The sequence below is a fragment of the Microbacterium sp. USTB-Y genome, assembly GCF_023703415.1.
In the GTDB taxonomy this organism is placed as follows: domain Bacteria; phylum Actinomycetota; class Actinomycetes; order Actinomycetales; family Microbacteriaceae; genus Microbacterium.
Genome location: NZ_JAGMTU010000005.1, coordinates 338851 through 396521 on the forward strand (window position 1 = coordinate 338851; position 57671 = coordinate 396521).

At 68.6% G+C, this 57671-nt stretch carries 48 protein-coding genes, 1 tRNA gene and 1 pseudogene (2 of these 50 only partly in view); 23 read left to right on the plus strand and 27 right to left on the minus strand.

The window, feature by feature from the left end:
* Both J8G10_RS14435 and J8G10_RS14440 read left to right on the plus strand, forming a co-directional pair.
* Positions 1 to 2318, plus strand: partial view of an AAA family ATPase gene (locus tag J8G10_RS14435; protein ID WP_251446286.1) — the 3' portion only. Its footprint begins 1342 nt before the window's first position; 2318 of the gene's 3660 nt are visible here — the last part of the coding sequence; its start codon lies off the left edge, out of view; its stop codon occupies positions 2316 to 2318.
* Positions 2311 to 2532: a hypothetical protein gene (locus J8G10_RS14440; RefSeq protein WP_251446289.1), complete on the plus strand. Its 222-nt coding sequence runs from the start codon at positions 2311 to 2313 to the stop codon at positions 2530 to 2532. Before J8G10_RS14435 ends, J8G10_RS14440 begins: the two co-directional genes overlap by 8 nt.
* Positions 2533 to 2596: 64 nt before the next feature.
* On the opposite strand, the gene mscL is transcribed toward J8G10_RS14440, so the two are convergent.
* Genes mscL through J8G10_RS14455 form a run of 3 tightly spaced genes read right to left on the minus strand, consistent with a single transcriptional unit; the run spans position 2597 to position 3934 of the window.
* The gene (gene mscL / locus J8G10_RS14445) at positions 2597 to 3010 is read right to left on the minus strand and encodes a large conductance mechanosensitive channel protein MscL (protein WP_251446291.1); all 414 of its coding nucleotides are present in this window, start codon (positions 3008 to 3010) and stop codon (positions 2597 to 2599) included.
* A gap of 27 nt (positions 3011 to 3037) precedes the next feature.
* Positions 3038 to 3313, minus strand: a complete 276-nt coding sequence (locus J8G10_RS14450; RefSeq protein WP_251446294.1) for an FmdB family zinc ribbon protein — start codon at positions 3311 to 3313, stop codon at positions 3038 to 3040.
* Positions 3314 to 3343: 30 nt separating this feature from the next.
* Positions 3344 to 3934: a 5-formyltetrahydrofolate cyclo-ligase gene (locus J8G10_RS14455; protein ID WP_251446297.1), complete on the minus strand. Its 591-nt coding sequence runs from the start codon at positions 3932 to 3934 to the stop codon at positions 3344 to 3346.
* A 73-nt stretch (positions 3935 to 4007) separates the two neighbouring features.
* Between J8G10_RS14455 and galU the strand changes: the two genes are divergently transcribed.
* Both galU and J8G10_RS14465 read left to right on the plus strand, forming a co-directional pair.
* Positions 4008 to 4904, plus strand: coding sequence for a UTP--glucose-1-phosphate uridylyltransferase GalU (gene galU, locus J8G10_RS14460; RefSeq protein WP_251446300.1), 897 nt, complete (start codon positions 4008 to 4010; stop codon positions 4902 to 4904).
* Positions 4905 to 4911: 7 nt separating this feature from the next.
* Positions 4912 to 5538, plus strand: coding sequence for a GNAT family N-acetyltransferase (locus tag J8G10_RS14465; RefSeq protein ID WP_251446303.1), 627 nt, complete (start codon positions 4912 to 4914; stop codon positions 5536 to 5538).
* Positions 5539 to 5701: 163 nt separating this feature from the next.
* On the opposite strand, the gene J8G10_RS14470 is transcribed toward J8G10_RS14465, so the two are convergent.
* Positions 5702 to 7087, minus strand: coding sequence for an MFS transporter (locus tag J8G10_RS14470; protein ID WP_251446306.1), 1386 nt, complete (start codon positions 7085 to 7087; stop codon positions 5702 to 5704).
* 238 nt (positions 7088 to 7325) lie between these two features.
* Between J8G10_RS14470 and J8G10_RS14475 the strand changes: the two genes are divergently transcribed.
* Positions 7326 to 8219, plus strand: a complete 894-nt coding sequence (locus J8G10_RS14475; RefSeq protein ID WP_251446309.1) for a hypothetical protein — start codon at positions 7326 to 7328, stop codon at positions 8217 to 8219.
* An 84-nt stretch (positions 8220 to 8303) separates the two neighbouring features.
* Positions 8304 to 8379, plus strand: a tRNA-Ala gene (locus J8G10_RS14480).
* A 688-nt stretch (positions 8380 to 9067) separates the two neighbouring features.
* Here J8G10_RS14480 and J8G10_RS19640 read toward each other — a convergent pair.
* From J8G10_RS19640 to J8G10_RS14525, 9 genes and pseudogenes are all read right to left on the minus strand, one after another.
* A pseudogene (locus J8G10_RS19640) lies at positions 9068 to 10240 on the minus strand (recombinase family protein); the annotation flags it as partial.
* Positions 10224 to 10655 carry a hypothetical protein gene (locus J8G10_RS14490; RefSeq protein WP_251446315.1) on the minus strand — a complete coding sequence of 144 codons (432 nt, stop codon included), beginning with the start codon at positions 10653 to 10655 and terminating at the stop codon, positions 10224 to 10226. The gene J8G10_RS14490 and the pseudogene J8G10_RS19640, both read right to left, overlap by 17 nt.
* Entirely contained in the window at positions 10645 to 11457 is an 813-nt protein-coding gene (locus tag J8G10_RS14495) for a replication-relaxation family protein (protein WP_251446318.1), read from the minus strand. Before J8G10_RS14495 ends, J8G10_RS14490 begins: the two co-directional genes overlap by 11 nt.
* Before the next feature lie 157 nt (positions 11458 to 11614).
* Positions 11615 to 13744: a type IV secretory system conjugative DNA transfer family protein gene (locus tag J8G10_RS14500; protein ID WP_251446321.1), complete on the minus strand. Its 2130-nt coding sequence runs from the start codon at positions 13742 to 13744 to the stop codon at positions 11615 to 11617.
* Complete coding sequence (locus J8G10_RS14505; RefSeq protein WP_188588084.1) at positions 13734 to 13931, minus strand: hypothetical protein; 198 nt, start codon at positions 13929 to 13931, stop codon at positions 13734 to 13736. Before J8G10_RS14505 ends, J8G10_RS14500 begins: the two co-directional genes overlap by 11 nt.
* Before the next feature lie 22 nt (positions 13932 to 13953).
* Positions 13954 to 14154, minus strand: a complete 201-nt coding sequence (locus J8G10_RS14510; RefSeq protein WP_251446324.1) for a DUF4381 domain-containing protein — start codon at positions 14152 to 14154, stop codon at positions 13954 to 13956.
* A 12-nt stretch (positions 14155 to 14166) separates the two neighbouring features.
* On the minus strand, positions 14167 to 14814 hold the full coding sequence (locus J8G10_RS14515) for an MT-A70 family methyltransferase (RefSeq protein WP_251446327.1): 648 nt from the start codon (positions 14812 to 14814) through the stop codon (positions 14167 to 14169).
* 229 nt (positions 14815 to 15043) lie between these two features.
* Positions 15044 to 15331, minus strand: coding sequence for a hypothetical protein (locus J8G10_RS14520; protein ID WP_251446330.1), 288 nt, complete (start codon positions 15329 to 15331; stop codon positions 15044 to 15046).
* The gene (locus J8G10_RS14525) at positions 15331 to 15636 is read right to left on the minus strand and encodes a hypothetical protein (protein WP_251446333.1); all 306 of its coding nucleotides are present in this window, start codon (positions 15634 to 15636) and stop codon (positions 15331 to 15333) included. Before J8G10_RS14525 ends, J8G10_RS14520 begins: the two co-directional genes overlap by 1 nt.
* A 134-nt stretch (positions 15637 to 15770) precedes the next feature.
* On the opposite strand from J8G10_RS14525, the gene J8G10_RS14530 reads away from it, so the two are divergent.
* From J8G10_RS14530 to J8G10_RS14560, 7 genes are all read left to right on the plus strand, one after another.
* Positions 15771 to 16742, plus strand: a complete 972-nt coding sequence (locus J8G10_RS14530; protein WP_251446335.1) for a hypothetical protein — start codon at positions 15771 to 15773, stop codon at positions 16740 to 16742.
* Positions 16743 to 16954: 212 nt separating this feature from the next.
* Positions 16955 to 18523: a type I restriction-modification system subunit M gene (locus J8G10_RS14535; protein ID WP_251446338.1), complete on the plus strand. Its 1569-nt coding sequence runs from the start codon at positions 16955 to 16957 to the stop codon at positions 18521 to 18523.
* Entirely contained in the window at positions 18520 to 19692 is a 1173-nt protein-coding gene (locus J8G10_RS14540; RefSeq protein WP_251446341.1) for a restriction endonuclease subunit S, read from the plus strand. The genes J8G10_RS14535 and J8G10_RS14540 overlap by 4 nt, the downstream gene beginning before the upstream one ends.
* The gene (locus J8G10_RS14545; protein WP_251446344.1) at positions 19689 to 22730 is read left to right on the plus strand and encodes a type I restriction endonuclease subunit R; all 3042 of its coding nucleotides are present in this window, start codon (positions 19689 to 19691) and stop codon (positions 22728 to 22730) included. The genes J8G10_RS14540 and J8G10_RS14545 overlap by 4 nt, the downstream gene beginning before the upstream one ends.
* Positions 22730 to 23503 carry a DUF6414 family protein gene (locus J8G10_RS14550; protein WP_251446347.1) on the plus strand — a complete coding sequence of 258 codons (774 nt, stop codon included), beginning with the start codon at positions 22730 to 22732 and terminating at the stop codon, positions 23501 to 23503. The genes J8G10_RS14545 and J8G10_RS14550 overlap by 1 nt, the downstream gene beginning before the upstream one ends.
* An 85-nt stretch (positions 23504 to 23588) precedes the next feature.
* Complete coding sequence (locus J8G10_RS19585; RefSeq protein ID WP_251446350.1) at positions 23589 to 24656, plus strand: AAA family ATPase; 1068 nt, start codon at positions 23589 to 23591, stop codon at positions 24654 to 24656.
* Positions 24653 to 27265 (plus strand): AAA family ATPase, encoded by a 2613-nt coding sequence (locus J8G10_RS14560; RefSeq protein WP_251446353.1) that lies wholly within the window; start codon positions 24653 to 24655, stop codon positions 27263 to 27265. The genes J8G10_RS19585 and J8G10_RS14560 overlap by 4 nt, the downstream gene beginning before the upstream one ends.
* A gap of 519 nt (positions 27266 to 27784) precedes the next feature.
* Here the strand turns inward: J8G10_RS14560 and J8G10_RS14565 are convergent.
* The 4 genes from J8G10_RS14565 to J8G10_RS14580 are packed head-to-tail and all read right to left on the minus strand — an operon-like array spanning position 27785 to position 33137.
* Entirely contained in the window at positions 27785 to 29275 is a 1491-nt protein-coding gene (locus tag J8G10_RS14565) for an aldehyde dehydrogenase (NADP(+)) (RefSeq protein WP_251446356.1), read from the minus strand.
* Between the two features lies 1 nt (position 29276).
* Entirely contained in the window at positions 29277 to 30482 is a 1206-nt protein-coding gene (locus J8G10_RS14570) for an acyl-CoA dehydrogenase family protein (RefSeq protein WP_251446358.1), read from the minus strand.
* Positions 30479 to 31633 carry a CaiB/BaiF CoA-transferase family protein gene (locus J8G10_RS14575; RefSeq protein ID WP_251446361.1) on the minus strand — a complete coding sequence of 385 codons (1155 nt, stop codon included), beginning with the start codon at positions 31631 to 31633 and terminating at the stop codon, positions 30479 to 30481. Before J8G10_RS14575 ends, J8G10_RS14570 begins: the two co-directional genes overlap by 4 nt.
* A gap of 10 nt (positions 31634 to 31643) precedes the next feature.
* Positions 31644 to 33137, minus strand: coding sequence for an NAD(P)/FAD-dependent oxidoreductase (locus J8G10_RS14580; RefSeq protein ID WP_251446364.1), 1494 nt, complete (start codon positions 33135 to 33137; stop codon positions 31644 to 31646).
* A 195-nt stretch (positions 33138 to 33332) separates the two neighbouring features.
* Between J8G10_RS14580 and J8G10_RS14585 the strand changes: the two genes are divergently transcribed.
* Positions 33333 to 34046, plus strand: a complete 714-nt coding sequence (locus J8G10_RS14585) for a TetR/AcrR family transcriptional regulator (protein WP_251446367.1) — start codon at positions 33333 to 33335, stop codon at positions 34044 to 34046.
* Between the two features lie 318 nt (positions 34047 to 34364).
* Here the strand turns inward: J8G10_RS14585 and J8G10_RS14590 are convergent, their stop codons facing one another.
* From J8G10_RS14590 to J8G10_RS14600, 3 genes are read right to left on the minus strand one after another with little or no spacing between them, the layout of a single operon-like run.
* Complete coding sequence (locus tag J8G10_RS14590) at positions 34365 to 35645, minus strand: MFS transporter (protein WP_251446371.1); 1281 nt, start codon at positions 35643 to 35645, stop codon at positions 34365 to 34367.
* A 49-nt stretch (positions 35646 to 35694) separates the two neighbouring features.
* Positions 35695 to 36825: a cation diffusion facilitator family transporter gene (locus J8G10_RS14595; protein ID WP_251446376.1), complete on the minus strand. Its 1131-nt coding sequence runs from the start codon at positions 36823 to 36825 to the stop codon at positions 35695 to 35697.
* Positions 36822 to 37193 (minus strand): metalloregulator ArsR/SmtB family transcription factor, encoded by a 372-nt coding sequence (locus J8G10_RS14600; protein WP_251446379.1) that lies wholly within the window; start codon positions 37191 to 37193, stop codon positions 36822 to 36824. Before J8G10_RS14600 ends, J8G10_RS14595 begins: the two co-directional genes overlap by 4 nt.
* 124 nt (positions 37194 to 37317) lie before the next feature.
* Between J8G10_RS14600 and J8G10_RS14605 the strand changes: the two genes are divergently transcribed.
* The 6 genes from J8G10_RS14605 (at position 37318) to J8G10_RS14630 (ending at position 41669) form a co-directional block, all read left to right on the plus strand.
* Complete coding sequence (locus tag J8G10_RS14605; protein ID WP_285814334.1) at positions 37318 to 38316, plus strand: formylglycine-generating enzyme family protein; 999 nt, start codon at positions 37318 to 37320, stop codon at positions 38314 to 38316.
* A complete protein-coding gene (locus J8G10_RS14610; RefSeq protein WP_251446382.1) occupies positions 38313 to 38675 on the plus strand; it encodes a YidH family protein in 363 nt (120 codons plus the stop codon). The genes J8G10_RS14605 and J8G10_RS14610 overlap by 4 nt, the downstream gene beginning before the upstream one ends.
* Complete coding sequence (locus J8G10_RS14615) at positions 38672 to 39013, plus strand: DUF202 domain-containing protein (RefSeq protein ID WP_251446385.1); 342 nt, start codon at positions 38672 to 38674, stop codon at positions 39011 to 39013. Before J8G10_RS14610 ends, J8G10_RS14615 begins: the two co-directional genes overlap by 4 nt.
* A gap of 39 nt (positions 39014 to 39052) precedes the next feature.
* Positions 39053 to 39709, plus strand: a complete 657-nt coding sequence (locus J8G10_RS14620) for a histidine phosphatase family protein (RefSeq protein WP_251446388.1) — start codon at positions 39053 to 39055, stop codon at positions 39707 to 39709.
* Between the two features lie 78 nt (positions 39710 to 39787).
* A complete protein-coding gene (locus J8G10_RS14625) occupies positions 39788 to 41140 on the plus strand; it encodes an HNH endonuclease signature motif containing protein (RefSeq protein ID WP_251446391.1) in 1353 nt (450 codons plus the stop codon).
* A 112-nt stretch (positions 41141 to 41252) separates the two neighbouring features.
* Complete coding sequence (locus J8G10_RS14630) at positions 41253 to 41669, plus strand: hypothetical protein (protein WP_251446394.1); 417 nt, start codon at positions 41253 to 41255, stop codon at positions 41667 to 41669.
* Here the strand turns inward: J8G10_RS14630 and J8G10_RS14635 are convergent.
* The 4 genes from J8G10_RS14635 to J8G10_RS14650 form a co-directional block, all read right to left on the minus strand.
* Positions 41593 to 44109, minus strand: a complete 2517-nt coding sequence (locus J8G10_RS14635; RefSeq protein ID WP_251446397.1) for an HAD-IC family P-type ATPase — start codon at positions 44107 to 44109, stop codon at positions 41593 to 41595. The genes J8G10_RS14630 and J8G10_RS14635 overlap by 77 nt on opposite strands.
* A 155-nt stretch (positions 44110 to 44264) precedes the next feature.
* Positions 44265 to 44786: an FHA domain-containing protein gene (locus J8G10_RS14640; protein WP_251446399.1), complete on the minus strand. Its 522-nt coding sequence runs from the start codon at positions 44784 to 44786 to the stop codon at positions 44265 to 44267.
* 333 nt (positions 44787 to 45119) lie between these two features.
* Positions 45120 to 47135, minus strand: a complete 2016-nt coding sequence (locus J8G10_RS14645) for a primary-amine oxidase (RefSeq protein WP_251446402.1) — start codon at positions 47133 to 47135, stop codon at positions 45120 to 45122.
* Between the two features lie 116 nt (positions 47136 to 47251).
* Positions 47252 to 49783 (minus strand): glycosyltransferase, encoded by a 2532-nt coding sequence (locus tag J8G10_RS14650; protein ID WP_251446405.1) that lies wholly within the window; start codon positions 49781 to 49783, stop codon positions 47252 to 47254.
* 127 nt (positions 49784 to 49910) lie between these two features.
* On the opposite strand from J8G10_RS14650, the gene J8G10_RS14655 reads away from it, so the two are divergent.
* A complete protein-coding gene (locus tag J8G10_RS14655; RefSeq protein WP_251446408.1) occupies positions 49911 to 51512 on the plus strand; it encodes a glycosyltransferase family 39 protein in 1602 nt (533 codons plus the stop codon).
* Positions 51513 to 51694: 182 nt separating this feature from the next.
* On the opposite strand, the gene J8G10_RS14660 is transcribed toward J8G10_RS14655, so the two are convergent.
* Both J8G10_RS14660 and J8G10_RS14665 read right to left on the minus strand, forming a co-directional pair.
* The gene (locus J8G10_RS14660) at positions 51695 to 53347 is read right to left on the minus strand and encodes an amidohydrolase (protein WP_251446409.1); all 1653 of its coding nucleotides are present in this window, start codon (positions 53345 to 53347) and stop codon (positions 51695 to 51697) included.
* A gap of 28 nt (positions 53348 to 53375) precedes the next feature.
* Positions 53376 to 54824: a cytosine permease gene (locus J8G10_RS14665; RefSeq protein ID WP_251446412.1), complete on the minus strand. Its 1449-nt coding sequence runs from the start codon at positions 54822 to 54824 to the stop codon at positions 53376 to 53378.
* A gap of 113 nt (positions 54825 to 54937) precedes the next feature.
* Between J8G10_RS14665 and J8G10_RS14670 the strand changes: the two genes are divergently transcribed.
* Positions 54938 to 55948: a LacI family DNA-binding transcriptional regulator gene (locus J8G10_RS14670; RefSeq protein ID WP_251446413.1), complete on the plus strand. Its 1011-nt coding sequence runs from the start codon at positions 54938 to 54940 to the stop codon at positions 55946 to 55948.
* A gap of 16 nt (positions 55949 to 55964) precedes the next feature.
* Here the strand turns inward: J8G10_RS14670 and J8G10_RS14675 are convergent, their stop codons facing one another.
* Positions 55965 to 57458, minus strand: a complete 1494-nt coding sequence (locus J8G10_RS14675) for an FAD-dependent monooxygenase (protein WP_251446415.1) — start codon at positions 57456 to 57458, stop codon at positions 55965 to 55967.
* A gap of 67 nt (positions 57459 to 57525) precedes the next feature.
* Between J8G10_RS14675 and J8G10_RS14680 the strand changes: the two genes are divergently transcribed.
* Positions 57526 to 57671: the 5' end (the start) of a TetR/AcrR family transcriptional regulator gene (locus tag J8G10_RS14680; RefSeq protein WP_251446418.1), read on the plus strand. It continues 547 nt past the right edge of the window; only the first 146 of its 693 coding nucleotides appear in the window; its start codon is at positions 57526 to 57528; its stop codon lies off the right edge, out of view.

Consider the following 57671-nt stretch of genomic DNA (forward strand, 5'->3'; position numbering starts at 1 on the left):
AGTTCCGCTTCGGCCCGGACGACTCGCCCTGGTACGGGGTGGTGTTCTCGTCCTCGGACGAGGCCCACCGCGTGCACGCGCTCGCGGAGAGCCTGCATGCCCGCACGGTGCCGGATCTGCTCGAGCAGGGGTATGAGCTCGTCGCGCAGACACGGATGCGTCCGTTCGCGACGATCGCCGAGTTCGGCGAGTACCTGCAGCTGCTGCGCGGCGTGCGCGACTCCCTGGACCGTTTCACGCCCGCGGTGTTCGAGCGGCCGCTGGGTGAGCTGATCAAGGCGCACGGCAGCAGGCGGGACGCCCCGACGATGACCGGCGCGAACCGCCGGCGCCTCCGTCAGCTCGCCAAGGAGTACGTGCGCCCCGGCGCGCACGTGGGGGATATGCACGAGGCGCTCAGCCGCATCCAGGCGCAGCGCACCGAATGGCAGCGCTACGTCGACGCGGGGGTCGCCCCGGAGGTGCCGCTCGGGCTCGCCGACGCGTCGGCCGCCTGGCGCGACGTCGATGCGCAGCTCGCCGAACTCGACACCGCGCTGGGGCGGCGGGAGCCGCTCTCGGCGCTGCCGGTGGCGCGCCTGCTGCGGACGCTCGCGGGACTCGCGGCGAGATCCGACGTGTTCGAGAACCTCATCGAGCGGGCCCGGATCCGTGACGAGCTCGCCGCGCTCGGCCTCGAGCCGCTGCTGCTGGACCTCTCGACGCGCCATCTGTCCGAGGACCGGGTCGGCGCCGAGCTCGAGTACGCCTGGTGGCAGTCGCTGCTCGAGCAGGCGCTGCGGCAGAACCGCTCGCTGCTGGGCGCGAACACCTCGGTCGTCGATCAGCTGGAGCGCGATTTCCGCCTCGTCGACGAGGCGCACGCCGGTGCGGCGGGCCCGCTGCTGGCCTGGCAGCTGAGCGGCCAGTGGAAGATCGGGATCGTGGACGAGGCCGTGGAGGCGCAGAACCTCCGCCACGCCCTCTCGCAGCACCGCACCACGGTCGCGGAGCTGGTGGCCGCAGCCCCGACGCTCATGCGCGTGCTCGCACCGGTGTGGATCGCGTCTCCCTACCAGGTGCCCGACCTGCCCGACTCCGCCGAGTTCGACACGGTGATCCTCGTCGACGCCGCGGCGATCAACCTGGCCGAGGCGACGCCGGCGATCCGCCGCGCCCGCCAGATCGTCGCGTTCGGCGACCCGGTGCTGCAGAAGCCGACGCCGTTCCAGGTGGCGACCGTGCCCGCCGAGGACCGGGATGACGAGGAGCCCTTCGACGAGGTCTCCGTGTTCGAACGGCTCTCCGAGCTGCTCCCGGTCGTCACCCTCACGCGCAGCTATCGTGCGGGCGGCGAGGATCTCGCCTCCCTCATCAACGACGCGTTCTACGGCGGCGAGATCGCGTCGCTGCCGTGGGCGGGATCCTATCTCGGACGCGGATCGCTGACGGTCGACTACGTGACGGGCGGCGTGGGCATCCCGAACCCGGTGACGGGTGCGATGGAGAGCCCCGAGGCCGAGGTCGCGCGCGTGGTGACCCTCGTCGTCGAGCACGCCGTGCACCGCCCGGCGGAGTCGCTCATGGTGGTCACGGCGAGCCGCACTCATGCGGAGCGGGTGTTCGCGGCCGTGTCCGTCGCCTTCGCCGGCCGCAGCGACGTCGCGGAGTTCGTCGGCCGGGACACGCAGGAGCCGTTCGTCGTGCTGACCCTCGAAGAGGCGGCGGCCGAGAGCCGGGACCGGGTGATCTTCTCCCTCGGGTTCGGCGTCACCAAGCACGGACGCGTGCTCAGCGACTTCGGCGACCTGTCGTCGCCCGACGGCGACCGTCTGCTCACGATCGGCATGACCCGGGCTCGCCGGTCGATGGTGATCGTCTCCTCGATCCGCCCGTCGTCCTTCGACGAGGGGCGTCTCGAGCACGGCGCCGCGACGCTCATGTCGATCCTCGGCGACCTCGCCGGCCACGCGCGCGAAGAACGGGCGGAGGACCAGGCGGATCCGCTCACCCTCGCCCTCGCGCGGGAGCTGCGGCGTCTCGGAATCGCCGTCGACGTCGACTACCGCGGACTGCTGCCGCTGGTCGCCCAGCACGCCGGCAAGGCGGTGGTCATCGAGCCCGACCCCGAGTCCCGCCCCGAGTCGCTCCGCGAGACGCTGCGGTTGCGCCCGCAGGTGCTGCGCCGCCTGGGGTGGCACTACATCCGCGTGCACGCCTTCGATCTGTACAGCGACCCGGCCGGCGTCGCGCGGCGCATCGGCGAGGTGCTCGGGGTGCCGCTGGACGCGCCGCGGGTGGACGGCGACACGCAGCCGCTCGACGTCGGCGATGCCTGAGGGCCCCGAGGCCTCCGACGGACCGGGTCCGGAAGGATCCGGATCCCGCCAGCGGATCGTCCGCGTGCGCGGATCCCGGCGGGCGAAGCTGACACCGGCGCCCGGGACGCACGCGGAACCGGATGAGCGCGACCGCCCCGCGCCGGCGGCGGGTCCGGCGTCCGGCGGCCCGAACGACGACCGGATGCGACGCGAGGTGCCGCCGCACTACTGAGGGCGCCGCCCGCAGACGACGACGCCCCGGTCACCGCGAGGGCGCCGGGGCGTCGAGGAGACGGTCAGGCCGACTTCTGCTTCTCGAGCAGGTCGCGGATCTGGATGAGCAGCTCCTGCTCGCTCGGAAGGGCCTCGGGCTCCTCCGAGACACCGGCCTTGGCGGCCCGGCGCTGGTTGAAGTGGTTCATCGGCATCACGAACGCGAAGTAGACCACGATGGCGACGGCGAGGAAGTTGATGATCGCGCCGATGATCGCACCGAAGGCGAAGGTCGCGGAGCCCCCGAAGAAGCCGGGAACCGTGAGCTTCAGCGCGTTGTCCAGGCTGTCCGCCTTGAAGAACAGGCTGATGAGCGGGTTGACGAGCGATTCGACCACGACGTTGACAATGGCGGAGAACGCGGCGCCGATGACGACCGCGACCGCCAGATCGATCACGTTCCCGCGGAGGATGAACTCCCTGAACCCCTTGATCATGCTTTTTCTCTCCCCTGAACGTCGGCCTCAGGATCCCGAGGCCGGTGCGGAGGCGGGCGCCGGTTTGGCGCTCGCCGTCGACTCCGCCTTCGATGATGCCCCCGCAGACGACGAGGAGCCGGATCCCGCCCGCGAGTCGGTGCGATAGAAGCCCGAGCCGTTGAAGGTCACGCCGATGGATCCGTACTCCTTGCGCAGCCGTCCCTGGCACTCGGGGCACTCGGTGAGGGCGGAGTCGGAGAACGACTGCACGGCGTCGAAGCGGTGCCCGCACGCGGTGCAGGCGTAGGAGTAGGTGGGCATGGGGCCCTCGCAGGTCTCGGTTCGGAAGGATCAGGTCAGGGGGAAGACGACGGTGCGCAGGGGCGTCACCGCGCCGGTGACGGGCTGATCGTGCACGTCGCTCGGCACCTCGTCGAGGATCTCGGAGTCGAACACGATCGCGTAGACGGGCGGGCATCTCTGCATCGAGCCGAGCGTGCGGTCGAAGTAGCCGCGCCCCCAGCCCATGCGCATGCCGGTGCGGTCCACGGCCGCGGCGGGGATCAGGAGCAGGTCGACCTCGTCGAGGGCCATCGGGTTGAGGATCTCGCCGGTCGGCTCCGGGAGCCCGTGCAGACCGGTCGTGATCTCGTCGTCGGAACCGGCCACCGCCCAGTCGAGCAGGCCGTCCTCACGGGTGATCGGCAGCAGCACGCGGATCCCTTCGGCGACCGCCTCGCGGATGAAGGTGCGCGTCCCCGGTTCGGTCGTGGTGGACAGGAAGCAGGAGATCGAGCGGGCCCCGGTCGCGGCCACGAGCGCGTGCAGCCGGGCGGTCAGCGCCGCCTCCGCCGCCGCGCGCTGCGCGTCGGACAGCAGGCCGCGGCGCTCGCGCAGGTCGGCGCGCAGCGCGCGTTTCGCGTGGTCGATGGCGCCCGGCATGATCCCGATTCTACCGGGGCTCGCGCGTGGCGTCCGCGGGTCCCTGCCGGGCCATGCGCCCTAAGCTGAGCAGATGACGAAGGCACGCATCAAGGCCGTGATCCCCGCGGCCGGTCTGGGTACGCGCTTCCTGCCCGCCACGAAGGCGATGCCGAAGGAGATGCTGCCCGTCGTCGACAAGCCGGCGATCCAGTACGTGGTCGAGGAGGCCGTGGCCGCGGGCATCGACGACATCCTCGTCATCATCGGACGCAACAAGAACTCCATCTCCGATCACTTCGATCAGATGCCGGAGCTCGAGGGCAAGCTGACCCAGAAGGGCGACCACCGCCGGCTCGCCCGCGTGGTCGCCTCCAGCGACATGGCCGACATCCACTACCTGCGCCAGGGCGAGCCCAAGGGCCTCGGCCACGCCGTGCTGCGGGCGCGGACGCACGTGGGGGACAGCTCGTTCGCCGTGCTGCTGGGCGACGACCTGATGGATGAGCGCGATCCGCTGCTGACCGAGATGATCGCCGAGCACGAGCGCACGGGCGCTGCCGTGATCGCGCTCATGGAGGTCGACCCCGAACAGATCCACCTCTACGGCACGGCCGCGGTCGACGGCACACCGGAGGGCTCCCCGGGAGACGTCCGGCGCGTGACGGGCCTCGTCGAGAAGCCGGCGCGCGAGGAGGCGCCGTCGAACTTCGCCGTCATCGGCCGCTACGTGCTGCCGGCGGCGATCTTCGACATCCTCGAGCGCACGCCTCCGGGCAAGGGCGGCGAGATCCAGCTCACCGACGCGCTGCAGGAGCTCGCGGCCGACCCGGACGGGCCCGGCGTGCACGGCGTCGTCTTCGGCGGGCGCCGCTACGACACGGGCGACCGCCTGGAGTACATCAAGGCGATCGTGCAGCTCGCCGCCGATCGCGACGATCTCGGGCCCGACCTGCGGGTCTGGCTCAAGGAGTTCGCCGAGGGGATCTGAGCGGCGCATGGACTTCTCGACCCCGATGCGGCATGGGCCGGTGGAGCTGCGGCTCATCCGGCCCAAGGACGCGCGCCCGCTGCAGCACGAACTCGTCACGAACCGCCGCTGGCTGGAGCCGTGGGAGGCGACGCTGCCCGGGCTGCAGACCGGCATCGACATGCGCGTGAGCATCCGGCGGCTGCTGCAGCAGTATCGCGACGGCTCGGGGTACCCGTTCGTCATGGAGTACGGCGGGGCCATCGCCGGGCAGCTCAACATCTGGGGCGTGATGCGCGGCTCCCTGTGCTCGGCGACGATCGGCTACTGGGTGAGCGAGCGCTTCGCCGGGCACGGGATCACCCCCGCCGCCGTCGCGATGGCGACCGATCTCGCCTTCGCCGAACTCGGCCTGCACCGCATCGAGATCTGCCTGCGACCGGAGAACCGCCCCAGCCTGCGCGTCGTCCAGAAGCTCGGCTTCCGCTATGAGGGGCTGCGGCGGCGGTTCATCCACATCGACGGCGACTGGCGCGACCACCTGGCGTTCTCGCTCGTGCGCGAGGACGTCCCCGAGGGCGTGCTGCGACGCTGGGCCGAGGGGCGCGTGCCGGCGGACTGGGCCGCAGTGCCGGAGTCGGATCTGCCGCGCTGAGGCAGATCCGGACGCTGAGCCGCGGACATCGACGCCCCCTCGCAGCATCCTCGCCCCCTCGTATGGCCGTCGGTGCGAGGGGGCACCGATGCCGCGAGGGGGCACCGATGCCGCGAGGGGGCACCGATGCTGCGAGGGGGCATCGGCGAGAGGCGGAGCAGGCTCAGTTCGCGGCGGGCTCCGGTTCGGGCGCCGTCGGATCCGCGGCGGGCCGGCGGATCCCGATCCAGGACACGACACCGCCGATGGCGAACAGGGCGGCGGTGACCATCGTCGCCGTGTGGAAGCCGGCCAGATTCAGGGTGCCTCCGACGATCGTCGACAGCATCGCCACGACGAGCAGCCCGGCGACGCGCGAGACGGCGTTGTTCACGGCCGAGGCGATGCCGGATCTGCTCTCGTCGATGGATCCGAGGATCGCGGAGGTGAGAGGCGCCACCGTCAGCGACAGCCCCACGCCCAGCACGATCATGGCCGGCAGCACCTGCCACCAGTAGTTGAAGCGCTCGGCCACGAGCAGGAGCAGGAGGGTCCCCGCGGCCATGATCAGCGGGCCGGCGGTCATGAACAGCCGGGGACCGAGTCGCCCGGCGAGGCGTCCCGCCCGCGAGCTGAGCAGGATCATCAGGATCGTGATGGGCAGGCTCGCGAGGCCCGCCTCCGTGGCCTTCAGGCCCGCGCCCTGCTGCAGGTAGACGCCGATGACGAAGCCGTTCAGCGAGAGCGCCGCATAGACGAACAGCGTGGACAGGTTCCCCCAGGCGAAATTGCGCACGCGGAACAGCGACAGCGGCATCAGCGGGTGCGGGTGGCGCTGGCGCAGCAGGAAGAGTGCGAGCAGCACGGCGCCGCCGATCCCGGTGAGGAGGATCACGGGGGAGCCCCAGCCCTGGTGCGGCTGCTCGATGAGCGCGTACACGACGCCGCCGAGGCCGATCGCGCAGAGCGCGCCGCTGAGCCAGTCGACCCGGGCGGTGCGTCCCGCCTCGGGCAGGTGCAGGCGCGACAGCAGCACGAGGGTGACGGCGATCGGCAGCACGTTGATGAGGAACACGAAGCGCCAGGACAGCAGGTCGACGAACAGGCCGCCGAGGAGGGGGCCGACCAGCTGCGCGGCCGTCGTGAAGGCCGTCCACACGCCGATCGCCCGCGACTGCACCTCGCCCCGCATGACCGCGGTGATGAGCGCCAGCGAGCTCGGCACCAGCAGCGCGCCCGCGGCGCCCTGCGCCGCCCGCGCGACGATGAGCACGAGCGGGGTGGGCGCTGCGGCGACCGCGATCGACGCGATGCCGAAGGCGACGAGCCCGATCCGCATCACCAGCACCCGCCCGTAGGCGTCCGAGACGGATCCGGCCAGCAGGATGAGCGCGCTGAGGGTGATGAGGTAGGCGTCGACCGCCCACTGCTGCGTGGTGATGCCGCCGCCGAGCTCGCGGCTGATCGCCGGCAGGGCGACGGTCACCACCGTGCCGTCGAGGAAGGTGACGAAGGATGCGAGGACCGCGACCGCGATGACCAGCCGGTGCAGAGGGGTGAACGAGGCCACGGAGCCGACCCTACTCGCCGGAGCGGACGCCGGGGTCGCCGCGCCGGATCCGCGCCGTGCTGACGTCGCGCTCCGCCGTGACGTCTGCAGGACTCCGCGACGCGGGCAGGACCGGATCCGGGATCCGGTCCTGCAGACGTCGCGCGATCCTGCAGACGTCGCGTGTGCCGGCGTTCGCGCACGTCCGCATGCGCGTGTCTGCGGGATCCGGGGCGGGCCCTCGCATACCGTGGAGGGCATGAACGGGCCGGTGCTGAGCGGGGGCGTGATCGTCCTGGTCGCGGCGCTGCTGTGGCTGCTCTACTTTCTGCCGTCCTGGCGGGGGCAGCACCAGTACGACGCCGCCGAGCGCAATGCGCTGCGGCTCAATCGCGCACTGCGGGTGCTGGCCGAGACCAGCGAGGCGCCGCGCGAGGTGCAGCTGGAGCTGAACGCGCGCACAGCGCTGGCGCAGCAGCGGCTCGCACGGCGACTGCAGTCCGACCGCGAGCAGGCGGATCTGCAGCGACTGCGCGAGGAGCTCGCCGCGACGCGCGCGGATCCCGCGTTCCGCCGTGCCCGCGCGCGCCGCCGCACGCGCCTGGTCGCGACCGTGCTCCTCGTCGTGGCGCTCGCCGCGGCGGGTCTCGGCGTGTGGCAGTTCCTCGCGGGCGGATCCTCGCTGTTGCTGTGGATCGCAGGAGCCGTCGTCGTGCTGGCGCTCGGCCTGCTGCAGCGGATGGCGGCGGTCGCGCGCCGTGCCGCTCGACGCGCCGCGCGCGTCGCCGGCGCTCCGGCCGTCTCGGTGCCCGTGCGCGAGGCCGAGCTGCACGATCAGGGACCGCGCACCTGGACGCCGCGCACGCTGCCCGAGCCGCTCGTCTCCGTCACGGGGTCGCGCGCTCATGCCGCCCGCGCCACGATCGACGCGCAGACGCTCGCGCGTGAGGCGGCCCGTGCCGCGGAGCTGCAGCGCAGGGCGGACGAGCTGGCGCCGCCGGCTCCCGTCGAGCTGCCGTCGCCCGCTGCCGCGTCGGCCGATGCCGGGGAGCGGACGGCGGAGGCGTCGCCGTACGCCCGGATGGGCTACGTCGACGACGCCGAGATCGAGGCGCACGTGCGTCGGCTCCTCGCCCAGCGCGCAGCCGGCTGAGTCTCTCCGACACGCCCGGCGGGCGCCGCAGACGCGCTGAGGGCACGCGCGCCGGTGAGCCCGTGTTAGGCTTGTCTGGTTCACGGGCCCATGGCGCAGTTGGTAGCGCGCCTCGTTCGCATCGAGGAGGTCAGGGGTTCAAATCCCCTTGGGTCCACCACGATGCTCTTACTCGAACCCTCGACAAGAGCAATGAACTGATCGGACAGTACGTCCAGGGAGAGCCCGCCGGTTTCGGCGGGCTTTTTCGTTTGCCCCGTGCTGTCGGGGGTGGCGTCGTGCTGTGCGTGTCGTGCCTCGTGGACGAATGCTCGGGTGTCTGGGCTGTAGATGACGTCGAATGGTGCCCGGGAGGTTGCCTCGACATGGTGCTGGCCGTTGTCGTCGGTGGTGACGAGGAGTTTGTCGAAGAGGAGCTGGTTGAACATGCGGCGGATGTGCTCGGGGGCTTGCCGGTAGGTGTTTCCGGCGTGCTGGGCGATGTCGAGTGCGATGCTGATGAGTTCGTCGGCTTCGGCGATATCGGCGGTGAGGTTGCTGAGGCTGCGGTTGGTGGCGGCCAGTTCGGTGTCGAGGCGTTTCTGCTCGGTGCGGAGCATGTCGATGGGGATCGCGTCGTTGTAGTGGGCTTCGAGGAGCTTGCGTTGGCGACGCTCGATGGTCTGCTTCGTGGCCTCGAGTTGTTCTCGTTCAAGGTCGGTGTCGGTGCGAAGCTGCTTCAGTCCGTGCCGGAGGAGTGTTTCGAGGTCGCAGCGGAACTCGGGCGCGAGACTGATGCGGTCGTAGAGATCTTGGATCAGGTCCTCGGCGTGCTCGATCTGGATGGAGCGGAGGGTGCAGTTGGTGCGCTTGGAGTGTCGTCCGAGGCAGGAGTAGTACGGGTAGGTTTCGCCGTGACGGTTCTTCACCACCTGGACGACCATCCGGAAGCCGCAGTGCCCGCAGTAGATCGTGGACTTGAGGTAGTGGTCGTGCTTGATCGACCGTTCGCCGTTGATCTTCTCTTTCAGGATCGTCTGGACCTTCTCGAAGGTTTCGCGGTCGATGAGCGGGGTGTGGCTGCCGGGGTACTCGACGCCTTTGAACGTGGTGATGCCGGTGTAGTAGATGTTGGTGAGCATCGAGTGGACGTGACGGATCTCGACCGGCTTCTCTGCCAGCCGCGCGGTGGGCACTGTTGTCAGTCCTCGCCGGACGAGTTCTTTGGTGAGGGTGCGTACGGAGTGCTCGCCGGTGGCGTAGGCGTTGAACGCCCAGGTGACCAGTGGTGCGCGGTGCTCGTCGACGGTGACGGTGCGGCTCTCGCGGCCGTTTTCGATGGTGCGGGTGTTGAGGTAGCCGATCGGTGCGCGGCTGACGGAGCCGCCGTTCTTGACCTTTTCGCTCATGCCTTTGATGACTTCGTTGGCGAGGTTGCGGGAGTAGAACTCGGCGATCGAGCTCATGATGCCGTGGAGGAGGATGCCGCCGGGGGTCTGGTCGATGTTCTCGCTGGTGGAGATGAGCCGGATGCCGAGTTCGCTGAACCGCTGGTTAAGGGTGACGTCGTCGGCGCGGTTGCGTGCGAGACGGTCCAGCTTGTGCACGATGACGTAATCGATGTTGCTCTGCTCGGCTTCGAGGTAGCGCAGCATTTCTTGGAGCGCGGGGCGGTTGGTGGAGGTGCCGGAGACGCCACGCTCGACGAACTCTTTGACGACCATCGCGCCGACGGCTTGAGCCTTCTTCTTGTTCGCGTCGCGCTGCGCCGGGATCGAGAAGCCTTCCTCCCTGCCGCCGCGTTCCGCTTGCTCGCGCGTCGAGACGCGCAGGTATGAGACGGCTCGCTTCGGGGTGAAGCTCTGAGTGAGCGCAGCGAAGGGGTCTGCGGCGGTGAGCGGGCTGGTGGTGTATGGAGTTGTGGTCATGTTTCCATTGACGCTCTCTTGCCCGTGTGAGTCCAGTGCGAAATCATCCGCCTGGTCAGGGTTTTCCACAGGACGCTGATGTGCACCGGGGTCAGGGCTATCGGATGAAGACATACACTTCACCTCCTCGCTCGTGGAACTCGAAGTCGCCGCGCAGATGCTCGAGCATCGCGGCGCGGTCGAAGACGAGGATGTTGTTCGGGATCGCCCATTCGCGGAGGGTGTGGTCGCGGGCATCAGCCCAGCCGAGGCTTTCGATGAAGTCGTCGATGAACTGGTCGATGCGTTCGTACGAGCCCCAGTGCAGGTTGGTGAAGTCCGACTCCATATCGCGGATGGTCTCGACGCCGTTCCAAACCGAATCGAGGTAGACGTCGAACGCTGTGCCGTGTTCACGGCGGAGCCGGTCGAGCTCGCGGGCTTCGTGCCGTGTCGTCGGCTCGGGCGGTGCGCGTCGTTCGGGGGTCGTTGGCGGAGTTGTTCTGTTTTCGGCGTCAGCGGGTGGGTAAAAATTGTGTTCAGGTTTCATAGGGGGTGTTCTCCTTCCTGGTGTTGTTCTGTTTCGTGAGCGGCGGGCCGTCACGGATGATCTCGGGCAGTTCATCGAGGGTGAGCACGGTGAACATGTCCTGCGGGAGCTCGGCAGCTTCGAGGTGTGCACGCAGTTGTGTTCGACGTTTCGCGGTCGGGACGATCCACAGCACTGCGGGGAACGCGCCGCTGGATCGCTGCTCTGCTCCGCTGCGGCGGTAGCGCACGTATTGTCGGCATTTCGCGATCACCCGGGCGGGGTTCTCCGTGGCGCGGTCGACCTCGATGAAGTAGCGATCCAGATACTCGGTCGTGGTCACGCTCATCAAGAGGTCGGGTCGCAGTGTGAGGCGTTCGCCGTGCGGCCCGAGGTAGTTCCTCCAGCAGGCGGGCTCGGTCTCGACCCGTAGCTCTGCGCCCGGGATCTGCTGGATGGTCTCGTTCGCGATGATCCGGGTTTCGGCGATCGCGAGGAGGTGTTCTAGGAACGTCGTGGAGATGAGGTTCGGTCGCTGTCTCGTGCGGACCTGCCCGGTGACCTGCCGGTAGCCGGTGGTGGTGAGCGCCCAGATAGATGGCGTAGAGCCGCGCTGCCATCCACCGACACGACGCTCCAAGCGCAGCACGTGGCCGTGGTGTTCAAGCTTGGACAGGTGCCGCATCGTCTGCCGTCGTGCAGACCGGGAACTTCCGTAGTGTTCCCTCGTGAGTCTGGCGAGCTGCTCCGTCGTCGCGAACCGCAGCTCGAGCAGATGCGCGAGAAGCTCCTGATAGATCGGATGGTCAAGTGAAGCGGTCATGACTGGAGTCCTCCGCCGATTGGGACGGCCGGGTGACCTGGTATGACCGGGTCAGTCACGTCCCGCTGCCAGCGCCCTGCCCCGCGACGTCCGGCAAGCCCGTGTCTGTTGGGCGCGGTGATACGTCTCCCGGTGCGTCTCGGTCGAGGACGGCCATTCATCGTCGACTCCTTCCCACTGGGCTGTCGTCGGCGTATGTGAAGTCGGGTGTGGTCGGGGCGATGAGCTCACGGATTTGTTGCTCGGTGATGGTGGCGGCGACGCCGTAGCGTTCGTGCGCGGCGGCGTAGATGGCCGCTGGGTCGCTGATACCTGCCGGTGGCGGCGCGGTTGCGATGCTGATCCAGCCGGTGGCTTGACCGTGCTGCATGACGTTCGCGTACGCGTGGTATTTCGGCAGCAGCAGAAGATCCTGGGCATCGAGACCGGTGGCGTGCTTGGCGATGGTGGCCGCGTCGGTGCCGCCGAGGCCGAAGTAGATCTTGCTGCGCGTGTTGGTCTCGACCGAGGCCTGCATCGCCGGGGTGAACTGCTTCAGGTACTGGTTCGCGACGGTGAACGCCGCGCCGAGGGAGCGGGCCTGGGCGAGGGCGTCGGAGAGGTCACCAGGGATGCCTGCGAGGAAGTCGTGGATCTCGTCGATGTAGATGCTGACGATGTGCCGGTGCTCAAGGCCGTCACGTTGCCTGGCGAGGATCTTGGTCCACAGTTGCCCAATGAGGAGCGTGCCGAGCAGTCTTGCGGCGTCAGCGCCGAGCAGGCCCTTGTTGAGATTCACGATGACGATGCGTCGCTTGCTGAACAGGTCGGTGAGGTCGAAGCGGGGATCGCTCTGCCCGAGCATCGCCCGCAACCCTGGTCGCAGGATCAGTTGGCGGAGCTTGTTCAGCACCGGCCCGATCTCTTCGGCCTGCTGCGCAGGTGACTTCGCCTCGTACTGCTCCCAGAACCCGCCGAGCCCGACCGGATCGTCGATATGCTTCAGCACCTTGCGACGGAACGCGGGGTTCGTGAGCAGCGGGGCTACCCAGAGCAGGTTCGCGCCGTCGATCTGCGCGAGCGTGTTGAACACCGCCGTGAAAACGTCCGCGGAGCGGATACCCCAGTGCTTCGCGAAGACCGCTTCGAAGGTCGCCAGCAACGTGTCGGCCGTAACCGAGGCCTGGCGTCGGTGACCGGAGAGCGGGTTGAACCCGACCGGGGTGGCGTTCGTCGGGTCGATGACAACGACGTCGTGTTCTCGGTTGTGGGGAACATGTGCGAGGACGCGATCAGCAAGGTCTCCCTTCGGATCAAGGACCAGCACACCGCGACCGGCGGTGATGTCGGCGGCGATGAGGCCCAGCATCACGGTCGACTTGGCCGAGCCGGTCGGCCCGAGCAGATGAGTATGGAACGCGGCGTCCCGGATCGGGATGCCAACCGACTCACTATGTCCCGGTGCGCTGGCAGTGCCGATGATCCGGTCTGTTTGCACAAGTGTTTCGGGCGGTGGGAGCTGGCGTGGGTGGAGTGTCCCGAGTAGTGGCAGTGGCGGTTCGCCGATCGGCCAGCCGGTCAAGCCAATGACTTCCCCGCTGGTCAACGTGAGCGGCCATCGCCACGGGCATGCGGCCCGGTTGAGGTGCGTCACTGAACCGGTCACGGCGCTGATGCGACTGGTGGCGGATTCGAGGACGCGAAACGCGCCGATCACGTCACCGACAAGCTGCCTCGCCCGCGGAGCGGCTGCTCCGGTGACGCCGACGCGCAGGCTGAGAGAGAAGCCGTGCTGACCGTCTCGCCGTTTCGACGTCGTGCCAGTTCGTGGCGGGACAGCAAGCACACGGAGCCACGTACCAAACGATTCTTTGGCGCGTACGGGCGGCGTGTGGCGGCGACCGAGCAGGACCTGCAGGACGACTTCTTCCTCGCCGTGGAGGCGCGACAGTGCCCCGTAGAGGCCACGAATACTTGCGGTGACCTTGGTCGCTTCGAGGCTGAGGTCGGTGCCGGTGACGCGCAGGTCGGCCGCGTACAGCACCTCCTGTCGGTGCCGGCGGGGAGTATGCGCACGGACCGTGAGGTGTGCGCGGAGCGCGTCAAGTACCGTGTCGATGCGGGTCGGCTTGACCGCGATCAGCCACCGCAGCCCCGTCTTCGTTGCGCGGGCCTCGAGCACGATCGGGCCGAGCGTGGACGAGGCGGCCAGGTGTTCCAGTGTCGCGTGGACCGCGTCGGGGGTGAGCGTGTCGGGCCACGTGAGTTCTTGCCACTCCCACTCCTCGTGTTTAGTGTTACTCGTCATGCCCGCCCCCTTTCTGCTCGGCCGTTGGTGCCGAATTCTGCTTCCGTGTATGAGCCGCCCGACGGGTTTCGTCAAGGTGCATCGCGAGCAGCAGCAGAACCCTGGCCAGGCCTTCCCGGTCGACCTTGTCCTTCCAGATCGGGGTGAGACGGTGGCGCCCACCGGCCCGGTTCTTCTTGCGGTTCATCGTTGACCTCCTGTCCGAGAGCTCAGAGCCAGGTGTTTCGGCGTCGCCACCACCACAGCAGCCCACCGACGATGGCGACCGTGAGAGCGATCAGGGCGAGGATCCACCAGATGCTCTTGATCAGCTCCATCGTGAGGACGAGCAGGATCACGCCGCCGAACAGCAACAGGCAGGTCCTCCAGAACTTCTCCGCGAGCGAGCGCGGCCCGGTATCGTCCGGCATGTTTCACACCCCTCACGTCCGAGTCTCCGCCGCCGCTGCCGGGGCGTGGTTGGGTTGGTGGTCGGCAGGCACGGGGTATCCCCATTTCGCGAGCGAGATTGTCGCGTCGCACTCGTTGCCCCAGATGTCCCAGTGCTTGCTCGACGGTGCGGGACGACGAGCGAACAGTTCGAGGAATGGCCCGTCCCCGCCGACGAGCCGTTCGACGATGAGGTGGATTTCCTCGGGCTTCCGGCTGTGGGCCTGCAGGGCGTGCATGCCCCAGTTCGGCTGACCTTTGAACGCGACTTTCGTGCCCTTCCCGCGTACGCCGAGGAGCAGGAGTTCCCCGGAGTTGCGGAAGGTGTTGCCGAGCATGAGACGGGGCTTGGCCCAGAAGTAGAAGCTCGTGTACCGGTATCCCCAGGCTTCGAGGACCTTGATGCCCAGGGGGACGGTCGCGGTGGTGACCCACAGGAAGCAGAACGAGTTCTCCGCCATGATCTCCTGCATGGCCTCGCCCATCCCGAGGATGCGCTCATCGGTCATGAGGTCGTAGTGATTGGCCGCGCCGAGGTCGCCTTTCTGCTGCAGCGACCACGGTGGATCGCACAGTGCCGCACGGAACGTCCCCGGCAGCGGCGTCTTGTCCGGCAGGTTGTGATTGATGTGAATGCTCATACGTAGACTCCTCCTTTCGAGAGGTAAAAGTTGATGGATCGGCCCGCCAGCAGCGGTCGAGCTGGGCGGTGTCAGCGCCCATTACGCACTCCGGCGACCGAACCGTGAAGACCACACCGCAGCGCTCCGCCCCTCGATCCGACACAGCAGTGACCGAGGTAAGCCACGGCGGGCGGTGCGGTGAAAGCCGTCGTTGTGAAATAGGCAACGATGTACGCCTACTGATGGGCTACGAGCGAGGCAGGTCGGTGCGCCCGGTCGTCAGGAACATCGCTCGCGTCAACGCCTTCGCAGCCTCATCACGGTCGGTCGCAAGGTCGTCGGCGAGGGAGAGGATCGTCTGCCGGAGCTGCTCGGACTTCGCGTCCAGTTCCGCCTCGATCCGTGTACGACGACGCTCCTGCCACGCCTCGTACTCGTCCCACAACACTTCGACCACACACAATGCGACGAAGGCGGAGACCGCGACGAGGAGAACGACACCCGCGGCAACCGCGATCGCGGCGACGGCCTCCATCACAGGCCCCGAGCGATGCGCTGACCGGCGCCGATGGCGTATCCGGCGATGATCGCCTCGTAGAACTGCGCACCAGCCGGGGCGATCTTCATCTGCGCCTCCGCCTGCGCCACCAGCGTCGCCACGTTCGTCATCGCCTGCGACGCCAGGAACGCGTGCCCCTGCTCCCGCACCGCCGCGATCTCCGTGGCCGCCGCAACCTGCTCCACCTCACGCTTGGTCTGGCGCACCAGGCTTCCCGTGATCTTCTGCCCCTGCTGGGTCGTGTGCCCACCGAACAGCGGCACCACCTGATTGCTCGACATGTTGCAAGTCCTTCCGGTTGAAGAGAACAGCCCCGGATTTCCGGGACACTTCGACCGTAGAAACCCTCCCGAGGGCACTCTGAAACTCGGAATAAAGTTGGAAACGAACACTGGCGCGGGGCGGAGGTGGTGGCGTGAGACTCGATGAAGACGATGTCGCCACCCTGCACCAGCAGCTCGCCTGGCTGAGCAAACGCGAGGGCTTCATCCAACGCCGTCTCGCCCGGGCCGGGATCGTCGACGAACTCCTCCGCGGCTCACTCGAGGACAACTTCGAACGCCTCCGGCACCGCTTCATCTCCGCGATCCACACCCTGCCCGCCGAGCAATCAGACCTCCTGCTCGACGTCTATGCTCTGAGCCCCGACACCCGGGACGTACCCGAACTGATGCAACGGCGGCAGATGCACGGCGACAAGATCGGACGGAAAGTCGACACCGTTCGCACGCGAGAGACCGCAGCGCTGAAGGCGCTGCACTCGCGTCTCGTCACGGGCCGCTACGCGCAGGCCCCGCTCGTTCTTGACGTGCCCGAGATGCACGGCGGCATCATCTACGAAGAGACCAGCACCCTCATCGTCGTCGAGAACCGACACTGGCAAGCCACCTACGAGCACTACCGATTCGCGAACATGGCAGGCGAACTCGACTACGTCACCATCGGCCGCTCCTATCCCGGCATCGTGACCCCGAGCAGCAAGGGCGACTTCAAGGTCAACACCCGCCCGGTCGACGGCGCGGGCTGGAACGACCACTTCTGGCACCTCAACACAGCCCGCACCGCGACCGAGCCGATGCAAGACCGGACACGCTACGACCTGCGCTTCCGCATCACCCCACCCGGCGACAGTGGCGAACCCGAGCCAATGACGCTCGCCAGCCGGGCGCTCCACCACCGCTCACTGCTATTCACCATCCGTGTCGGGTTCATCGGGGACCAGCCAGCCAGCATTTGGAAGTTCGAGGGAGCAAGCCCGTTCGCCCGCCCGCACGCCGCCAACGAGTACAACCGCGTCCAGCTCGACGCCCGCGGCACCGCGACCCTCACCCTGCGTGACGTCCACGGTGGCCTCTTCAACGGCTTCGCCTGGAGCTGGGACGCCTGACCGAGGTTATGAGACCTTCTCGAAAACGCCTGATTATGAGATAATCACAGGCAGATCGCAGCGCCCGGTCGAGGCGACACATACTCCCGGCTGCATCACACCTCAAGCCCATGCAGGGCATGGCATCCGAACAGTGTCAGTGCCTGTCGCTACGGTGAGATTAACCCGCAACCACAACTTAAGACGCGCCCCAGGCGCAGGAGACGAACCACATGGCACCGACCACCAAAGAAGGACAGCGCGCCGAACTGCACAAGACGATCTGGCGCATCGCGAACGACCTCCGCGGCTCCGTCGACGGCTGGGACTTCAAGTCGTACGTGCTCGGCATGCTGTTCTACCGGTTCATCTCCGAGAACCTCACCGCCTACATCAACAAGAGCGAACGCGAAGCAGGCGACCCGAGCTTCGACTACGCCCAACTCGGCGACGCCCAGGCAGAGTTCGGCCGCAAGGAGACGGTCGAGGAGAAGGGTTTCTATATCCTCCCGTCCGAGCTGTTCCAGAACGTCCGAAGGCGTGCTGCCAACGACGCCAACCTCAACGAAACCCTCGCACGGGTCTTCAAGAACATCGAAGGCTCCGCCGTCGGCACCGACGCCGAAGACGACCTCAAAGGCCTGTTCGATGATCTTGATGTCAACAGTTCGAAACTCGGTGGCACTGTCGCCAAGCGCAACGAGAAACTCGTGAAGCTACTCGACGCGATCGGTGACCTGCCGCTCGGGAACTTCGAAGACAACTCGATCGACCTGTTCGGCGACGCCTACGAGTACCTCATGCAGATGTACGCCTCGAGTGCGGGCAAGTCTGGTGGCGAGTACTACACGCCGCAGGAAGTCTCCGAGCTGCTCGCCCGTATCACCGTGGTCGGCAAGACGCAGGTCAACAAGGTCTACGACCCCGCTGTTGGTTCAGGGTCGCTGCTGCTGAAGTTCGCGAAAGTCCTCGGCAAAGACAACGTGCGACAGGGCTTCTACGGCCAGGAGATCAACCTGACCACCTACAACCTCGCCAGGATCAACATGTTCCTGCACGACGTGAACTACGAGAAGTTCAACATCGCCCACGGTGACACCCTCATCGACCCCGCCCACTGGGACGACGAACCGTTCGAGGCGATCGTCTCCAACCCGCCGTACTCGATCAAGTGGGACGGCGACGCGAACCCGCTGCTGATCAACGACCCGCGCTTCGCACCAGCTGGTGTGCTCGCACCGAAGTCGAAGGCCGACCTCGCGTTCACGATGCACATCCTGTCGTGGCTCGCCGTGAACGGCACCGCGGCGATCGTCGAGTTCCCGGGTGTGCTGTATCGCGGCGGCGCGGAACGCAAGATCCGCAAGTACCTCATCGACAACAACTATGTGGATGCCGTCATCCAGCTGCCGCCGGACCTGTTCTTCGGCACCACGATCGCCACCTGCATCATCGTGCTCAAGAAGTCCAAGACCGACAACTCTGTCCTCTTCATCGACGCATCCGCCGAGTTCAAACGCACCGGGAACAAGAACAAGCTCACCGAAGCCAACCAGCAGCGCATCCTCGACACCTTCACCACCCGCGAAAGCGTCGACCATGTCGCCGCGCTGGTGTCGAACGAGGACATCGCCGCGAACGACTACAACATCGCCGTCTCTTCCTATGTTGAGCAAGAAGACACCCGCGAAGTCATCGACATCACCGAGCTGAACGCCGAGATCGCCCGCATCGTCGCCCGCCAGCAGGAACTCCGCACCTCCATCGACGAGATCGTCGCCGACCTGGAGGGCACGAAGTGAGCAGGATCTATGACCTGATCGCAGAGCTTTGCCCGAACGGGGTTGAGTTCAAATCCGTCGGCGAAGTCACGGCAAGAAGCTCCAACATCAAATGGGCCAACGCAGGTGACGACGAGTTTCAATACATCGATCTAAGTTCCGTGGACCGCGTGACGCGCAGGATTGGTGAGACAGCATCCATCACCGCAGGTAACGCCCCAAGTCGCGCGCAACAGATTGTTCACACGGGCGATGTGATCTTCGCGACCACACGCCCCGCGCAAATGCGATGGGCAGTGATCCCTGCCGAGTATGACGGACAGATCGCCAGCACGGGCTACTGTGTGCTTCGACCAGACACCTCTGTCATTCTCACGAACTTCTTGGCCCACATTCTTGGTGCCGACACCTTCCGTCAATACATTGAGGCAAATCAGGTCGCGGGAAACTATCCCTCAATCCCCGACAACCGGGTGAGGGCTTACCGAATCCCCGTCCCGCCTCTCGAGGTGCAGCGGGAGATCGTGCGAGTATTGGACCAGTTCACTCAGCTGGAAGCGGAGCTGGAAGCGGAGCTGGAAGCGGAGCTGGAAGCCCGACGGCGGCAGTATGAGCATTATCGCGGCACTCTAATGCTTGAAAGCGAAGATTCGGAGAGGGTGCTTCTCGGTGACATTGCCATTATCGGTACCGGAAGCCATGACACCAAGGACGCTCAAGCGGACGGTGAATACACTTTTTACGCTCGAGGACGAGAGCCCCTCAAGCTCGACACTTTTGACTTTAACGAGGAAGCGATCATCACTGCGGGCGACGGTGTCGGCGTTGGAAAAGTATTCCACTTTGCTCGCGGGAAATATGCACTCCATCAGCGCGCATATCGCATAGTCCCCCAAGAGGGGGTCGATGCGAGGTTTATCTATCACTATCTTGTCGCTGATTTCTCGCGTTATCTTGAACGAACTTCGGTTCATGCTTCTGTGACATCGCTAAGACGACCGATGTTCCTTAACTATGCGCTCCAGTTGCCTTCGCTGGATGAGCAGCGCCGCATTGTCGCGATTCTGGATAACTTCGATGCTCTGGTGAACGACTTGAGCCTCGGCCTCCCCGCTGAGCTTGCTGCGCGACGTAAGCAGTACGAGTACTACCGCGACAAGCTGTTCACCTTCGAGGAGGCTGCCGCATGAGTGACGTGACTCCTCGTAAGTATGATCCGATCGCCGTGTCGTCGGAGAGCACGGTTGTTGCCGAGTACATCCCTGACACCACCGGTGCTGGTTCGTATCAGTCGGAGGCGGAGCTTGAGCGTGAGCTGATCCGACTGCTTAAGTCGCAGGCGTACAAGTATCTGCCGATCACGTCGGAGGCGCAGCTGGTCGCGAATCTGCGCACCCAGCTTGAAGCTCTGAACTCGGTGTCGTTCTCTGACACGGAGTGGGAGCAGTTCTTTTCGGAGCGGATCGCTGGCGCGAACGATGGCATTGTTGAGAAGACGGTGCGTATCCAGGAGGATCACGTTCAGCTGTTGAAGCGTGATGACGGTTCGGTGAAGAACATCCTGCTGATCGATAAGCAGAACATTCACAACAACCGCCTGCAGGTCATCAACCAGTACGAGATCGGCCAGGGCGAAGGCGGCTCTGCTCGGTCGAACCGCTACGACGTGACTGTGCTGGTGAACGGTCTGCCGATGGTGCATATCGAGCTGAAGCGTCGCGGCGTGGATATCCGTGAGGCGTTCAACCAGATCGACCGGTACCAGCGGGACAGTTTCTGGGCAGGCTCCGGGCTCTTCGAGTATGTGCAGTTGTTCGTGATCAGCAACGGCACGCTCACCAAGTACTACTCCAACACCACCCGTCGTCAGCATCTCAGTGAAGCGGCTGGGTCGAAGCGGGTGCGGAAGACGTCGAACAGTTTCGAGTTCACGTCGTGGTGGGCGGATGCGCAGAACAAGCCGATCCAGGATCTGTCGGCGTTCGCGAAGACGTTCTTCGCCAAGCACGCGTTGCTGAACATCCTGACGAAGTATTGCGTGCTCACGGCTGACCGGATGCTGCTGGTGATGCGCCCGTACCAGATCGTGGCGACCGAGCGGATTCTGCAGAAAGTCGATATCTCCACCAACTACAGGACCCTCGGCACGGTTGCCGCGGGTGGATACGTGTGGCACACCACCGGATCCGGTAAGACCCTGACATCGTTCAAGGCCGCGCAGCTCGCGTCGAAGCTCCCGAGCGTCGACAAGGTGCTGTTCGTCGTTGACCGTAAGGACCTCGACTACCAGACGATGCGCGAGTACGACCGGTTTGAGAAGGGTGCGGCGAACTCCAACACCTCGACCGCGGTGCTCAAGAAGCAGCTCGAAGACCCAGGTGCGCGGATCATTATCACGACGATTCAGAAGCTCTCGACGTTTATCGCGGCGAACAAGGGGCATGCGATCTACGACGGGCATGTCGTGATCATCTTCGACGAGTGTCACCGGTCGCAGTTCGGCGACATGCACACCGCGATCACGAAGGCGTTCAAGCGGTACAACCTCTTCGGTTTCACTGGCACCCCGATCTTCGCGGCAAACTCTGGCAGCGGCGGGAACCCGCAACTGAAGACCACAGAGCAGGCGTTCGGCGAGAAGTTGCACACCTACACGATCGTCGATGCGATCACCGACAAGAACGTGCTGCCGTTCCGGATCGACTATGTCAACACCATCAAGGTTGGCAACGTCGTCGACAAGCAGGTCTCGGCGATCGACACCGAGAAGGCGCTGCTGGCACCGGAGCGAATCAGCGAGATCGTGAAGTACACGCTCGAGCACTTCGACCAGAAGACCAAGCGTGCTGAGCATTACACGCTCGGGGAGCGCCGCGTGCGTGGCTTTAACGCGCTGTTCGCAACCGCGTCCATCGACGCCGCCCGAACGTACTACAACCACTTCCAACTACAGCAGGAAGGCCTGCCGCCAGATAAGCGACTGAAGATCGGCCTGATCTACTCCTATGGTGCGAACGACGCCGTCGAAGATGGCGCGCTCGATGAAGAGGGCTTCGACACTGGTGCGTTGAGCATGGATGCGCGGTCGTTCCTTGAGGATGCGATCCAGGACTACAACGACATGTTCGGCACGTCGTTTGACACCTCCGCCGACCGGTTCCAGAACTACTACAAGGACCTCTCGCTCAAACTCAAGACCCGCGAGATCGATCTCGTCATCGTTGTGAACATGTTCCTCACCGGCTTCGACGCGACCACGATGAACACGCTGTTCGTCGACAAGAACTTGCGCGCGCACGGGCTGATCCAGGCGTACTCGCGCACGAACCGGATCTTGAACTCGGTGAAGACCTACGGCAACATCGTCAGCTTCCGCGACCTCGAAGACGAGACCAACGACGCCATCGCCCTGTTCGGCAACAAGGACGCTCGCGGTGTGGTGCTTCTCAAGCCGTATGGCGAGTACTACAACGACTACGCCGAGAAGGTCACCGAACTGTTCAGTACCTTCCCGCTCGGGCAGCCGATCATCGGCGAAGCCGCTCAGAAGGAGTTCATTGCGCTGTTCGGAGCGATCCTGCGCCTGCAGAACATCCTGACCTCGTTCGACGAGTTCACCGGCAACGCCATCCTTACCGACCGGCAGGGTCAGGATTACCGCAGCGTCTACCTCGACCTGTACGCGGAGTTCCGCAAGGACAAGGACGCCGACAAGGAGCAGATCAACGATGATGTGGTCTTCGAGATCGAGCTGATCAAACAGGTCGAGATCAACGTCGACTACATCCTCATGCTCGTGAGCAAGTATCGCGACGAACGCGGCGACGGCGACGACAAAGAGATCCGGGCCGAGATCTCTCGCGCCGTGGACGCCAGCCCGACCCTGCGCAACAAGAAAGACCTCATCGAAGACTTCGTCGACTCCCTCTCCGTGGATGGCGAGATCGACCAGGAATGGCGCGCGTTCATCGCCGCCAAGCGCGAGGCTGAACTCGACACGATCATCAACGAGGAGAACCTCCGCCCCGACGAGACTCGCGTCTTCGTTGAGACCGCGTTCCGCGACGGCCAGATCCGCACCAGCGGCACCGCGATCACAAAGGTGCTGCCACCAGTGTCGCGGTTCTCTGCTGACGGCGGCCACGGCGAGAAGAAGCAACGGGTCATCCAGAAGCTCGGCGCTTTCTTCGAGCGGTTCTTCGGGCTGAGCGCGGGAGGAACTGACTGATGACCGATGCGGACACGGGCACTACGAGCGTTCCCTTGATCAAGATCGTCTACTTCGACGAGGAGTCGGCATCAGACTTGCTGGATATCGTGGCAGGCGGCAAAGAGACTTCTTCGAAGGAACTGACCAAGGAGCGGGCAGCTGAAGTGGAGGCCGAGGCGCGCGCGCGAGCCGCCGCAAAGTTCAACTGGCTGCCCTTCTTCGGGGGATCAGCCGAGGCTGGCGCCGCTGCGAGTGTGTCGGCGGTCGGACGCAGCATCCTCAACAAGACGCTCTCGAACACCATCCTGACCGACTACCTCAGCAAGCTCGGTGAGCTGAAGGGCATCGAGCGGCTCGAGGGCCTGACGGTCACTGCTCGCAACGACTCCGCGGCCTATATGAAGATGTACACGCCGTACTTGGCGATGCTCAAGATCGATGAACTACCCGTCAATCTTGCCGAACTGGATAGTGCGCTGACGTCGGCGAAGGGCTACTACGAGCTACTCGCGCAGAGTGCGGACGGTGGGAAGCGCATCCTGCGCTTCAATATTCAGGCGTTCCGAAACAACTATGGTCTGGTTGATCTCGGCCGCATGCGACTTGTGTTTCACGGTATCCGCGTTGGCAGGGCTGCAGAGTCCAGCCTGACGATGCAGGCCGAGATGGCGCCCGCTGCAGAGCCTGCACCGCTGACCGGTCTGGACGTAGTCGACGGTGGCTCAACGGAGCCAAGCACGCTTCTCGACGTGTACGACATCATTCTTGCGGGAGTCGAGTATGGCGAGTGACACGAAGGTCACTGTTTACTACGGGCCTCTCTCTTGGTTCGAGGAACAGTTAGGCGGCGGGCCTCGAAGGTACCTACTGGACGCGGTGGATGAACGCGACGAGACGAAACGGCGCATCCGGCACACTGTCGATGGCCAAGAGGCAGAGGAGGCGGAAGCGTCTGTACCGCGACCGACGCGCCTCGTAGCGGTGTCGACTGACTACGCGAGCGTCCAAGAGCACGCGATTACGAACTTCGTCAGGCTCATTAGAGAGATCAATCCAGAACATCTGCTGCTACACAACCCACCCGCGCTGATCCAGGCGCAGCTCGACCGCGTGTTCAAGACTGATGTCAAACGCTTTGACTATCCGGTTGTCACCCGTAAAACGCTCGTTAAGTTCAGGGACGGTTTCGCCGACCGACTTGTCGGGCAACGATCGGTGCGGGAGCGAATGCTTGCTGCCCTGTATCCGCTGACCACGACGCGGCGCACCAAACCGGTTGTTCTGATGTTCTACGGCCCATCTGGCGTTGGAAAGACGGAAACCGCTCAGTTCGTCAATGAGCTACTCGGGGGAGAACTGTTACGCAAGCAGTTCTCCATGTTCCACAGTGACAAGTTCGCCTCCTACCTCTTCGGCGGGACGCACTCCGAGGCATCGTTCGCGCGCGATTTGCTCGATCGGTCTTCCGGTGTGATCTTGATCGACGAGTTCGACAAGGCAAATACTGTCTTCCACAGTGCTTTCTACGAAGTCTTTGACGAAGGAGTCTTTGAGGACAAGAACTACCGCGTACAGCTCGGCCCGGCGTTGATCATATGCACTTCGAACTACGGCTCGGAGGATGAAATTCGCCACGTCCTCGGTGACGCACTCTACTCGCGATTCGACGCGCTCATCTCCTTCGAGCCACTCTCGAGCGACGAGGTCAAACAAGTTATCGATCGTCTCGTTGACAGTCGACTCGCCAAGCTCTCGCCCGATGAGTTGGCGAGGCTCGATGCGGACGATATCAAGGCGATGCTGCATACGCGTGCGAGCGGCACCGGCAACGTGCGCAAGCTCGGCAAACTGGTCGATGAAGTCATTTCCTTGGTACTCGTGCGGGCAGTCCTGGGTGAATTTCCAGGGAACAGCGAACAATCAGACACGAAGGACGCAGCATGAGCGACGAAGTAGCCTCGATCAGCGTCAATCCGGACGAGGATGCCGAATCGGTGGAGTCAACCGAGCTTCTCGACCCAAGGGCACTGCTCGCCGACTGGGCGAACGCCAATGATGAGTGGGTGCGCCTTCTCGTTGCTGAGGTCATTGCGAGCGCGCGCCCTGTTGGCGAGTCAACGATCGAGAAGGCGTACCAGCTGTTTCGCCAGGAGAAGGCCCTTGACAAGCGTGAGCTGCCGGTCGTCCCGCAGCTCAACGTCGAAGCCCGTCAGGACGAGTCAGCACCACCGCTGACTCTGACTCGGCTCTCTGAGGTTCACGGCATCAATGCGCTGGTGTCTGGATCGGTGATCGAGCCTCACGAGGGGTTGACGATCTTGTACGGCGAGAACGGCACAGGGAAGACCGGTTACTCTCGTATCTTTAAGGCGCTCGCGAACAGCCGCACTGCCGACACGATCCTTGGTGATATCGAAGCGGACGCCGTCGAAGAGCAGAGCGCAACGCTCGAGTTCAGCCTTGGTGACGAGGCACAGACCCTTACTTGGACTGGTGAGCGAGGTGTCTCACCATTTACGAGAATGTCGATCTTCGATAGTCCCGCTGTCACGACGCATGTCGATGAAGACCTTGACTACGTTTACGTTCCGGCCGCGCTGGCGCTGTTCAAGCACGTCACTGCGGCGATCCAGGCGGTCACAGGTCAGGTCGACTCCGCTATTGCTGAGCTTGGCTCCGGGGGCACGGGGTTGCTCTCGCGATTCCAGCGCGGCTCCACCATCTATCCGCTTATCGAAACGCTCGGTGCGTCCTCCGATCTGGTTGATCTCAAATCGAAGGCCAAGGTCGGTGAAGCTGACAACGCGGAACTTGATTCGCTGACCCAAGTGGTAGCGGCTCTACGCGCCAACACGATGGGCACACAGATCACAGCGCTCAAAAGCCAGCAGCGCGTCTTGACCCAGGCTGTAGCTGCAGCTGAAGCCCTGTCCACCTTCGACCAGACGGCCTACAACACGGCTCTGGCCAAACGGACACAACTCGCGACCGACTACGAGACCTTTCGCAGCGAACTCTTCGCCGTTGCCGATCTGCCCGCTGACCCCGACGACACATGGAACGACTTCATTGAGCGAGGCGAAATCTATCGCCAGCATCTCGTCGACCTCGAAGTACACGATGCGGATCGGTGCCTCTACTGTCGTCAGCCTTTACTTGACCCCGCTCGAGATCTTCTTACGCGCTACTCGACCTACCTCGAAGACAAGATCTCGGAGGACATCCGCACGACCGACACCGCGCTGGCCGCTTTCAAGCGTCAGATCGCCAACATCCAGGGCAACGAGATGGCGGCGTTCATCGACGAGTACAAACACTCCGACGAAGCCAACCGGCCAACATACTTCGAACAGGTCGAGACGATCGAGAACACGCGGAGCGCGGTGACCGCTGCCCTCACCGATAACCTGCCGGTCGACATCAAGATCGCAGATCGGGTTACCCCAACGAAACGCACGGTCGCCGGTGCCCTGACAACTACTGGCGTGAGCATCACCGATCTCGAGAACCAGCAACAGAATCGGGTGAAGGTGCTCGATGAGAGGCAGACAGAGTTGCTGGAGCTCAAGGACGCCGTCGAACTCGGCAAGTCATGGACACTGATTGAAACTCAGGTCAAGAGCGCCAAGGAAGCGGACCGTCTGCGAACGCTCAAGAAGCCGATGTCGCAAATGGCCAGAGCGGTCACGGAACTCTCCAAGACCGCCAGCAACCACCTGATCAACCTGAGCTTCGACGGGCTGTTCCTTGAAGAGTGCGAGGCGCTCCGGACACCGCCGATGAAGCTGCAGTTCGTCGGACGGGACGGTAAGGCCCAGCGTCGCAAGGTCATGACCGGCAAACACAAGCCGTCGAAGGTGCTCTCCGAAGGCGAGCAAAAAGTGCTGGCACTCGCCGACTTCTTGGCCGAAGCGCGGCTTGCAGGCATTACAGCGCCGGTGATCTTCGATGACCCGGTTTCCAGTCTCGATCACCGTCGGGTCAACGAGGTCGCTGAGCGTATTGTGCGGCTATCTGACAATGTCCAGGTCATTGTCTTTACGCACGACATTCTTTTCGCCACAACTCTCATGACTCTTTCGGAAAAGTCGAAACGTTGTTCGCTATTTCAAATCACGGATGAGAACGGCAAAGGGCAGGTCAGTCGTGCGACAGGGTTGCGCACGGACTCGCTGAGCGCTATCAAGGGACGAATCAACGCAGCGATCCAGAACGCGAAGGCGCAGGAGGGCGAAGTGCGAGATGCCCTCGTGCGGATGGCCTACAGTCATGTCCGAGCGTGGTGTGAGGTATTCACCGAAGAAGAGCTGCTGAAGGGCGTCACCAAGCGCTACCGCGCGAATGTTCAGATGACGACACTGCCGAGCATCGACGGGAGCAAGCTCGACGATATCGGCCCCAAGGTAGCCGAAATCTTCGAGGTTGCCTGTCGGTACATCGATGGTCACTCCCAGCCGCTTGTGACACTAGGGGTCAGCCCCACGCTCACCGGCTTGGAGCAGCACTGGGCGGAGCTACAGGAACTCAAGAAGGTTAACGACAGCAAGTCGTGACGTGGAGCCGTCCCGCTACGACGCCTGATCATGTCCGTGAGCGTCGCGCGTGGGGATCCCTCGCACCTTCAACTGATGGAGCACCGTAGTCGCGTTGAACCCGAGGCGGTCCCCGACCTTTGCAAGTGAGTAGCCAGTCTCGTAGAGGTGAACCATTCTGTCGATTTGCTCAGGTGTCGGCGAGCCGCGTCGCAGGGCGACGCCTTGCCGTTTCAAGACAGCGCTGATCGTGACGCGATGACAGCCGTACTCGGCGGCAAGTTCGTAGACGGTCTTCCCTGTCTCATAGGCGGTGACGATCTGGCTAACCTTCTCGTCCGAGAGTCGCGGCTGCGTCGAGCGCTTACGATGTCTGTTCTCCTGCGGAAGCTCGCGGACTGGATCGGTTGAGAGGTGACGGTGTGCCTTCCGCAATTCGTTTGCATGCGAGGAGAACAGTCCCACCGGAACAGAAGGCCCCGAGCATCACGCTCGGGGCCTTCGTCGTATGCGGATCGTGATCGGCGAGCCGGCGCCGGCTCACGCCCCGACGAGCACGCCGTCCTCTCGACGCGGAATGCCGAGCGGGTTCCCGTCGCGCAGTTCGGCCGGCAGGACCGACGCGGGGGCGTCCTGGTAGGTCAGCGGCGTGAGGAAACGGCGGATCGCCGTGGCGCCCACCGAGGTGTGCACCGATGCCGTCGACGCGGGCCAGGGGCCGCCGTGGTGCTGCGCCCATGCGATCGCGACTCCGGTGGGCCAGCCGTTGTAGAGCACCCGTCCGGCGACGCGGGCGAGGGCGGCGGTCATCCCGTCCAGCAGTGCGGGATCCTCCTCCGCTCCGTGCCACAGGGTGCCGGTGAGGCTTCCCTCGAGCAGGCTGAGGGCGCGCTCGAGCTCCGCGACGTCGCGGTAGCGGACCAGCAGGGTCAGGGGGCCGAAGTGCTCCTCCTGGAACGCCCCGGGATCCGCTGCGAAGGCCGACGCCGTCGTCGCCGCGACGATCGGCGTGGTTCCGTCCTCGGCGCCCTGGGCGACGGCCAGCACGGCGACGTCGTCCCGAGCGGCGAGCACCGAGCCGCTCGCGGCGAAGGCCTCGGCGATGCCCGCGGTGAGCAGGCGCTGTCCGGGGGTGGAGGCGACCGCGGTGGTGAGCGCCTGCTCGAAGGCCTCGGCGCCGTCGCCCGGCACGAACACCAGCCCGGGCTTCGTGCAGTACTGCCCGCCGTCGCGCGTGAAGGAGGCGGCGAGGCCGGCGGCGAGTTCGGCGCCGTGCTCGGCGAGCGCCGCGGGTGTCACGACGACCGGGTTGACGGATCCGAGCTCGCCGTAGAACGGGATCGGATCGGGCCGCTCGCACGCCAGATCGAACAGCGCGCGTCCGCCCCGGGTGGATCCGGTGAACCCGACGGCCCGCACGAGCGGGTGGCGCACGAGCGTCCGCCCGGCGTCCAGGCCCTCCACCAGCACGAGGGCGTCGGCGGGGCCGTCCGCCTCGGCGAGGGCGGCACGGGCGATGTCCGCGACCCGGCGCGACAGCGCGGGGTGCCCGGGGTGCGCCTTCACCACGACCGGGCAGCCCGCGGCCAGGGCCGAGGCCGTGTCGTTGCCCAGCACGGAGAACGCGAACGGGAAGTTCGACGCGGCGAACACCGCGACCACCCCGAGTGGACGCAGGATCCGGCGCAGGTCGGGCCGGGGCGGGAGGAGTGCCGGATCCGGTCCGTCCACCGTGGCCTCGAGGTAGGAGCCCTCCTCGATGACGTCTGCGAAGAACCGCAGCTGGGTCGCCGTGCGGACGACCTCGCCGCTCAGCCGCGCGGCGCTCAGGTGGGTCTCGCGGTGCGCGATCCCGACGAGCTCCTCGGTGTGCGCGCTCAGAGCGTCGGCGAGGGCGCGCAGCCAGCGCGCCCGTGCTTCGCGGGAGGAGCGTTCGAGGCCGGAGCCGGCGGCCGCGCGCACGGCTCGATCCACCGGATCGGTTGCGATCGCGGCCGCCGGATCCGGCTCATGCATCAGAAGCCCGTCCATCTCAGAACGCGTTCAGTCCGGTCAGCGCCCGCCCGAGCACCAGCTGATGGATCTCATCGGTGCCCTCGTAGGTGCGCACCGACTCGAGGTTCGCGGCGTGGCGCATGACCGGGAAGGCGCCGGTGATGCCGTCGCCGCCGAGGATCGTGCGCGCCTGGTGCGCGATCTCCAGCGCCTCGCGGACGCTGTTGAGCTTGCCGACCGAGATCTGCGCGGGCGTGAGCGCGCCGCGCTCCTTGAGGCGCCCGAGGTGCAGGGCCAGCAGGATCCCCTTCTCGACCTCGAGCAGCATGTCGGCGAGCTTGGCCTGGGTGAGCTGGTTGGCGCCGATCGGCTTGCCGAACACCTCACGGGTCGTCGAGCGTTCGAGCGCCGCCTCGAGGCAGCTGCGCGCCGCGCCCATCGCGCCCCAGACGATGCCGTAGCGGGCCTCGTTGAGACACCCGAACGGGCCGGACAGCCCGCGGGCGCCGGGCAGGAGCGCGTCGGCCGGGAGGCGCACGCCGTCGAGTGCGATGTCGCACTGCACCGAGGCGCGCATGGAGAGCTTGCCGGCGATCGGCGTCGCGGTGAAGCCGGGGGTGGCGGTCGGCACCAGGAAGCCGCGCACGGCCTGGCCGCCCTCGCCGAACGACGGATCGTCGACACGCGCCCAGACCACGGCGACGTCGGCGAGGGAGGCGAGGCCGATCCAGCGCTTGGCGCCGTCGAGGACCCATGCGTCGCCGTCACGGCGAGCGGTCGTCGTCATCGCCGCGGGATCGCTGCCGCCCTGCGGCTCGGTCAGCGCGAAGCACCCGACGAGCTCGCCCGCGGCCATGCCGGGCAGCCACCGCTGCTTCTGCTCCTCGGATCCGTACTTCGCGATGGCGCTCATGGCGAGGGATCCCTGCACGGACACGAACGTGCGCCACCCGCTGTCGGCCGCTTCCAGCTCGAGGCAGACCAGCCCGTAAGAGACGGCGCCGGCGCCCGCGCAGCCGTAGCCGCTGAGGTGCATGCCGAGGAAGCCCGCCGCACCGAGCTCGGGGATCAGCTCGCGCCGGAAGTGCGCCTTCTCGAAGTCGTCCTCGATGATCGGAAGGATCCGCTCCTGCGCGAAGGCGCGCGCCTTCTGCTGCCAGTCGCGCTCCTCCTCGCTGAGCAGGGCGTCGAAATCGAAGACCGCGTCGATCCTCGGTGCGCGGGGGAGGGGTGGGGTGGTCATGAGGGGTCCTTCCGGGGGTGCCAGTCGGCGCCGGCGGCGGCGTCGAGGGCCGGCGGTGCAGTGCGGTAGCGGGCGGGGGTGGTGCTCAGCCCGATGGGGCTGGCGATCGTGCGGGAGGGGCCGAGTCCGACCACGGTATCGAGGCCCAGCGCCTCGGCGAAAGCGATCGCCTCGGCGACGTCGTTCACGAGGCCCGCGGGGATCCGGGCCGTGCGGAACCGCTCGATCCAGGTCCCGGCGGGAGCGGCGGCCAGCGCGGCTTCGATCTCGGCGGTCAGGGGCTCGCGGTGGGCGACGCGGTCGGTGTTGGTCGCGAAGCGCGGATCCTCGGCGAGCCCGGGCCGTCCGAGCGTCGTCGCGAGCGCGGCGAACTGGCGGTCGTTCCCGACCGCGATCACGAGGTCGCGGTCGGCCGCACGGAACAGCGCGTAGGGCGCGATCGAGGGGTGCGCGTTGCCGAGCCGCTGCGGGGGCCGGCCGGTCGCGAGCGTCGATGCGGCCTGATTGGTCAGCGCCGAGAGCAGGCTGTGCAGCAGGTTCACCTCGACCCGCTGCCCCTCGCCGGTGCGGTCGCGCTCGCGCAGGGCGAGCAGGATCCCGTTCACCGCGTTCTGCCCGCAGAGGACGTCGACGAGCGCGACGCCCGCCTTCGTCGCCGGGCCGTCCGGATCCCCGGTGATCGACATGAGGCCGCCGACCGCCTGCACGAGCAGGTCGTAGCCGGCGAGCTCGGCCCCGGCGCCCGCGCCGAAGCCGGTGATCGAGCAGTACACGACCGCGGGGTTGCGCGCCCGCACGGCGGCGTGGTCCAGCCCGAAGCGCGCCATGACGCCCGGGCGGAAGTTCTCCACGACGACGTCGGCGGACGCGGCGAGGCGGATCGCCTCCGTGCGTCCCGCCTCGGTGGCGAGGTCGAGTGCGACCGAGCGCTTGTTGCGGTTCACGCTGCCGAAGTAGGTCGCGGTGCCCTCGGCGTCGACCGGAGGGCGCCAGTGCCGGGTGTCGTCGCCCGCCTGCGGCTCGACCTTGATCACGTCGGCGCCGAAGTCGGCGAGCGTCATGGTCGCGTAGGGCCCGGCGAGCACACGGGAGAAGTCCGCGACGCGCACGCCGTCGAGCGGCCCGCGCGGTTCGTTCCTCTGCTCGCTCATGCGTGCCGCCTCACTCGGCCGCGACACCGACGAGCGCGGCTTCGGGCGACATCGCGCCGGACGCGACGAAGCCCGCGTCGATGCGGCGCGCGGTGTCGGATCCGATCCGCACCCCTCCGTCGACGTGCATGTAGCCGGCGCCCTGGATGTCGGAGCTCGCGAAGTACAGCGGGCCGACCGGCCGGTTCTGCAGGTGCCCCCAGCGACTGAGCCCGCCGAGGTCGTAGCTCGAAGCGTAGGCGCCGCGCGTGTAGCGCTCGCTGCCCCAATCCGAGAGGAAGAAGGCGAGGGGATGCCGCGCCTCGTCGCCGAAGTAGGCCGCGAACGAGTCGAGAACGGCCCGGCGGCGCTCGGCCTCGGGCAGCGCCCAGGCCTCCTCCGCGCGCGCTCCCGCGATGAATCCGACGAGCGTGCCCCGCTCCTCGTGCGGCGAGGTGTTGTCGTAGACCTCGCAGACCAGCTCCCGGGATCCGAAGCCCGTGCCGCTCAGGCCCTCTTCGCGCCAGAACGGGCGCTCGTACGCGGCCTGCGCCTTGATCACGAGCCCCATCGACTGGTGCTGGTGCGCGACCTGCTGCAGCCGGGGCAGCGCGGGGACGTAGTCGATCGTGGAGTAGAGGTTCGGCGGCAGTGCGATCACCGCGGAGCGCGCGTGCACCCGGAGCCCGTCGCCGATCGCCACGACTTCCCCCGGAGCCCCGTCGGCGGTCGCACTCCACTGGATGCGGCGCACCGGCGTCGACAGGTGCACGACCTCGTCGCCCAGTTCCGCCGCGATCTGCTCCGAGACCGACTGCATCCCGCCGACCACCCGCTCGTCGAGCAGCAGCCCCTCGTCGATGAGGTTCTCGAACGACTCCGCGGAGGCGACCATGAGCATGGCCTGCAGCACCGAGAACGCGTGCGAGGGCTTGGTGAGCATGCCCGCCGCGATGTAATGGTCCACGATCCGGATCGCCTCCTCGTCGTCGGAGAGCGACGCGAGCCAGCTGCCGAACGGCATACGGTCGAGCTCGCCGGCGCGCGGGTGGTCCCAGGGTGCGTCGACGTCGAGCTCGGCGGCGAGGGCGTCGAGCGCCGCGACGAGCCGGTCGATCTCGGCGAGGGTCTCGTCGCCGACGGGGAAGGATCCGGTGAAGGCGCGGCGCTCACCGTCCGGGCCGAGGTACACCGAGTTCCCGTCGCGGTAGCGCGAGAAGGTCTCCTTGCCGAGTTCGGCCAGGAGCGCCTTGAGCGCGGTCTGCTCCACGGAGATCCACTGCCCGCCGAGTTCGAGGAAGGAGCCGTCGATCGTCTGCGACCAGGTGCGCCCGCCCACCCGGTCGCGGGCCTCGAGCACCGCGACCGTACGGCCGGCCTCGACCAGCCGGCGCGCGGCCACGAGCCCGGTGATCCCGGCTCCGATCACGACGACGTCGCGGTCGATCCGGGTCGTGGCGTGCTCGGCGGGCCCCTCACCGGGGGCGGTGGCCTCGTCGGCAAGGTCGATCGCGGGCGTGCTCATGGCGGTCCTTTCCCGTCGATCCGCTCGGGCTTCCGCGCGTCGCTGCGTGGTGCGGCGGATGACGTCACGATGCTAGGGTCCCGGGCGCGCACCGGACGAGCAGGGGAGGCGTATCGTTTATTTCTGATCCGTGGGCACTTGTAATATGAGACAAGCGATCCGGATCCATGTTCATTTACGAGGCCGGGAGAAGCCATGCCCGATGACCCCGCACGGCTCGCGCGGACGCCGGGGCGCGCCGCCCCGGCGCGCGGGCGCGGAAGGCCGCGGGAGCGGATCCTGGACCGGGACCGGATCGCGGACGCCGCCTTCGCCGAGATCCGCTCCGCGGGCCTCGGCGGGATGACGATGCGCGCGCTCGCGCGGCGGCTGCGGGTGTCCCCGGGGGCGCTCTACAACCACGTCCCCTCGCGCGCCGCGGTCCTCGCCCTGCTGCAGGAGCGCTTCGCCGCGGGGATCGATACGTCCGGCTTCGGGGTCGAGCCGCTCCGCGAGGCCCTCTCACGATGGGCGTGGAGCTATCTGAACCGGCTGCGCGAGCGTCCCGAGCTCGTGCCGCTCATCGTCGCCGTGCCGCTCGCGCACACCCCGTACACGTCACTCGTGTACCAGCGGGTGGCCGCGGGATTCTCCGATGCGCACTGGCCCGAGGAGAGCATCGTCGCGTCCCTGAGCGTGCTCGAGACCTTCATCTTCGGCGCCGCGCTGGACACCCCGACGCCGGCGGGCGTGTACGAGCCCCGGGATCCGGAGCGCTCGCCGCTGCTCGCGCGCGCCTCCGCCGCCTTCGCGAGGGTCGCCGAGGAGCGCGCGCTGAGCCCGGGCGACCTGCTGTTCGAGATCGGCCTCGATTCCCTGCTCACCGGGATGCACCAGCTCTGGGGCGCCGCGCGGCGGGCTCGCGCCTGAGGAGTGCGGCTCTGTTCCGCGGTCGCGATGATCGGATCCGCGGTCATGCGGAGATCCGCGGTCATGCGGAGGTGTGCGCGGTCGTGCTCAGGTGTGCGCGGTCGTGCGGGCTGGGCATGCGTCTCGCTCGGAACTGTACGGGTGCTTCGGACGGAATGCGTGAATTCGTCCGAGCGAAGCGCACATCTCCGAGTGAGGCGCACATCTCCGAGCGAGGCGCACATCTCCGAGTGAGGCGCACATCTCCGAGCGAGGCGCACATCTCCTAGTGAGGCGCACATCTCCGAGTGAGGCGTGGAGGCGTGCAGCAGTCCTGCGTCATCGGCCCCGGGCTGCGGCGGCGGGAGACGCCATCCGGCGGAGCACGACGAGCAGCCCGGCGAAGCCGAGGACGTTGGCGGCGACCATGGCGATGACCAGCCAGACCGCGCCGCGGTCGTAGGCGAAGCCGAGCGCGGCGCCGGCGAGCAGCAGTCCGAAGCCACGGGCGAAGGCGAGCCAGCCGAACGCGATCGCGCGTGAGCCCGAGGAGACGAGTTCGGTGACGACGGCCTTGACGGTGGAGTCGAGGACCCCGCTCACGAGGCCCCAGACCGCGACGCCGATCCAGAGCAGCGCGACGTCATCGGTGAAGGCGATCGCGGAGGCGAGGGCCGCGGCCGGGATGAGCAGCAGCACGCGGGCGCCGAAGCGGTCGTAGGCGCGGCCCACGACCAGGCCGCTCGCGCCGTCGACGAGCATCGCGACCGCGAAGAGGATCGGTACCAGTGCGTCCGGGAGCAGTCCGTGCGACTGAGCGTGGAAGGCGAGGAGCGGGAAGGAGGCCGTCCCGATCGACAGCACGGCGATCACGGCGACGTAGAACCAGAACCGGCCCGGCAGGGGAGGGCGTCCGGAGGGAGTGCGCGTGACCACGTCGCCGGGGGCTCCGGCGGCGTCGGCGCGCTCCGCGGGTGCGGTGCTCGCGCGCTCGGGCTGCTCGTAGACGAGCGGGTCGGGCACGCGGTGGCGCAGCCAGAGCAGCAGGGCCAGCACGAGCGCACCGGGCACGATGAGCACGCCGAACGCGAGCGCGTAGTCGCCGTCGCGCCAGCCCAGGACGGCGGCGAGCAGCAGCGGCCCGAGCACGGCCCCGGTCTGGTCCAGCGCCTGGTGGACGCCGAAGGCGCTCCCGCGACCGGTGCTCGCCGAGGCGTAGGACAGGAGCGTGTCCTTCGCGGGCGACCGCACGGCCTTGCCGAGGCGCTCGGTGCCGTAGAGGAGCAGCGCGGGAGCGAGCATTCCTGTCACGCCGATCAGGGGGACGCTGAGCACCGTCAGGGCATAGCCGACGATGGTCCAGGTCCAGTAATGGCGCGTACGCACCGTCGCATAGCCGGTGACCACGCGCAGCCCGTAGCCGATGAACTCGCCGGCGCCGGCGACGACCCCGACGAGGGTCGCCGACGCACCGAGAGTGGCGAGATAAGGGCCGATGATGCTCCGCGCCCCTTCGTACACCATGTCCGCGAGGAGGCTCACGATCCCGAACGCGAGGATGAAGTGCCACGGGCGCAGGCGGGCGGCAACGGTCCCGGTCGGCGGAGGTGGGGCGGTCATGACGCGTCCTCCGGGGATTCCGGCACGGCCGGGCACACGAGGAAGGGGATCACCTCGCGACGACCGTGAAGTCGTCGAGGTTGCGGAGTTCCTCGCGGACGTGCGCGGCAGCGTGCTCGGAGATCCGGGCGGCTCCGGCGAGGGTGGTCTCCTCGACGTGGATCGTCGCGGATCCCGTGAGCCGGTGTCCCATCCAGCGCAGCTGCACGCGGTCCACGTCGACGATGTCCGGCATCCGCCGGAGGGCGCGTTCGGCCCGGTCGACGAGGGCGGGGTCGATCGCGTCCATGAGCCGGGCGCCGATCGATCGGAGGGTGCTCCAGAGCAGGACGAGGATCGAGATCACGATGATGAGCCCGATGATCGGGTCGGCGAGCGGGAAGCCGAGGAGGACGCCGATCGCGCCGAGCACGACGGACAACGAGGTGAAGCCGTCGAGACGGGCGTGGACTCCGTCGGCGACCAGCGCGGCGGATCCGATCCTCCGGCCGACGCGGATCCGGTAGATCGCGACGGCCTCGTTCCCCGCGAAGCCGATCAGTCCAGCGGCGACGAGCAGCCAAGGCGCCTCGACGGGGCGGGGATGGATGAAGCGGTCGATCGCCTCGGCTCCGGCGATCACGGCGGAAAGCGCGACGACGAAGACGATGAACAGGCCGGCGAGATCCTCCGCGCGCCCGTACCCGTAGGTGTGCCGGCGGGTCGCCGCACGGCGTCCGAGCACGAAGGCGATCCACAGCGGCACGGCGGTGAGGGCGTCGGCGAAGTTGTGGATGGTGTCGGCGAGGAGGGCGACCGATCCCGTGACGACGACGAGAGCGGCCTGCAGGATCGTCGTGCCGAGCAGCACGAACAGGGAGATCTTCAGCGCGCGGACGCCCGCGCGGCTCGCTTCGAGGGCGTCGTCGATCGAGTCCGCCACATCGTGCGAGTGGGGGACGAACAGGTCGTACAGGAATCCGCGGACCCCGCCGTGCGGATGGTCATGGTCGTGCTCGTGGTGCGGGTGATCGTGCTCGTGGTGGAGCTCATGGTCGTGCCCGTGCTCGGGGGAGCGGTCGTGGCCGTGTTCGTGGCCGTCGTGCTGGTGTCCGTGTGCGTGCTCGTGTTCGTGGTCGAGTCCGGGGGTACGGTAGTGCCGGTGGACCCGGGCGTGCTCCGGATCGGCGCTCGGACTCATGAGCCGGTGCCCGTCGCCCGGTGGTGGTGGGGGACCCCGCCGTCCGACACGGTGTGCTCGGCCTGCCGCACGGCGTCGTTGACGAGCTCGGAGGCGTGCTCATCGGCGAGACGGTAGAACACCGTCGTGCCCTCGCGACGGGTGAGCACCATCCGCGCCAGACGCAGCTTCGCAAGGTGCTGCGACACCGCGGCCGCGGGTTTGCCCACGGCGTCCGCGAGCGCATTCACCGAGAGCTCGGCGCCGCCGCGCAGCGCGAGGATGATCCGCACCCGCGTGGCATCCGCGAGCATCGCGAACACCTCCACCGCGAGCTCGACGAACTCCGACTCCGGCCCCAGTCCGCAAATCTGCTTATCTACGTGCACACGCAGATTATGTCATGGGCGTTCGACGGCTCCGCGGTCGGACTCGCGGACCCCGTCACGGGCACTCCCGGAGCGAGGTGAGTCGGGTTCGCTCCGCCCGGACCGAAGCGGGGATGATGGATCCATGGCCGATTCCCCCTCCTGCGGTCCCGACTGCGCCTGCGGCGCTCCACCGCGCTCCGTTCTCACAGGCGACCGTGCCGTGCTGCCCCTGCTCGGCGCGCCGAGCGCGGACGAGGAGAAGGCCGCCGGGCGGCACCTGATCGCTCAGGCGCGGGTCCCGGCCGGATCCTTCGTCATGGGCGACTCCTCGGGCGACGAGAACCGCGGCGACGGCGAGACTCCCCGGCACCGGGTCGCGCTGGAGGGGTTCGAGATCGACGCGACCACGGTCACGAACGCCGACTTCGCCCGCTTCGTCGAGGCCACCGGGTATCGCACCGAGGCCGAGGTCTTCGGGTTCTCGGCCGTGTTCCACCTGGCCGTGAGCGCTCCCGACGCCGACGTGATGGGCCCCGCCGCCGGCACCCCGTGGTGGTACGGCGTGCGCGGCGCGGACTGGGCGCACCCGGGTGGATCCGGTTCGGATCTGGACGGGCTCGCCGACCACCCGGTCGTGCACGTGAGCTGGAACGACGCGGTGGCGTACTGCGCCTGGGCCGGCCGGCGGCTGCCCACCGAGGCGGAGTGGGAGTACGCCGCCCGCGGAGGGATCGACGGGGCGAAGTATCCCTGGGGCGACGCGGAGCCGGATGACGGCGGCTGGCGCACGAACATCTGGCAGGGCGCGTTCCCGCGGGAGAACACCCTCGACGACGGCTGGCTGACCACCGCTCCCGTGCGGGCCTTCGCCCCGAACGGCTACGGCCTCTTCCAGCCGGTCGGCAATGTCTGGGAGTGGTGTGCGGACTGGTTCGATCCGCGAGCCTACGAGCGGTCGGCCGAAGCGGATCCGCGCGGCCCCTCGCTCGGCGCGGCGCGGGTGCTGCGCGGCGGCAGCTACCTCTGCCACATCTCCTACTGCAACCGCTACCGCAACTCCGCGCGCAGCTCGAACACCCCCGACTCGTCGATGGGCAACGCCGGGTTCCGCACCGTCTCGCTCCGAACGGAGAACGCATGAGCACCAGCCGCTTCCCCCGGCGCGTCTACGACCGCGGCGAGGAGCCGGACGCCCGGTTCACCCTCGCGAACGAGCGCACGTTCCTGGCGTGGATCCGCACCTCCCTCGCCCTGCTCGCGGGCGGCGTCGCGCTCGAGGCGCTCGGGCTGGGCATGCACGCCGGCTTCCGGCACGCGGCGTCGATCCTGCTGATCGTGGCGGGGCTGCTGACCCCCGTGCAGGCGTGGCTGGGCTGGATGCGCACCGAACGGTCGCTGCGGGAGTCGACGCCCCTGGGCCCGCCGTGGATCGCGATCCCGCTGGTGATCGTCGTCGTCGCGACCGGCGTGCTGGTGCTGCTCGGGGTGCTGCTGGCGTGAGTGGGGATCCGGAACGGGTCTTCGACCCCGGCTTGCAGCCCGAGCGCACCGCCCTGGCGTGGCGGCGCACGGCGCTCGCCCTCGCCGGGGGATCCGTCGTGATCATGCGGATCCTCCCGTCCGTGATCGGCGGGGCGGCGCTCGTGCTCGGCTTCGCAGGGCTCGCCCTCGCCGTGGTGGTGCTGGTCGGCTCGCATCGGCGCTACCGGCGCCAGCATCGGGCTCTCACCTCGACCGAGCCCGTCGTGCTGCGCTCGGGCTGGCCGGTCGCCGCGCTGACCGGCGCGACGCTCCTCGTCGGCGTGCTCTGCCTGCTGTTCGTGCTCGGCCGGGGCTGAACGCCGCGGCGGCAGAGCCGGAGGGCGTACGGTGGCGAGGTGGAGACTCTCGACCCCCTGCCCGACCATCCCGCTCCCGACAACCCGCAGGGCAAGCTCGTGCTGCTGCGCCACGGCGAGACCGAATGGTCGCGCAGCGGGCGGCACACGGGGCGCACCGACATCCCGCTCACCCCGCGCGGAGAGGAGCTGGCCCGGCTCGCGGGAGCGCTCGTGACGGGCTACGACTTCCGGCTCGTGCTGTCCTCGCCCCTGCAGCGCGCCCGCCGCACGGCCGAGCTCGCGGGCTTGCACGCCGACGTCGACCCGCTGCTCGTGGAATGGGACTACGGCGGCTACGAGGGGCGCACCACCAAGGACATCCGCGCCGAGCTCGGCTACAACTGGAGCGCGTTCACGCACGGCGTGATCCGCGGCGAGACCCCGGGGGAGACCGTCGAGGAGGTCGCCGCGCGGGCCTCCCGGGTGCTCACCCGGGTGCTGCCGGCGATGGTCGACGGCGACGTCGCGCTGATCGCCCACGGTCACTATCTGCGGATCCTGACGGCGGTGTTCCTGCGTCAGGCGCCGCGCTTCGGCGCCGCGATCACGCTCGATGCCGGATCCGTCTCGGTGCTCGGCTTCACCCGGGAGCAGCCGGCGATCCTGGCCTGGAACCACGGGCCGCAACTACCGCTGGCGCCGTCCGAGTCCTGAGAGAAAGATTCGATGCTGGTTATCCACAGATCTCGTTCTCGCCCTCTGACTGCCGCACGTGCGTTCTAGTCTGAAGGCATGACCAGAACCGCCGATTCGTACCTCGTCCGCAGCGACGAGATCGTCGATCGGTGCCGTGAGCTCGACCGTCGGATCGCGGCGCTCGAGGCGGAGAAGTCCGCGCTGCTCGGGCAACGCGTGCAGCTGCTGCTCGACGAGGTGCCTCCGGGCGCCGCCGGGTTCGAGAGCGCGGAGCGGTCGATGTTCGCCGAGGTGGCCGCCGCTCTGCACATCTCCCGGGCGGCGGCCTCCCGCGCACTCGCCACGGGCTGGTCGCTCGGCGACCGCTTCCCGCAGACGCGGGCCGCGCTCGCGACGGGCGAGATCTCGCTGCGGCACGCGGCGGTGATCGTCGCGGGCGCCGCCGCCCTGGACCTCGCCGATCGCGACGCGCATGCCCGGTATGAGGGCCTCGTGGTGCCCTATGCGGCAGCGGAGACCGCCCCGCGGACCGAGGCGTTCGCGAGGTCGGCGGCGGCATCGGTCGCCCCCGAGACCGTCGTCGAGCGGCATCGCCGCGCTCGGGCCGACCGCCAGGTGCGCGTCACCGATGCCGAGGACGGGATGGCGTGGCTCGAGATCCTGCTGCCGTCGCCGCTGGCGCATGCCGCCTACGACCGGGTGTCCGCGATCGGACGTCAGCTCCGGGTCGTCCGCGCCGCGCAGGACTGCGGCGCGTTCTCCGGCCCGCGCGCCCCGCAGCCGGGGCAGGCTCCCACCGACGACGACTGGCGTCGTCTGACCTCGTTCGAGAGCATCGTCGACGAGCTGCAGGAGCCGCTCACGGATCCGCGCAGCCTCGACGAGCTGCGGGCCGACATCGTCTCGGATCTGCTGCTCACCGCCGACACCGACCTGCTGACGCAGAACGGGGTCGACGGGATCCGGGCGACGGTCCAGGTCACGATCGCCGCGTCCACCCTCGCGGGAGCCGACGATCGGCCCGCCGAGCTCGACGGGCACGGGCCGATCGACCCCGACATCGCCCGGGCGCTCGCGGGAGGGGCAGGGACGTGGGACCGGCTGTTCCTCGATCCCCGAGGGATGCTCACCCGCACCGACACCTACGCACCGACCGAGCGGATGCGCCGCCTCCTGCGCGCGAGAGACCGGCACTGCCGGTTCCCGGGCTGCCGCATGCCCGCCCGCAGCTGCGACCTTGATCACAACCACGATCACGCCCTGGGCGGACCGACGGACCTCTGCAATCTCTGCTGCCTGTGCGAGGGGCATCACGCGCTGAAGCATCCGGACCTCGACGACCGCTGGCGGTGGACCGCGGCGCAGGGGCCCGGGGGAGTGATCACCTGGACCAGTCCCGGGGGACGGACCTACGCCGACACTCCGCCCCCACGTGTCCAGTTCGTCTGATCCCACCCCCACAATTGAGTCGTCCCCCTGAGCACGGCCTATGGCTCGTGCTCGGGGGGACGACTCGGAGGAGAAGGATTCAGGGCCCGACGCCGCCCGCTACAGTGAGCGCATGACCGCCCCACCGGCGTCCCGGCGCCCGTTGCTCATCACGCTCGTGGTCGTGCTCGCCGCGCTGAACGGCATCGGCAGCGCACTCGTCGGAACGCTGATCCTGCTGAGCCGGTACGACGTCCCCGCGGACGACGTGCTCGCGGTGTCGCTGATCGGCGCGGCCGTGATCCTGTTCGGGCTGCTGACCCTCGCCATCGCCGGCGGCATCGGGCGCGGCAGCCGCCTCGCCCGGCTGCTGGCGTCGCTCTATCTCGGCGCCCAGCTGCTGCTCGGCGTGCTGACCTTCACCCTCACCGACTGGGACTGGTGGGGCGTGGTCGGGATCGCCCTCGACCTGCTCACGCTCCTGGCGCTGTGGCTTCCTCCCGGGGCGCGCTATTTCGCGCGTCCGGCTCAGGCTGCTGATCCGGGCTGAGCGCACGCAGCACGAAGCGGGTGTGCACGAACCGCACGATCTCGATGCCGCAGATCGTCAGGATCGTGATCATCGCGACGAGGTAGGCGGCGTCGCGCCCGGGATCCACGAGCGCGAAGAACGTCGTCGCCAGGGGAACGGTGAACACCACGACGAGGGCGAGGAACATCGCCCCGATCACCAGCACCTTGAGGCGCGTGACCGGGCGGGACAGCACCGTGAGCACCCAGATCCCGACCACGGCGAGGATCAGTGTCGCGCCCGTCCTCAGCCGGTCCGCAGGCACGCCGAGATCGGTCGCGAGGCGCGCGTACACGGTCAGGGCGAGCGCGATGAGCACACCGGCCGGGATCGCGAAGCTCAGCGAACGGCGCAGGAACCCGGGCAGGTAGCGCCGGCTGTTGGGCATCAGCGCCAGGAAGAACGCGGGGATCCCGATCGTCAGGCCATCGGTGATGGACAGCTGCCGGGGCAGGAACGGGAACTCCATCACGAGAACGCCGAAGAGGATCGCGAGCCCGGTCGCGTAGGCGGTCTTGGTCAGGAACAGCATCGAGACGCGCTCGATGTTCGCGATCACCTGCCGGCCCTGGGCGACGACGTCCGGCAGGTGCGAGAACTGCCCGTCCAGCAGCACCAGGCGCGCGACCGCCTTCGTCGCGGGCGAGCCGGAGTTCATCGCGATGCCGATGTCGGCCGTCTTGATCGCGAGGGCGTCGTTCACGCCGTCGCCGGTCATCGCCACGACGTGGCCGTGCGACTGCAGCGCCACCACCATGCGCTTCTTCTGCTCCGGCGTGACGCGGCCGAACACCCGATGCTCGTCGAGCACCGTCGCGAGTGCGGCGCCGTCGTCGGGGAGGCTGCGCGCATCGAAGCCGTCCGCGGCGTCGAGCCCGACCTCGCGGGCGATCGCCGCGACCGTGCGCGGGTTGTCACCGGAGATGATCCGGATCCCGACGCCCTGCTCGCGGAAGTACGCGAGCGTGTCCGCGGCATCCGGGCGCACCTGCTCGCGGAAGGTGAGCACCACCACGGCCGCGAGGCGCTCCGGCAGGGTCTCCGCCGCGATCTGCTTCTCGGTCAGCGCCGTCCCTGCTCGGGCGAGCACGAGCGTGCGGCGGCCCGTGTCCGCGAGCCGCGACACGACCGCCCCGAGCGGGTCGGCCGGGTCGGCGGCGGCGTCGCCGAACACCATCTCGGGCGCGCCGAACACCCAGGACTCCCCGGTGCCGGGGAACGACACCGCGCTCCACTTGCGGGCCGAGGAGAACGGGATGGTCGCCGGCTCTGCGCTTCCGGGTTCGGCGACGGGGAAGGCGTCGCGCAGGGCGCGGGCCGTGGCGTTGGCGTCGGGGGCGGCGGCGTACCAGCCCAGCACGGGCCGCCAGCCGGCGGAATCGGGTCCGGCGGCGACGGGGTGGGCCTCGTCGAACGCGATCTCGCCCACCGTGAGGGTGCCGGTCTTGTCCAGGCACACGACGTCGACCCGCGCGAGGCCCTCCACGGCGGGCAGCTCGTTCACGAGCACCTTCTGCGCAGCCAGGCGGGCGGCGCCCACGGCGAACGCGATGCTCGTCATCAGCACGAGGCCGAGCGGGATCATCGCGGTGAGCGAGGCGATCGTGTTCACCACGGCCTGCACCCACGCGCCGGTGCGGAACGCCTTCTCGTAGCCGCCGGCGACCATGACCTGCGCGTTGAACACGAGCAGCCCGATCGGCCCGATGAGCCAGCTCATCCAGCGCAGCACCCGGTCCACCGAGGTGCGCAGCTCGCTCGAGACGAGGGAGAAGCGCTTGGCCTCGCCGGCGAAGCGATTGGCATAGGAATCGGCGCCGACCCGGATCACCTGCGCCCGGGCGGACCCCGCGACCACGATCGAGGCCGACAGCAGCTCGTCGCCCGGGTGCTTGTCGACCGGGTCCGACTCGCCGGTGAGCATCGACTCGTCGACCTGCAGCGCGCGCGTCGTGAGCACCCGCGCATCGGCGGCGATCTGGTCGCCCGCGCGGAGGATCAGCACGTCGTCGAGCACCACCTCTCCGGAGGCGATGTCGCGTTCCTCGCCCTCGCGCAGCACGGTGGCGTGCGGGGCGTTCAGCAGGGCGAGCTTGTCGAGCGCGGCCTTGGCGCGGAACTCCTGGATGCAGCCGATGATGGCGTTGCCGAAGGCGGCGAATCCGAACAGCGCGTCCTGCCACCGGCCCACGAGGAACAGCACGAAGAAGCACGCGAACACGATGCCGTTGAAGAGCGTGAAGACGTTCGCCCGCACGATGTTCCAGGCGCTGCGGCTGGTGTCGGCCTGGAAGGCGTTGTCGCGCCCGTCTGCGAGGCGTGCGGCGACTGCGGCGTCGTCGAGACCGGTCGTCGGGTCGGTGTCCGGGGTCGCCCGCGGTTCGGTCGCGGACGATCCGGCAGGCGACGGTGCGGTCATGCGTCGGACCTTGTCCGCGCGGTTCTCGCGCGCGGGGGACAGGCTCCGGCCGCGGAGCAGACCTGCGGAACACCCTGCACATCGACCTGGAACACGCGGCCTCCTTCCGACGCCCCCAGTATTCCGCAGAGCGGGGCGCCGTGGGGAGGCGCCGGTCAGTCCGCGTCGTGCGTGTCGTCGCTGTGGTCGTCCGCGGGAGGGACCGGCACCGCGGGGATCGCTCCGGTGTGCCCCTCACTCGCGTAGTCGGGCCGCGGCGGCTGGCGACGCTGGTGCGCCCCCTCGCCGCCCAGACGCCCGCCGTATGGACGGCCGTGGTCGGCGAACTCGTCCCGGACGAAGACGAAGCGCCACTCGCCCGCGGTGAACCGCGCGCCCGTGTGCAGCGTCTCGACCGGTCGCCCCTCCTCCTCGGCGGCCTTCGCGATGTTCGCGCTGGTCTGCCCCTGCCCGATCATCTCCAGGTCGTAGTCGTCGTATCCGTCGTGCCGGATGACCGCGTGCACCGCCGCGAGCCCGGCGAGACGGATCTGGCAGTCCGTACCGGATCCGATGCGCGTCTCGTCGTCGACGATCTCGTGCACGAACCGGGCGTCGTCGGATGTGATCAGCAGATGCGGGTGTCCCGCACCCCAGTCGGCGTGCGTGGTGGTGCCGCGCTGCTCCTGCGTGTTCATGATCGGGCCTCCTTCGCGGAGGCCGGGCGGCACGGACGCTGCTCCAGGACGTTCAGCCGTGCGTCGCCCTGGTCTCTCGCATACCGCGATCGTAACCCCGTCGGCAGCGCACGGCGCCGGATCCGGAAAGGCCGTGAGCGGGAGCCGTAAGCCCGGGGTCGCCGGGTGGGCGGGGTTTCCGGGGTCGTCGAGCGAGCGGAGCGGGACGAAACGCGGTGTCCTCGAAAGAGCACCGCGTTTCGTCTCGCCCGGCCTTCGGCCGTGCTCGCTCAACGACCTCGGGCAGGGGCATTCGCCATCTCGTTCGCCGGGTCGCGCGGACCCTGAGCGGCCTCAGCCGTGGTGGTCGTGCTGATGGCCCTCGTCGTGACCGTGCGCGTGCCCTCCGTCGGAGCCGTGGCCCGCGCCGTGATCGTGCCCGCACCGGCACTCGCCGTCGCCGCAGGCGCAGGCCGCGCCCTTGATCGTGCGGGGGGCGTCCAGCGAGGGGTTGCGGTCGAAGAACCCGAACGGCTTGAGCCAGAACGAGATCGTGTCCGCCGGCATGATCGGCCAGTCCTCGGCGCGGGTGATGTGGTGGATCCCGAAGTTGTACCAGAGCACCACGTCCTCGTCGACGAGGTTCTCGTCGTCCGCGATCCACGCCGACATGCCGTTGTGGAGGTCGTCGACCGACTGGGTGGGGTAGTCGCCGGCCGGCCAGAACTGGTCGTCGTGATGGCGGGTCACCCAGAGGGTCTTGCCGATGACGGGGTTGCGCTTCAGGATCGGCGACGCCTCGTCGAACATCGCCGGGAACGATGCCGAGGGCACGAGCTTGTAGGCGACGGGCGCGCCCCAGGCGTTGAGCTTGCTCGGGTTCTGCACCTTCCAGCCGCGCTGGCGCTCCCAGTCGAAGCTGCGGCCCGCCTCGGACTCCGAGCGGATGACCGTCGCCCGGGTGTTGAGATCGAGGCCGAACGGGTTCGACTCCGAGATCGGCGCGGGCATCGAGTCGGATTCGATGACCGTGTTGCCGCCGCCGTCGACGTCCAGGTCGAGCCGGGCGATGAGGAAGTGCTGATGGAACGGCGCGTAGGTGCGGGTGTCGATCGTGGTTCCCGTGGCCTTCGCGGTCTCGCCCTCGGCCATGGGGGTCGTCACCATGATGCCGGTGGCGCGCACCTCGCACTCGATGTTGCCGTCCTGGTAGAACCGCCAGTACACGAGGTACTCGTAGTTGGCGACGGTCGCGTGCACCGAGACGACGAACCGCCGCTGCCGGCGCACCTCCGTGCCCGCATCGGGGTCGACGTGCTTCCACAGCACGGCGTTGTCCTCCTCGTGCAGGCAGATCGCGTTCGTGATCGTCCAGGGCTGGCCGGCCGTGTCGGGCAGCACCGCGTCGAGGTAGGTGATCTCGCCGAGGCAGTCGCAGCCGAGCTCCAGCGAGGTGCACATGTAGCCGAGGCCCCACTCGCCGACGTCGAACGCCGTGCGGCGGTAGTGGTCGAAGCTGGAGTCGCGGTACGGCACGATCATCTCGGCGAACGAGAGCCGGTAGGCGACCTCGCGGCGGGTGCCCTGATCGTCGAAGCCGACCTGGTAGATCACCGGCCCCTCGCGGTAGTTGAAGCCGAGACGGAAGTCCCAGTTCTGCCACTGGATCCGGGATCCGTCCACCGTGAACGAGACGCCCTCGGGCTGCACGATCTGCAGCGGCTTCAGGTCGGTGCGCGGCGTGATGCCGGCCAGCTCGGGCACGTACTCGCCGTGCACCTCGGGGAAGCCGAAATCGTGGTGATCCTCGATCTCGAGCACCTCGAGGGTGTTCATGTCGACGATGATCTTCAGGCCGCTCACCGGGTGCGCGTACGGGTTGCCGTCCGGTGTCGCCCGCATCCACAGGTCGACCCAGCCGAGGCGCCGATCCCGCCATTTGTCGGGGATCACCGCGCCCCCGTAGGTCCACACGTCGAAGAGCACGAGGTCGACGTCGACGCCGCGGGCCTCCAGGGCGGCGCGCACCTCGGGGTTCTCCTTCATCGCGTGGTCGCAGTCGTGGTACTCGTCGATCGTGAAGTTCGGGGTCACGCCGGGCACGTGCGTCCACGACTCGACGGCGTCGTCGGTGAGGTTGACCACGGCCTCGTACACCTCGTTGGTCTGCTTGCGCCAGAGCACCGAGAGCGACCGGCGCACGACCGGATCCCCCTCGCGCCAGGCCTTCACCTCGGCCTTGGGCGGCTCCTTGAGGATGATCGACGCGTACCGCCAGCCGGCGTCGACGCCGTGCTCCCGCGCGAGCGCGGCGGCGGTGGCGGAGAACTCGGCCCCGGTGAGCGAGTCCAGGGGGTGAGGTGAGGTCATGCTGCTCCCCGTTCGATCGTTCCTGGGCGCGCCTCATCGCGCATCCCAGCGGACTTCGAGTCTGCCATCACCGCCCGTCGCGGCGCGAGAGGCGCGGGTCCCGATCTGCGGGGCCCTCAGCGGTCGAGCAGCGCCTCGAACTCGGCCTTGACGTCGGCGCGGTACGCGTCGACGTCCAGGGTCGCGGCCGGGACGTCGCCGTCGAGGAACGCCGTCATGCCGGCCGCCAGCGCGTCGTCGTCCTGCTCGACGATGCGGATGGCGCCGTCGGGGAGTGCTCCGTAGACGGATCCGAACGCCGTCGAGACGATCGGCAGCTCGCAGATCGCGGCCTCGAGCAGCACCATCGGCTGCCCCTCGTACAGGCTGGACAGGACGAAGCAGTCCGACGCCGCGAGCAGCGCGTACGGGTTGCGCTGCGCGCCGGTGAGGAAGACGGCCTCGCCGAGACCGGCGTCGTCGATCTGCTGCTGCAGGTCGGCGCGCAGCGGCCCCGCGCCGACGATGAGCAGACGCGATTCGGGGTGGGCGGCGTGCACCTTCTCGAAGGAGCGGATCAGGCGGGCGTGGTTCTTCTCCGGGCTCAGCCGGCCGACGGTCACGAACCAGCGCAGCTCGCCCTCGTCGGCCTGGAGCGCCTCGTACCAGTCGGGCCGCGGCGGGATCTCCTGGTCTGCGGCCTCGAACTGCGCGTCCGACTCGGCGAAGAAGTCGCTGAGGGGGCGGCGTGCGCCGCGGGTGACGTGCTCGACGTCGGGGAAGTTGCGCACCGTGCGGAAGCGGTCAGCGGGGGCGTACTGGGCGAGTTCCGCACGGTTCAGCCGGGTGAGCTGGTGCGACACCGACACGAGCTGGTCGTACTCCGAGTACATCGCGAACACGGCCCCGAGACCCCGCTTCATGCTGGCGCGCCCGTTCACGGTGCGCTCGCGGTCGGAGGCCATCTCGTTGTGCATCCAGATGGCGCGCACCGGACCCGGGCCGCCCTCGCGCGGCGCGGGGGCGTGCAGCAGCAGGGTGGTCCACAGCGGGCCGTAGCCGCTGAAGTCGGCCACCCAGTCGAAGCGCGCATCGCCGAACACGCGCATCCACTCGTCGTTCCACAGGTTCTCGTGCCACGGCTCGGTGCCGGGGGTGCGCGGGGATCCGCGCCAATCGTCGATGCGGCGGCGCAGGTGCACGGCCTTGGATCCGTTCATCCCCCCGATGCGGAACACCTGGCGCACCTCGGCGGGGATGCGCGCCTGCGTCAGCGGGTCGGTGCTGAGCCGGCGCTTCGGCAGCAGGGCGGTCACGTCGTAGCGGCTGTGGTCGATCGCGCCGAGCAGGTTCAGCGCGCTGGTGGTGATGCCGTTCGGCTTCATGCCGCCGAGGTAGACGAGAAGGCGCTTGCGGCCGTCCTCTGCGGCGGGGCGGGCGCGATAGCCCTCGCGGGCGCCGCCGAACACGATGTCGACCACGCGGGCGGTCGCCCCGCCGTCGTCGAAGGGGGTGAACCGCTCGGCCCATGAGGCGTACTGCGGGTGCGGCTCCGCGCCCTGCAGCAGCGCGGCGAGGGCGCGGCCGGTTCCGGCGGCGTCGGCGTCGACCGGGCCGGGCAGCGTGTCCAGCGGCATGTAGGTGCCGCGGCCCGAGGAATAGAGGTCGGCGTCGGGCGTGAAGAACGCGATCGGCCGGCCGGTCGCGAGATAGTCGAAGAAGATCGACGAGTAGTCGGTGACCAGGCCCGCCGAAGCTCCGAGCAGCACGTTGGTGGGGATCGTGTTCGGGGCGAGCGAGCGGGCGAGCGCCGGCCGCGACGCGGCGCGGGCATGCACGATCTGGTGCGTCTTCAGCACGACAACGTACTCGTCGCCGACTCCCGCCTGCAGATCCGCCAGCTGGGCGGCCAGCTCGTCGATGTTGTCCTCGGGGTCGTCGAAGGAGCTGCCGCGCCAGGTGGGCGCGAACAGCACGATCGGCTTGCCGTCGAGCGCGACGCCGCTGCGCTCGAGCTCGGCCCGCACCGATGCCTCGTCGGCGGCGTCGAGCCGCTGACGGTCGATGCGCGGATACCCCTCCTCGATGAGCGTGCCGGGGTAGACGTTGGTGAGCCGGTAGGCGCCCTCGTACATGGTCTCGGCCATGAACGGGTTCGCGGCCAGCAGGTAGTCCGACATCAGGAAGTTGCGCAGCGTGTTCGCCGACTGCACGGCGCCCGCGGGCATGTCGAAGCCCATCAGCTTGAGCGGGGTGCCGTGCCAGGTGTTCAGATAGACCTGATCCTCCCGCTTCCCGAACCAGGTGGGGAACGTCGCGTTGTTGATCAGCCAGCCGCTGACGGCCAGCGCCTGACGGTAGGACGCGGATCCGCGGCGCACGAACGAGACGCGGCGGTCGGAGCCGAACTCGGCGCGGAAGCGCTCGATCGCGTCGTCGTCGGCGATCGCCCAGACGTGGGTGAGGTGCGCATAGGCGGGGTCGGCGAGCAGGTGGCGGAAGATCGCCTCGGGGTTGCACAGCATGCCGTTGCCGGCGAACGACTCGTACAGCACCTGATCGGGGCGCACCGGACGGGAGCGCCAGAACGCGATGCGCTCGGCCTCGACCGCCCGCTTCAGGCGTCGGGCAGTGGACTTCAGGCGCCGCGCGGAGGAGGAGAGGGACACGCAACAAGGATATTGGGCGCACGCCGAGCGAACGCTCGGAGAACGTCGGGTGGACGGACGGTGACGGGGCGGCCCGTTGACAGGGACCTCGGAGCAGCGGCCCAGCAGAGGCCGCTACCCTCGGGGCGTGACCTCCTCCGCTGTCGGCACCGCCTCGGAGCGGTCCCTCCCCGCCTCGGCGCGGGTGACGGCCGATCCGCGGCGGCTCGGACTGTGGGCCGGGCTCCTGGGGCTGTTCGGGGTCGCGGCCAGCGCCGCCGGATCCTGGATCCCCTCGCTCTGGGGCGACGAGGCGGCGAGCCTCATGTCGGCGACGCGTCCGCTGTCCTCGCTCTGGCACATGCTGAGCTACGTCGACGCCGTGCACGGGCTGTACTACGTCGGACTGCACGCGTGGATCGACGTGTTCGGACCGAGCGCGTTCTCGATCCGCTTCCCGTCGGCGCTCGCGATCGGCGTGTGCACCGCGGCCGTGGTGTGGCTGTGCGGGCGGTTCGAGCGGACCTGGTTCGCCGTCGTCGCCGGGGTGTTCACCGCGCTCGAGCCCCGCCTGATCTTCGCGGGGGAGGAAGCGCGCTCCTACGCGATCGGGGCGGCGTTCGCGGCCGTCCTGCTCGTGCTCCTCGTCGAGATCGCGCGGCGGCCCGGCCGGGCGGTGTGGTGGTGGGTCGGCTACGCGGCGGTGCTCACGGTCGCGGTCTGGACCTTCCTCTATTTCGCGCTCATGGTGTTCGCCGCCCTCGCGGTCGTGCTGCTGTCGCCCGAACTGCGACGACGCTGGCGAGCATGGGCTCTGAGCACCGGGATCGCCCTCCTGCTGTGCACGCCCCTGGCGTGGTTCGGCTTCCTGCAGCGCCGGCAGATCGCCTTCCTCGCGGTGCGTGAGTCGGTCACCCCCGAGGTGGTGCTGAAGAACATGTGGTTCCAGGAGTGGTGGTTCACCGCGATCGCCTGGGCCCTCATCCTCGTCGCCGTGGTCGTGTTCGTCCGCGAGGTCGTGCTCATCCGGCGCGGTGGCGGCCGGCTGTGGCGCACCCCCGGGGTGCGCCTCGAGGTGGTGGCGCTGAGCTGGATGATCGTGCCGATGGGGCTGCTGCTCGCGGTCACCCCGTTCATGGCGGTCTACACCGCCCGCTACGGAACGTTCTCGGCGCCCGGGGTGGCGATCGTGATGGCGCTCGGGGTGCGTGCACTGGCCCGGATCGGCGATCGATCCGGCGGCGGGGCGGGCGCGCGGGGGTGGGCCGGCTCGCGGCGCGGGGCGTGGTTCGCAGGGATCGCGATCGCGGCGGTCGTGATCGCCGCCGTGCCGGTCGCGGTGCTGCAGCGCGGCCCCTATGCGAAGAACCAGTCGGACTGGAACGACATCTCCGCCTTCATCAGCGCGAACGCCGAGCCGGGCGACGGGATCGTGTTCGACGACGGTGCCCGGCCGTCGCAGCGCACCCGCCTGGCGAAGGCGACGGATCCCGCCGCGTTCCGCAACACCGCCGATCTGCTGCTGAAGACGCCGTATCAGAAGTCGTACACCTGGTACGACCAGACCTACGGGATCCCCCGCGCGGCGGGCATGGGGCGCTTCGACGGGGTCGAGCGGGTGTGGGTGGTCGAACTGCGCTTCGACGGCGTCGTGGACTCCTGGGGGCTCAGCGACCTGCGCGAGCTCGGCTACCGCGAGACCGCGCGCCACGACGGCGCCGGGAGCGTGATCCTGCTCTACGAGCGCTGAGGATCGGACCCGCGACAGGGGTCGTCGAGCGATCACGGGGGGAGGCAGCGCGAGACGAGACGTGGTGCCCTTGCGGGAGCACCGCGTTTCGTCTCGGTCGGCTGCGCCGTCCTCGCTCAACGAACCCGAGGGAGTGGGCGGCTGTGCCGTCCTCGCTCAACGAACCCGAGGGGCGGGGATCCTCAGCGAGCTCCCGGGCCTGCGGCGAGGACGGCGGCGTGCTCGCGGCCGCGCACGATCGTGGTGCGCACCCGCGCGGTGAGGAAGACCTCGGGGCCCTCGCGGAACGGATCCGCGTCGAGCACCACGAAGTCGGCGGACGCCCCCGTGCGGAGCACGCCCAGCTCGTCCTCCCAGTGCGAGGCGTAGGCGGCGTCGCGGGTGGCGCGGCGCACCGCGTCGGCGATCGCCATCGCATTGCCGGGGACGTTCGCCGGAAGGTCCGGGTCGAACGCCGAGCGCCGCGTGGTCGCGATGAACAGGTTCGGCAGCGGGTCGAACGGCGCCGTCGGGGCGTCGGTGCCGAGCGCGAGTGTCGCGCCCGCCTCGGCGAACTCGGCCCACGGGTAGCCGCGCTCGACGCGGTCGTCGCCGAGCATCGCGCGCCAGTTGTCCTGGATCGCCGGATCGCAGTGCACGGGCTGCATCGAGGCGATGACGCCGAGGCGGGCCAGGCGCAGCGGGGTCGCGTGGTCCACGGTCTCCAGGTGCTCGATCCGGTGCCGGCGGCCGGCGCGGGGGCCGTTCGTCGCGACCGCGGCCTCGAGGGCGTCGAGCGCGAGGGCCGAGGCGGCATCGCCGATGGCGTGCATCGCGATCTGGAGGCCGGCCGCATCGGCGCGCGTGACCACGGCGGTCAGCGACGGGAGGTCCCAGAGCGCGTCGGGCTGGGAGCCGTCGGCGAACGGCGCACGCATGGCCGCGGTGCAGCTGTCGATCACGCCGTCGACGAACAGCTTGATGCCGGCGATGCGGAGGCCGGGGCCGGAGTGCTCCCGGTGCAGGGCGATCGCCCGGTCGACCGCGGCGGCGTCGCCCTCGGCGGTCGCCGTGCGGTACACGGCCCAGTGCGCCGCGACGTGCATCGGCAGCACGCCGCCGCGCCGCTCCTGCACGGCGAGCATCGCGCGCAGGTCCGGCTCGCTCAGCGCCATGTCGACCGCGGCGGTGACGCCGGCGTCGAGGTAGGTGCGCAGGGCGGCCTCGAACTGCGCCTCCCGGTCGGCGTCGCGCGTGAGGGCGTCCAGCCGCACGCGCAGGAACGCGAACACCGCGTTCTCCAGCAGCATTCCGGTGGCCCGGCCGTCCGCATCGCGCTGGATCGTGCCGCCGATCGGATCCGGGGTCGTGTCGTCGATGCCCAGCTCCGCCAGCGCCGCGGAGTTCAGCCAGGCGGAGTGGTTGTCGTTCGCATTCAGGTAGACGGGGCGGTCGGCGACCACGGCGTCGATCATGTCGCGGTGCGGTGTGCGGCCGCCCAGGCTGGAGAACAGCCAGCTGCGGCCGAGGAGCCGCGGCGCATCCGGGTCGGTGGCCGCCGCAGCGGCGATGCGCGCCTGGATCTCGGCGAGGTCGGGGGCGTCGTGCAGGTCCACCTGCTCGAGAGACTCGCCCAGCCCGATGAGGTGCGTGTGCGCGTCGACGATGCCGGGGATCACGAGCGCCCCGTCGAGGTCGACGACGTCGTCCGCGGCGAAGGCGTCGGCGGCGGCGGTGTCCCCGACGAAGAGGATCCGGCCGTCCTCGACGATGAGCGACTGCGCCCACGGCCGGGTGTCGGAGGTGAAGATCGCCCCACCCCGGTAGTGGGTGGTGCGGGTCTCGTGCGAAGTCATCAGTCCGGATCCTTTGTCGTGCGGGTGGTCAGAGCGAGGCCTGGGAGCGGGGCGACCGGCGCACCAGCAGCAGGTAGAAGACGAACGGCACGAGCAGTCCGACCGGCACCGAGAGGTCGATGCCGCCGAGCGCCGCGGCGATCGGGCCGGTGAAGACCAGGGTCGCGCTGCACATCAGCGAGGCGCCGATGCCGACGAGCACCGCGACCGCGCCCGGGATGTGCACGCCGCCGGTGAACCAGAACCGGCTGCCCCGGCTGTCGTCGGCGAGGGCCGCCCCGTCGTAGCGGTTGCGCCGCCACAGCATGTCGGCGAGGTAGACCCCCATCACCGGGGCGAGTACGGTCACCGCGAGCTGCAGGGCGCTCGAGACGCTGTCGAGGAAGTTCCACACCAGCAGCGCGAACAGGGTCATCAGCACGCCGACCGTGCCGTCCAGCAGCACCGTGCGCGAGCGCGGCAGGCGGATGCCGACCGCCTGCAGGGCGAGGCCCGAGCTGTAGGCGGTCATCGCGTTGTTGGCGATGGTGCCGACGATCACCGAGATGAGGAAGATCGGAGCGAACCAGCCGGGCAGGAACTTCTCCAGTCCCGCCTCCGGATCCGACATGTCCACCGAGCTCGCCGCGAGCACGCCGACGAAGGTCGCGAGGACTCCGGGGATCACCATGCCCAGCGTGGTCCACAGTGCGACGTCGCGCACGCGCGTGGCGGCGGGCAGGTAGCGGGCGAAGTCGGCGCTGTTCGTGTAGGACAGCGGGCCGGACGCGACCAGTGCGATCCCGGCGGCCATCATCGCGACCAGCTCGAGCCCGTGCAGCGGGTGCGCGGGGGCGTAGTTCCACTGCGCGCCGCCGACGACGAACACCGCCATGCCGGCGAAGATCACCGCGAGCAGGATCGCGAGCGGCTGGTACAGGCGCATGATCAGGCGGTGGCCGTACACGCTGATCACCATGGTCGCCGCGGCGATCACGATGGCGCTGATCGCGATGGTCCACCCGTTCGATGCGACGCCGAGCCGGCCGAGCAGGCCGACCGCGACGGTCGTGGCGGCGGCCCAGTTGATCGCGAGGTAGCACACGCTGATCAGCCAGCCGGCGATCGCGACGTTGAACCGGTTGCCGGTGATGCCGTACATCGCCCGCGTGATGATCTCGCTCGGGGTTCCGGCGGCGGGCCCGGATCCGGCGACGATGCCGGTGATGACGGAGAACAGGTTGCCGATCACGATCACCAGCAGCGCCTGCCACAGGTTCAGGCCGAGCAGCACGAGGGTCACGCCGATCACGACCGCGAGGAAGTTGACGTTGGGGGCCGCCCACACCGCGAAGAGGTCGCGGGCGCGTCCGTGCCGTTCGGCGTTCGGGATGTAGTCGATGCCGTGCGTCTCGACGCGCGTGGCGCTGTCGGTGGGGACGGGGTGCGTGAGGGCGGGGGACGGGGCCGCGGTCTCGGGGGGTGTCGTCTGCGACATGGATCCTCCAGGGCGAAAGGTCGGGTGCGCGACGTCCTTGTTCGCGCTCGACACGCAACGCTAAAGAGCCAAAACGATTTGGGCAAGGAGATTCCGGGATCTATCATCGCGGCATGCGCAGACAGCGATCGACGATCCGCGATGTGGCCCGCAAGGCGGGCGTCTCCGTCACCACGGTGTCGCACACGTTCTCCGGCAACGGCGTCGTGAACGAGGCGACGCAGGCCCGCGTCCGCGCGGCCGCGACCGAGCTCAGCTACCACCCCGACGTCGTGGCGAGCGGCCTGCGCCGCAGCCGGCTCGGCGTGATCGGCCTCGTGCTGCGCCCCGCGGTGGGCGCGGAGCCGCAGCAGATCCAGGACGTCGACTACTTCCCGCGGTTCGCGGGAGCGGCCGCGCTGGCCTCGCTCGGACAGGGCTATGCGCTCATGCTCGTCGCCGACCCGACCGTGCCGCACGCGCCGACCACGGCCTGGGCGTGCGACGGCATCATCGTGACCGACCCCGTCGTCGACGACCCGCTCGTGGCGGCGCTGCGGGCCGGGGGCATGCCGTACACGCTGGTCGGGGCGGACCCCGAGGATCCGGACGATCCGCACGTCATCGACATCGCGACCGGGCCCATCACGGATCGGGTGCTGGATCACCTGGCCGCCGCCGGCGCGACGCGCATCGCGCTGGTCCTGGGCACGGATCCGATCGAGTGGAACGCGGCGACCGAACGGCGCTACCGCGAGCGCACCCCGCCCGCGGACCAGCTGGTGCGCCACGTGCCGGAGCGCTCCGACCCGTCGGAGGGCGCGGCCGCGGCCGACGAGCTGCTCGCCCTGCCCGAGCCGCCCGACGGCGTGTACTGCATGACGAGCGACCATGCCCGCGCGCTCGTGGACCGGCTCGTCGCGCGGGGCGTGCGCGTCCCGGAGGACGTGCGCGTCGTCTGCGGATCCGACGCCGACAGTCTGCGCAACTCCGTGCCCGAGATCACCGCCGTCGATCTGCAGCCGCAGGCTCTCGGCCGGCAGGCCGCGGCGGAGCTGCTGCGGCAGCTCGAGCCGGGGCTCGCGCTGGAGGTGCCGGAGCCCGAGCACGGGACCCTGGTCGAGCGGAGGTCGAGCCGGGGCTGAGAGCCCGCGCCCGGGGCTACCGTTCCGGGAGGAAGCCCGTGAGGGCGTCGGCGAGTCCCGCGCCGTCGTCGCCCGCCCACGCGATGACCCCGTCCGGGCGCACCAGCGCGAGCGAGGCCGGTGCGTCGGCGGTCGCGAACACCCGCACCCCGTCCCGAGCCGCGGATGCGGGCGCGGCGGCATCGGGTCGATGCGCGAGCACGAAGGCGCCGTCGGCCGCGGCGTCGAAGTACGAGCCGGTCTCCCCGGGTGCGCCCGCCCAGTCGGCCGCGAACGAGCCGGCGAGCTCGCCCGGGACGCCGTATCCGACCAGCTCGCCGGAGAGCACGCGCACCATCTCGGTCGCGCCGTCGGGGGTGTCGATCAGGCGGCGCACCAGCCGGCCCGCGGCGCGGGAGCGCTCGTCCGTGCGCATCACGGCGACCTGCGCGCGGCTCCAGTCCAGGATGCGCTCGGCCTCCGGGCGGCGCTCGTGCTCGTAGTCCTCGAGGACGCGCTCCGGCAGGCGGCCGGCGATCACCCCGCCCAGACGCCACCCCAGGGCCGTGGCGTCGAGCATGCCCAGGGAGAGGCCCTGGCCGCCGAACGGCGGGTGCACGTGCGCGGCGTCGCCGGCGAGCAGGACGCGCCCCCGGCGGTAGTGATCGGCCGCGCGTGTGTTGTCCGTGAACCGGGTCGCGCTGAGCACCGCGGTGACCGTGACGTCGACGCCGGTGACGGCGCGGATCGCCCGCGTGAGCTCCGCGGCGGTGATCTCTGCCGTGCGATCGGCCGGCGCCCCGTCGAACTCCGCCGTGAGGATCAGGTTGTTCGGCATGCGCCGGAACACCCCTGTCGGCGTGAGGTGCCAGCCGAGCGGGACGTCATCGAGGCCGTCGCCGGCGACCAGGGCCTGATACCCGGTCATGACGCCGTCCAGCCCCGGGAAGCCGAAGCCCGCGCTCTTGCGCACCGTGCTGCGGCCCCCGTCGGCGCCGACGACCCATAGTGCCTCGAGGTCGCCGGCGTCGCTGTGCACGACGACGTGGTCGGCGTGCGGGGTCACCCCCGTCACGGTCACGCCCTGGCGCACCTCCACGCCGCGTTCCACGAGCCGCTCGCGCAGCACGGCCTGCACCTGCTGCTGGGCCACGAGGGCCGAGTCGGAGCTGCGGCCGAGCTCGTCCCAGCGCACCAGGTCGGGCCGCAGGGTCATCCCGGCCACATGCCCCGCGAAGCGCGGCGGGGTGAACGGCGCGGGCTCCGGCTGCGGCGCGCCCGGAAGGCGCGGGCTGCGCGGGCCGAGGGGGGCCGTCGCCCGGGGGTCGTCCCCGGCGAAGGCGACGCCGCGACGCCGCAGCGCGTCGGCCGCCCGGGCGTTGAGGGACCCGGCCTTGATGGTGGGATCGACCGTCTCGAAGCGCTCCAGCACCAGCGGATCCGCGCCGGCGAGGGAGAGCTCGAGGGCGAGCATGAGGCCCACCGGTCCGCCTCCGACGACGATCGCGTCGTTCATTCCGTCCATCCACATGGTCCCGCTCCTCTTGATTAGGTTGAACATAAAACTAGGTCGAACCCAATATTGCTAGACTGGCCGCATGACGTCAACCCCGGAAGTGCCGGATCCGCGCCGCGCTGCGGACGAGGGCGGAATGAGCGCCAAGCAGCGTCGCCGCGAGCGCATCTCCGGCGCCGCGATGATGCTCTTCGCCGAGCGCGGCTTCGACGGGGTGTCGATCGCCGA

Bases quoted from the DNA above. Each gene is read 5' to 3' on its own strand.
- J8G10_RS14595 (WP_251446376.1), bottom strand. From the start codon at position 36,825: ATGAGTCCGAGCGCCGATCCGGAGCACGCCCGGGTCCACCGGCACTAC.
- mscL (WP_251446291.1), bottom strand. From the start codon at position 3,010: ATGATCAAGGGGTTCAGGGAGTTCATCCTCCGCGGGAACGTGATCGAT.
- J8G10_RS14665 (WP_251446412.1), bottom strand. From the start codon at position 54,824: ATGTCGCAGACGACACCCCCCGAGACCGCGGCCCCGTCCCCCGCCCTC.
- J8G10_RS14535 (WP_251446338.1), top strand. From the start codon at position 16,955: ATGGCACCGACCACCAAAGAAGGACAGCGCGCCGAACTGCACAAGACG.
- J8G10_RS14495 (WP_251446318.1), bottom strand. From the start codon at position 11,457: ATGACCGCTTCACTTGACCATCCGATCTATCAGGAGCTTCTCGCGCAT.
- J8G10_RS14560 (WP_251446353.1), top strand. From the start codon at position 24,653: ATGAGCGACGAAGTAGCCTCGATCAGCGTCAATCCGGACGAGGATGCC.
- J8G10_RS14605 (WP_285814334.1), top strand. From the start codon at position 37,318: ATGGCCGATTCCCCCTCCTGCGGTCCCGACTGCGCCTGCGGCGCTCCA.
- J8G10_RS14575 (WP_251446361.1), bottom strand. From the start codon at position 31,633: ATGAGCGAGCAGAGGAACGAACCGCGCGGGCCGCTCGACGGCGTGCGC.
- J8G10_RS14660 (WP_251446409.1), bottom strand. From the start codon at position 53,347: ATGACTTCGCACGAGACCCGCACCACCCACTACCGGGGTGGGGCGATC.
- J8G10_RS14635 (WP_251446397.1), bottom strand. From the start codon at position 44,109: ATGACCGCACCGTCGCCTGCCGGATCGTCCGCGACCGAACCGCGGGCG.
- J8G10_RS14675 (WP_251446415.1), bottom strand. From the start codon at position 57,458: ATGTGGATGGACGGAATGAACGACGCGATCGTCGTCGGAGGCGGACCG.
- J8G10_RS14565 (WP_251446356.1), bottom strand. From the start codon at position 29,275: ATGGACGGGCTTCTGATGCATGAGCCGGATCCGGCGGCCGCGATCGCA.
- J8G10_RS14590 (WP_251446371.1), bottom strand. From the start codon at position 35,645: ATGACCGCCCCACCTCCGCCGACCGGGACCGTTGCCGCCCGCCTGCGC.
- J8G10_RS14545 (WP_251446344.1), top strand. From the start codon at position 19,689: ATGAGTGACGTGACTCCTCGTAAGTATGATCCGATCGCCGTGTCGTCG.
- galU (WP_251446300.1), top strand. From the start codon at position 4,008: ATGACGAAGGCACGCATCAAGGCCGTGATCCCCGCGGCCGGTCTGGGT.
- J8G10_RS14610 (WP_251446382.1), top strand. From the start codon at position 38,313: ATGAGCACCAGCCGCTTCCCCCGGCGCGTCTACGACCGCGGCGAGGAG.
- J8G10_RS14465 (WP_251446303.1), top strand. From the start codon at position 4,912: ATGGACTTCTCGACCCCGATGCGGCATGGGCCGGTGGAGCTGCGGCTC.
- J8G10_RS14440 (WP_251446289.1), top strand. From the start codon at position 2,311: ATGCCTGAGGGCCCCGAGGCCTCCGACGGACCGGGTCCGGAAGGATCC.
- J8G10_RS14505 (WP_188588084.1), bottom strand. From the start codon at position 13,931: ATGAACCGCAAGAAGAACCGGGCCGGTGGGCGCCACCGTCTCACCCCG.
- J8G10_RS14630 (WP_251446394.1), top strand. From the start codon at position 41,253: ATGACCGCCCCACCGGCGTCCCGGCGCCCGTTGCTCATCACGCTCGTG.
- J8G10_RS14645 (WP_251446402.1), bottom strand. From the start codon at position 47,135: ATGACCTCACCTCACCCCCTGGACTCGCTCACCGGGGCCGAGTTCTCC.
- J8G10_RS14520 (WP_251446330.1), bottom strand. From the start codon at position 15,331: ATGGAGGCCGTCGCCGCGATCGCGGTTGCCGCGGGTGTCGTTCTCCTC.
- J8G10_RS14500 (WP_251446321.1), bottom strand. From the start codon at position 13,744: ATGACGAGTAACACTAAACACGAGGAGTGGGAGTGGCAAGAACTCACG.
- J8G10_RS14580 (WP_251446364.1), bottom strand. From the start codon at position 33,137: ATGAGCACGCCCGCGATCGACCTTGCCGACGAGGCCACCGCCCCCGGT.
- J8G10_RS14475 (WP_251446309.1), top strand. From the start codon at position 7,326: ATGAACGGGCCGGTGCTGAGCGGGGGCGTGATCGTCCTGGTCGCGGCG.
- J8G10_RS14550 (WP_251446347.1), top strand. From the start codon at position 22,730: ATGACCGATGCGGACACGGGCACTACGAGCGTTCCCTTGATCAAGATC.
- J8G10_RS14450 (WP_251446294.1), bottom strand. From the start codon at position 3,313: ATGCCCACCTACTCCTACGCCTGCACCGCGTGCGGGCACCGCTTCGAC.
- J8G10_RS14490 (WP_251446315.1), bottom strand. From the start codon at position 10,655: ATGAAACCTGAACACAATTTTTACCCACCCGCTGACGCCGAAAACAGA.
- J8G10_RS14510 (WP_251446324.1), bottom strand. From the start codon at position 14,154: ATGCCGGACGATACCGGGCCGCGCTCGCTCGCGGAGAAGTTCTGGAGG.
- J8G10_RS14625 (WP_251446391.1), top strand. From the start codon at position 39,788: ATGACCAGAACCGCCGATTCGTACCTCGTCCGCAGCGACGAGATCGTC.
- J8G10_RS14525 (WP_251446333.1), bottom strand. From the start codon at position 15,636: ATGTCGAGCAATCAGGTGGTGCCGCTGTTCGGTGGGCACACGACCCAG.
- J8G10_RS14670 (WP_251446413.1), top strand. From the start codon at position 54,938: ATGCGCAGACAGCGATCGACGATCCGCGATGTGGCCCGCAAGGCGGGC.
- J8G10_RS14455 (WP_251446297.1), bottom strand. From the start codon at position 3,934: ATGCCGGGCGCCATCGACCACGCGAAACGCGCGCTGCGCGCCGACCTG.
- J8G10_RS14515 (WP_251446327.1), bottom strand. From the start codon at position 14,814: ATGAGCATTCACATCAATCACAACCTGCCGGACAAGACGCCGCTGCCG.
- J8G10_RS14585 (WP_251446367.1), top strand. From the start codon at position 33,333: ATGCCCGATGACCCCGCACGGCTCGCGCGGACGCCGGGGCGCGCCGCC.
- J8G10_RS14640 (WP_251446399.1), bottom strand. From the start codon at position 44,786: ATGAACACGCAGGAGCAGCGCGGCACCACCACGCACGCCGACTGGGGT.
- J8G10_RS14570 (WP_251446358.1), bottom strand. From the start codon at position 30,482: ATGACCACCCCACCCCTCCCCCGCGCACCGAGGATCGACGCGGTCTTC.